At 30.2% G+C, this 43080-nt stretch carries 21 protein-coding genes; 3 read left to right on the top strand and 18 right to left on the bottom strand.

The window, feature by feature from the left end:
• The coding region (locus tag CJF60_RS05105; protein ID WP_180737987.1) for a lipoprotein 17-related variable surface protein at positions 1–2360 on the top strand (2360 nt) is incomplete at its 5' end.
• Between the two features lie 96 nt (positions 2361–2456).
• Here CJF60_RS05105 and CJF60_RS05100 read toward each other — a convergent pair.
• Entirely contained in the window at positions 2457–3032 is a 576-nt protein-coding gene (locus CJF60_RS05100) for a hypothetical protein (protein ID WP_084232862.1), read from the bottom strand.
• Between the two features lie 166 nt (positions 3033–3198).
• A complete protein-coding gene (locus CJF60_RS05095; protein ID WP_095279159.1) occupies positions 3199–5262 on the bottom strand; it encodes a lipoprotein 17-related variable surface protein in 2064 nt (687 codons plus the stop codon).
• Between the two features lie 123 nt (positions 5263–5385).
• Here CJF60_RS05095 and CJF60_RS05090 point away from each other — a divergent pair, with 123 nt between their 5' ends.
• Both CJF60_RS05090 and CJF60_RS05085 read left to right on the top strand, forming a co-directional pair.
• Positions 5386–5988 (top strand): hypothetical protein, encoded by a 603-nt coding sequence (locus tag CJF60_RS05090; protein ID WP_084232859.1) that lies wholly within the window; start codon positions 5386–5388, stop codon positions 5986–5988.
• A 356-nt stretch (positions 5989–6344) separates the two neighbouring features.
• Positions 6345–6884, top strand: coding sequence for a hypothetical protein (locus CJF60_RS05085; RefSeq protein WP_143823584.1), 540 nt, complete (start codon positions 6345–6347; stop codon positions 6882–6884).
• 79 nt (positions 6885–6963) lie between these two features.
• On the opposite strand, the gene gli521 is transcribed toward CJF60_RS05085, so the two are convergent.
• The 16 genes from gli521 to CJF60_RS05005 form a co-directional block, all read right to left on the bottom strand.
• On the bottom strand, positions 6964–20712 hold the full coding sequence (gene gli521, locus CJF60_RS05080) for a gliding machinery surface structure protein Gli521 (protein WP_084232748.1): 13749 nt from the start codon (positions 20710–20712) through the stop codon (positions 6964–6966).
• Between the two features lie 12 nt (positions 20713–20724).
• Entirely contained in the window at positions 20725–30651 is a 9927-nt protein-coding gene (gli349, locus tag CJF60_RS05075; protein WP_084232749.1) for a gliding machinery surface structure protein Gli349, read from the bottom strand.
• 522 nt (positions 30652–31173) lie between these two features.
• Complete coding sequence (locus CJF60_RS05070) at positions 31174–31710, bottom strand: hypothetical protein (protein WP_084232750.1); 537 nt, start codon at positions 31708–31710, stop codon at positions 31174–31176.
• 194 nt (positions 31711–31904) lie between these two features.
• Complete coding sequence (locus tag CJF60_RS05065; RefSeq protein WP_084232751.1) at positions 31905–33002, bottom strand: DNA-methyltransferase; 1098 nt, start codon at positions 33000–33002, stop codon at positions 31905–31907.
• 647 nt (positions 33003–33649) lie between these two features.
• Positions 33650–34360, bottom strand: coding sequence for a TrmH family RNA methyltransferase (locus tag CJF60_RS05060; RefSeq protein ID WP_084232752.1), 711 nt, complete (start codon positions 34358–34360; stop codon positions 33650–33652).
• Between the two features lie 67 nt (positions 34361–34427).
• Positions 34428–35144 carry a glycerophosphodiester phosphodiesterase family protein gene (locus CJF60_RS05055; RefSeq protein ID WP_084232753.1) on the bottom strand — a complete coding sequence of 239 codons (717 nt, stop codon included), beginning with the start codon at positions 35142–35144 and terminating at the stop codon, positions 34428–34430.
• Positions 35137–35937, bottom strand: coding sequence for a hypothetical protein (locus CJF60_RS05050; RefSeq protein WP_084232754.1), 801 nt, complete (start codon positions 35935–35937; stop codon positions 35137–35139). The genes CJF60_RS05055 and CJF60_RS05050 overlap by 8 nt, the downstream gene beginning before the upstream one ends.
• A complete protein-coding gene (locus CJF60_RS05045; protein WP_084232755.1) occupies positions 35931–36632 on the bottom strand; it encodes a hypothetical protein in 702 nt (233 codons plus the stop codon). The genes CJF60_RS05050 and CJF60_RS05045 overlap by 7 nt, the downstream gene beginning before the upstream one ends.
• A 257-nt stretch (positions 36633–36889) precedes the next feature.
• A complete protein-coding gene (gene rplL / locus CJF60_RS05040; protein WP_084232756.1) occupies positions 36890–37258 on the bottom strand; it encodes a 50S ribosomal protein L7/L12 in 369 nt (122 codons plus the stop codon).
• A gap of 42 nt (positions 37259–37300) precedes the next feature.
• Positions 37301–37807 (bottom strand): 50S ribosomal protein L10, encoded by a 507-nt coding sequence (gene rplJ / locus CJF60_RS05035; protein WP_084232757.1) that lies wholly within the window; start codon positions 37805–37807, stop codon positions 37301–37303.
• Between the two features lie 175 nt (positions 37808–37982).
• Positions 37983–38621, bottom strand: coding sequence for an FMN-dependent NADH-azoreductase (locus CJF60_RS05030; RefSeq protein WP_084232758.1), 639 nt, complete (start codon positions 38619–38621; stop codon positions 37983–37985).
• Positions 38622–38758: 137 nt separating this feature from the next.
• Positions 38759–39247: a hypothetical protein gene (locus tag CJF60_RS05025; RefSeq protein ID WP_143823420.1), complete on the bottom strand. Its 489-nt coding sequence runs from the start codon at positions 39245–39247 to the stop codon at positions 38759–38761.
• Between the two features lie 233 nt (positions 39248–39480).
• Positions 39481–40164, bottom strand: a complete 684-nt coding sequence (locus CJF60_RS05265) for a hypothetical protein (RefSeq protein ID WP_180737986.1) — start codon at positions 40162–40164, stop codon at positions 39481–39483.
• 210 nt (positions 40165–40374) lie between these two features.
• On the bottom strand, positions 40375–41130 hold the full coding sequence (locus CJF60_RS05015; RefSeq protein WP_095279157.1) for a hypothetical protein: 756 nt from the start codon (positions 41128–41130) through the stop codon (positions 40375–40377).
• Positions 41131–41204: 74 nt separating this feature from the next.
• Positions 41205–41918, bottom strand: coding sequence for a hypothetical protein (locus tag CJF60_RS05010; protein WP_143823583.1), 714 nt, complete (start codon positions 41916–41918; stop codon positions 41205–41207).
• 310 nt (positions 41919–42228) lie between these two features.
• A complete protein-coding gene (locus tag CJF60_RS05005) occupies positions 42229–42693 on the bottom strand; it encodes a hypothetical protein (RefSeq protein ID WP_084232763.1) in 465 nt (154 codons plus the stop codon).
• Between the last annotated feature and the right edge of the window lie 387 nt (positions 42694–43080).

Below are 43080 nucleotides of genomic sequence, written 5' to 3'. Positions count from 1 at the left end.
AAACTGCTACTGGTAAAACAGTGACAGTTTCAGGATTCAAAGTTGATACAACTAAAGCAGATGTCACAAGTTGATATTCAACTACTGTAGTTGATAAAGAAGTTACAGATACAGAACTAGTGGCTAAGAAACCAAGTGAAGTAGTTACAACAGATCTTACATCATTATTCACAGCACCTACAAGTGTAACAAATTCAACTGTCGAACTAGAACTAGTTACTTCAGGTGCAAACGACTCCAACGGTACCCTCAAAGTTAAAGTTTATCTAAAACAAGGTGATCAGTTCTACACAAGTGAAGGTAACTTAGTAACTGATAAAACAACTGCTGGTAAAGAAGTTACTTTAAGTGGCTTTAAAAATACTAGCCAGGAGTTAGAGGCGAAGGCTAAAGAATGATATGATGCCTTGCCTTCTACTTTTGCAGCTGATAGTGAAAGTGCGAAAAAATTAGCTAGTGAGTTTAGTAGTGAAGAAAAAATTAAAGAGTTGATTAACTTAAATACTACTGACAAAACTAAATTTGATGCACCTACAAGTCCATCAGGATTCACTGTTAGCTATAGTTTTGTTTCAGTAGAAGATGTAACTAGTGATGGTACAACAACTACAACTCTAAAATTCAAAGCATTATTGAAAAATGGAGAAAACAGTTTTGATGGTGCTGACGGTACAATCAAAGCAGATGCTTCAGGTAAAGAAGTATCTGTGACAGGCTTTACTAGTGAGCAGGCATTTGCTTTAAAAATCTATAAAGAACTTACTACTGAGAATTTAACAATGACACTAGATGGTTCAACTAATACACAAGCAACTGCTTTAAAAGACAAAATGGCTTCACAAGTAGCCGCTGATGATTTTACTAATTTAAACACTGCTTTAAAAGCAAAACTAGATTCATTAAATAGTTCTTATGAAGGCACAGGCTTTAAAATTGAAATTATTAAAAAAGCAAGTGAAAATTTTGATAATGCAGCAGGAGCCTTGCAAGTACAATTCTTATTATCAAGTACAAATGGTACAACTACCAAGTATTGAAAACTAACAACTACTAATCAATCAACATTAGGCGATGATGCTACTGTAGAAGCAGTTACAGATAAAGCATCTGCTACAGGAAGAGATGCTGATGTTACAGGATTTAAAACTGGTGTTGCTTATTTAAGTCCATTATTAGAAAGTTTTGTTTATAAAACAGATTTTACTAGTGATGATGAAGCAAACATTAAGAAACTATCTAATGTCTTTAAAGCACCTACAGATGCTGATGATGACACTCGTTTAGAAACTATGATTGATGCTTTAAATGCCTTGAAGGCAGAAAACCAAACTGAGCTTGATAAAAATGCTGTGATCGGTTATTCACTAAGTACAACAGCTAGTGATAATAAGTGAACTGTTGTTCCTACAGAAATCGATGGTAAATTAGTAAATGTTAGTGGTCAGTTTAAGTTAACTCCAGGTGAAAACAATGAAACAGAATCTGCTTTGAATATTAAAGGTACATCTGATTTAGCAGAATTTAGTCCACACTTTATGAGTGTGAAGGTGCCTACAAACTCAGATATTACTGCTGCAGCTGCTACTGCTAAAAACATTCACTTAGGAGTAGAAAACTTTGATTCATATACATTGTGAAGCAGTTTAACAACTAAAGCAGTTAATTTATTTAAAGATAGCGATGCTAAATTAGATGCCTTTTCAAACGCTCTAGGTGCAAAAATGGTTGAAGCAGCGCTACAAAATAAAGCATTAACTTCAACTACCCAGACATTCTATATCAATCCTTATCCAATGAGTGAATTACCAAATACAGTAACCACAAAAAGTGGAAAATATACTAATAACGGAATCGGTTCTAATAAAACAACTCTTTTACTAGGTGGATTTGGTAACTACAATACTTCACCATTAAAAGAAAATGGAAAACCATGAGCTAACGGTCAAGATGGATTATCAAAAAATTACTTTGACTATGGTAATGTAAGATGATATTTCTACGGTTTATATGAAGCTAACACTGAGGGTGCTGAAACATCTGGAGATGGTACCAGAAGAATTACTCGTTCACTACTTAATACAACTACACATCCAGTTGCATACGCAACAGAAGGAACAAGTACTGTAAGAGTACCTCATCCAAGTAAATATGTAAATAATACAGCTATAGCAATTCGTTTTTTATTGGAAGCTATTATTACTAATGACACTATGAGTAGATCAACAGGCGTAGATCAACAAGGATCAGAAGCAACAACCCCTGGAACTGGCGAAGGTACAACTCCAGCAACAACCCCTGGAACTGGCGAAGGTACAACTCCAGCAACAACCCCTGGAACTGGCGAAGGTACAACAAATTAGTTAATGAAATAAAACTAATTCAATTAATTTTACAAATACAAAAAAGCACTACAAATCTGCGTAGTGCTTTTTTCATATATTTAAATAAGATTAAACTTATTTCTTTTCTTTAATTGCTTTAAGTATTTCATCGAAGCGGTCATCGATTTTCTTATTCAATCTTTCTTCTAGATTATTAATCTGTTGTTTATTTTCTATTTTATTTTCATCAAATTTCTTCTCTAAATTAGCAATTTGTTCTTTTGTTTCTTTTTTATTTTCATCAAATTTCTTTTCTAGATTAGCAATTTGTTGTTTATTTTCTATTTTATTTTCATCAAACTTCTTCTCTAGATTAGCAATTTGTTGTTTATTTTCATCGTGTTTTTTATTGTTGTTTTGTTCAAATACATCAAACTTTTCATCAATATAAACAGTTAAATCAGCCTTTAATCTAGTGTACAAATCATTAAAATCTTTGTCTTTTTTAGGACCTCTACCTTTTCTAGGTTCTTTCACTATTTTTTCTCCTTCGATTGATAAATCATGTTTAAGTTGCGAACCATCTTCAGAAAAAATATATTTGTTCTTTTTGGTATAAAGTTTATAGTTTTTCTTTAGATCTTTAAGTTCTTTACAATAAGTATCCACATTAAGTTCTTCTCTGTCATCTTTAGGTACATTATCTGACATATTTCTCCTTAAAATTTATAAGTATTATAATTATAAACTAATTTAATAAGGCACTCTTAAAACAGGTCTTATAAATTTTAAAAGTGAAAAAAATATGAAAAAACCACAGTATGTAATTACCGTGGTTTTAAATTTTTAATTTTGGTTAGATTATGAAATTGATTAATTAAGAACCTGACACTTCAGTAGGTGTTCTAACCATAGTATCCTGAGTAATAATTGCTTCTAATAAGAAACGAATCGCTACTGCAAGACCTGATGAATATTTTTCTTGATCTGGAACTCTTGATTCACTTTGACCTTCAGGTACATAATATTGCGCTTTTGGTTTACCAAATAAGTTAGTTTTGATTGCCTCAGTTGTTCCTTCTGTAGCGTATGCAGGATATGTGTAATTAAAGTAGTATCTTGTATTATCTCATTTGAAGTAACTTCCTGAAACACCATTTTTTTTAGTTTTTACAAATGGCTTTCCATTTGAACGAATTGGGTTAGTTGTTCAATCTTGAATTCCTGATAAGATTAAAGTTTCACTACTTGCACCAATTTTATTTAAAGTTGATACACCAGCTTCATATGAATCTGTTGGAAGTTGAGCAATTGGATAAGGCATTACATAAAAGACAGATGATTCTGCATTTAATTCTCCACCACTAATTGACGCTTCAATCATTTTAGGTGCCATTAAATTTGAAAATAAATCTAGTTTATCTGATGAATCTTTGAATAATGTTGCTGCTTTTTCAATAAATGCTTTTCAGTCGGTATAGGTTTCAAAGTTTTCAACTTTAAGTTGTACGTTTTTATCATGACCATTTGCGTGTGTATCAATAGCAATTCTTGAAACACTCATAAAGTGTGGTGTGTATTCAGCAAAATCTGAACTTGACTTAATAGTAATCTCAGCACCAGCGCTTTGACTTCCTGCTTGCATTTTGAAAGCCCCTGTAACTGAAGCTAATTTAGTTGCATCTTCTTCTTTAGCAACGCTTCATTTACTATCTGTTGCAGTTGCACTTAAAGTATAACCAACAACAGCGTTAGCATCAAGCTCTGTTACACTATCAGCTTTTAAAGCGTTAAGTGTATCAACCATATCTTTTAAACGAGTATCAGCAGGTTGTTCTTGCCCTTCTGTTACTGCAGCAAGTGGTTTAAAGACATTAGATAATTTTTTAAGGTTAGTTGCATCAGTTGCTGCAACTGTTTTATAAGTATAGCTAGCTAATTGAGTACTTAAATAAGCTTGTCCTGTAGTAAAGCCAGTGACATTAGCATCACGACCTGTAGCACCATCTTTAGTTGTTTGTGATGTTACGGTAGCGTTAGTTAGATCATCACCTGTTCCTGCATCTAATTTTCAATACTTAACTGCATCACCTTCACCACTTGAAAGTAATAGTTGTACTTGTAATGATCCTGCAGTGTTATCTCAGTTAGTTTGTCCTGTAGTAGGTGTAACTTTGATAATTTCGAATTTGAATCCTGAATCTGCGTATGAAGTGTTTAGTGAATCAACTTTAGGTTTTAAGGCTGTGCTTAAAGTTGTATAGTCTTCATCACTTGTAACCTGTGAAGCCATTTTAGCTTGCATGGTTGTTGCTTCTGTACCTGTAGCACCGTTTAATGATAAATTAGTGTTTCTAATTTCTTCAGTAAGTGCTTTATAAGCAGTTAGTGCAAAGGTTTCTTCACTAGTAAATCCTGTGACTGATACTTCTTTACCTACGGCTGTTTCAGTAGTGATTTTACCGTCTGTAGAGTTGAAGTTGTTTGTTCCGTTTTTTAATAATGCTTTGAATTTTAAGGTTGTAGTTGTATTTCCTGAAGCAGTTACATCTTCAGCACTTACAAAACTATAACTAACTGTGAATCCTTCGGGTGCTGTGAATTTTGCTTTATTAGTTGCATCAGTCATTGCTGTAATTAATGCCTGAATTTTTTCTTCACTTTTAAACTCACTAGCTAACTTTTTCGCACTTTCACTATCAGCAGCAAAAGTAGCAGGCAGTGCCTCATATCAAGTTTTGGCTGCTGCCTCTAACTCTTGACTAGTATTTTTAAAGCCACTTAAAGTAACTTCTTTACCAGCGCTTGCTTTATCAGTTACTAAGTCACCAGTAGTTGTGTAGAACTGATCTCCTTGTTTTAGATAGACTTTAACTTTAAGGGTACCGTTAGTGCAGTTTGATCCCGAAGTAACTAGTTCTAGGTCGGTTGTTGATCACATATTTTGAGAACTTTTGTAAGTTCATTTTCACTGAACTAACAAATTTAACAAACCAATTTTCTAAAAAGATCTTCAATTCAGTTTATAAAGATATAAATAAGTAATTTTTTAAAGGAAAAAACTATGGCTAAAGAAAAAAAGAGCGATCTCGCAAAAGAATTGTGTGATGATATTGAAGAATTTGCTAAGAAAAACGATAATTTGCACGCCCCAATCAGAAACTTACAGGAGCAAGAAGATGCAAGTGCTTACGATCTAAGTTTAAGAGGTAAACCAAAACCAAAAGTGTCTGATCCAGGTGGCGATGGCAACGGTAGTGGCAAAGACAATAAATATGCAACTAAAGACTATGTTGATAAGGCTGTTTCAGGCTTAAAAGAAGAAGTTAAGGTAATTGTCAAAGAAGAAGTTGCTCAGTCAGAAGCAAGAATGACTAATAACATGAATAAGGCCATTGCTGAATCTGAAGCAAGAATGACTAACAATATGAATAAGGCAATCGGTGAATCTGAAACCAGAATGACAGAGAATATGTCAAAATTTGCAACCAAAGATTATGTAGATAAGGCACTTTTAAAATCAGAAGAAAGAAATAAAGTTTTTGTTAAAGAAGCAACTGCTCCGATAATAGTTGAACTTGCTGAAACTAGAAAAGAAAATAAGGAAACTAAAAAAACCTTAGATAAAATTCTAGGCTTAATAGAAGAACTTAATAAGAAAAAATAACCTTCTTTTTATAAGAAAATAAATACGCTATGATTGATTTCATAGTGTTTTTTTCAGATATTTTTCATAAAATGTCAAATTACTAATCAGATCTAGTAAAAATTAACCTACTCAGATATAATTGTAATTGGTAGATAAAATGCCAGAAGAATTATTTTTAGTTGCCAAGTTCCTAATATTAAAAAATAAAATAGCTAAGTAGCGCAAAATAAATTAATGCAACTAAAGAAATAACTATACAAACTATATATACTATATATGTTGCGGTATATATAAATTTCAAAGGAGAAATTTTATTGCCTAAAAACAATAACAGCTTAAATACTATCTGCAGCAATGTTTGAGATATTAAGAAAATGGATAAGGTCCATTTTATTGCAAATGAATATAAAAAGGAAGGATTAAAAGCAAGATATTTGCTTGATATAGAAGGTGAAGACATGGAAAAAATTGAACCCCCCGTTCCACCAGTACCACCTGTGCCGCCAGGCCAAGGTGGTGGTGCTGATAATGAATACGCAACCGTTGGCTATGTCAAGCAAGCTATTCTAGATTCTGAAGCAAGAACTAAAGTTTTTGTTAAAGAAGAAATTGCTGAATCGGAAGCAAGAACTAAAGTTTTTGTTAAAGAAGAAATTGCTGAATCTGAAGCAAGAACTAAGGTTTTTGTAAAAGAAGAAATAGCAGAATCTGAAGCGAGAACTAAAGTTTTTGTTAAAGAAACTGTTAAGCAAGAAATTGCTGAATCGGAAGCAAGAACTAAAGTCTATGTTAAAGAAATTGTTGATAAAGCCGTTAAAGAAGCAACTGAGCCAATTGTTGCTGAACTAGCTGAAACTAAAAAAACCTTAGATAAGATTCTTGCTTTAATGGAAGCATCAAACAAGAAAAAATAATCTTCTTCTTAATAACTATTTAAAAGCATTTAAAATACCGTCACAAACATGACGGTATTTTTTCTTGCTTAAAAGTTTATTACTTTTTAAGTTTAAATCTTCGAATTAAAACATAAGCAATTGCTGCTGAAGCAACAGCTGCAGCTGCAACTCCTACTCCGATTGCAATTGTTGTTGCTGAGTTTAAAATTTCGTTTGACTGTTTTAGTCCAACTACTATTTTAGTACTTGAAACAACGCTTTTATCTAATGTTTTATTTTCTGAAGTTGCTTTGGCAGAAGCAATTAACCTGATTTGAATTTGGTCACCATTTTTTAAATTAGCATTAGTTAGGTCGCTAATTTTTTCAAAATCGCCTGTAGTTGTGCGTTTGACATAGAATTGAATATCGGTATCTGCTGGTAAAGTAACATTATTTAGATCATATTTTAATGACCCTTTGGTGTTATCCCCTTCATAAGAAACAACTATTTTATCTAGATCAGTTGAACTGAAGTTACCAATATCAATACTTGTTTTTAAGTTTTTAACTAAATAACCATTGACTGTAGCAGGTTTATCTGCTACAGTTACTTGTGCTTCTTGAAGCACAAGTGTTTGGTTTCAAGGTACACTAGCGATTCTATTAGCATAGTTATCACCAATTTGCCCTTCGCTACCGATGTAACGTAGTCTTCATTTAACTAGATCACCATTTTTTAAGTTAGTTGGTGATTGCGTACTTCATGTTAATTGACTATCGCTTGAGTTGTATTGACCATCTTTAATCACTGCATATTCATAAGTATAGTCTTGAGGTAAGACTTGTTCTGAAGTTTCAGGATTAGTTGTTAAGATCTCAAAAGTACCCGAACCTGAAGTGATGCCACTTGTTTGAATTCTGACAAATTGAAGTAGTGATAAATCTACTTCATTTTTTAAATCAGTTACTATTAAAGAAAACTCTCTTGAATTATAAGCAAAGCGCTCATCGCTTGAATCGATTTTAATAATTAACTGATCACCGTTAGCTAGTCTATTAGGAACTTGATTATCTAGATCGTTAAAGGTAGTTACTTGGTTATTTGAACGGCGAGTTCATTTTAGACTTAGTCTTAATTTAGGATCAATTGCTTTTAAAGCAGCGTTGATTGCTTTAAATCCTTTTAGTGTTGTCACTCCGTTAGTGCTATCTGCTGTTAGTGAAGAAGCAATCAAGGCTTCTGTGTCTTTTAGCTGAGCAAATCCTGAAGTTCCTTCAGCAATTCCTGTGGTTCGATCTGAAGCTCTTTCAAATTTACCTAAGAAACTAGTTAAAGTAACTGCATGATCTGAAGTGATTCGGTATTTCAACTTATCAATTGTGAATTCTTGTTTATGAGTGTTTAGTCAAGAAGGATCTTCTAATAAATAACCATCTTTAAGTGCATAAGTAAATTCAACTTTTTGATCTTGGAATAAAATCTGCGATGATTGATTATTTGCTTGAGCAAAGAATCCTAGACTTGAAGCCTGAGTAAGTGACATTGTGACTGTGTCGCCTTCTACATCAGAAACTACAGGTTTACCTGGAGTTTTGACTCCATCTGAACTTGTATTAAACTTGTAGTAAACTGGGTTACCTTCTGCATTGGTTGCAGCGATACCTGTATTTAACATGATAGGTTTAGTTGTATCTTCAACCCCTTCACGTTCTATTAAAGGTACACCGTATTTATCGTATTGAATATTACTATCTGCAGTCTTAATGAATTTTAATTTAGTAGTTAGTTTTACACTAACTCCTAGATAGTTTCCATCTGCATCCTGAGTAAGAGGTAGTGAAGCAAAACGACTTAATCCATCAAATGATGAAGAAGTATCTGTAAAGTTACCTGCATAAACGATCTTAGCAGTATCAACTGATAATTTGTCTTTATCAATGTATAGACCTGTAACTTTTAAGGCAGTAGTTGAGTAGTTGTTATTTGGGTTAACTAAAACATCTTTTGTAGGATCTTTAACATCAATTTTGACATAAACTAAATCTCCAACTTTTAAGTTTTCTGGTTTAGTTTGGGTTCATAGAGCAGTTTGTTCTGCTAAATTTTTCAGTTGTTGTGATTGGTATTCAACGTTTGTAACTAAGTATCAGTAGGTGAATAGATTCTCATCAAAAGTTTGATTATTGTTATTAACTGTAACGGTAGTTTTACCTTGGTAAGGTTTATCACTTCCATTAGTTGCTGCAATTGTAATAGTTGGAGCAACATTTTGAGTTAAACTTCTTTCAACTAAGATGTCGATTTGTCCACTATCAAACATATATTTGTAATCATCAACTTCTTTACCATCTGTAGCCACTACATATTTTGAACTACCTTTAAACTGTAGTCCAAATGCTTGAGCATCTGAAGAAATACTGAAACTTCTATTACTTAATAATGTGTTTAAACTGATTGTTTCTGTATAGTTAGCAATATCTGTAGCATTAAATAACTTAAATGATCCACTGAATTGATCATTATTATCGAAGTTAATAGTGATTGGGTTTAACTTATTGTAAGTTAATAAGAAGTTTCTAAATGCTTCAGTTGTGATTAATGTTGGACTATTATTGGTACCTGATAATTTTAAGTCTTTTAGACCTAAACTATCTAATACTTTAGTGTCAACGTAACCTTTAACTGATTCATTAATTCCTCCATCGACTATCAATTGTTCAGTAAATGATGAGAACTGACTATCATTGATATTTTCTGCAGAAATATGGACTGCTCCAAAACTTAGAACAAACTTTTTAGCACTTGTTGAACTATAGTCATAACGTGCTTTAATTGATTCACGTGTGATTAAGCCAACTTCATTAGCATAACCATTTAGGCTATTTAATAAAGTAATGAATTCTTCCTTAGTAAATCAAGTTTGTCCGTTAATTTCTTTACCATCGATAGAATAGCGAATAATTACTTCACCTTTATAAGCTGATTCTTGTTGTACTCCTTCAAGCGCTTTTGAATCATCAATCGTTAGGGTTTTCAAATTACCTGACAAGGTAATTTGGTTAAGTAGATTCTGCATTGCTACTGAATCTAAAACATTTGAAGTATCTAGATCAAAAGTAGTTGTTGTATCTTCATAGACATAACCATCTTGAGCTGCTAATCTTGCTTTATACATTTTGTTTGTACCTAGAGTAGCAGGTGGAGTTGTACTTCAGATTGTGTTGTCGTTACTATATTGAATTACAAGCCCTTGAGGTAGGTCTATATCACTTTGACCTGAAACACGCACATCACTAGAAATATTTGATAGTTTTAATAGTGAAGCTAGATTTAAAGGTGATTTATGAACAAAAACTTTTAAGGTTTCGTTCACCCCAATACTTTTATCAACAATTACGTAAGGAGTTGTTGATACTTTATAAACATCACTGTATTCTGCTGCTTTTTTAATAAAGTAGCGTGCTTGGATTTGTTTGTTGTAGATGGTGTTTGGATAACTTAATAACTGAGCAGTGAAAGCTGCTTGGTCATATCAAGTATTTGTTCCATCTAGTTTAACAAGTTGTCTATTGGTTGCATCACCGATCGCAAATTGTACTTCAACAGCAGCTCTTTCTGTTGAGTCAGTAATACTGTTATTTAAAACACTTTGAACATTGTTAATAATAATGTTTTTAGTATTTCCACTAATTTGAATTCCTGATAGAGTTGATGCTCCAACAATAATTGCTTTTAGTGACTTAACAGACATCTTGATAGATTCACCAAATTTTCCATCAACAAATAGATTTGATGTACTTGTTACATTGAATCTAGCGTATAGATAATCACTAGCGTTTGCTCCTTGCATTACTGTGGTACGTGGTGCGTTTGGATAGTTTTGTGCATCAGTGAAAACACCTTGTCCATTTTGTTCTACATTAGTGAACTGTAACTGAAGCCCTAGTCCTACTAATTGTTCAAAAATTGGGAAGTTTTCATCTGTAAAAGGTGGTGTTAAGGTTGAAATACTTGCATTTGAATCGTTTTCACCTGTAACTGCTTTCAGGGTTTTCAGTTCATCTACTAAATCTTCTAGATGTAAATATGATTTTACATTGTCTGAATTTAGTGATCCACCTAAATCTTGGTTATTAGTTCCTTCTAGTTGAACATTAGCACCTGGTACAAAGCGTGCTTTAAATAGTTTTTGACTAGGTAGAATATTAATAGTTAGTGAACTTAAATATGATTTTAAGTCGCTAGCACTATAGTAATTTTGACCTAAGTGTGTTGTTAATGGTGTGACATTAGGAATAGTAATATTTTCTAAGTTATAAGCAACTGTGAAGTTAGCAGCAATAAAATTAGAATTTAATGCTGCTTTCATTTTATCTTCATTAATTACTAAGTCTTTAGTATTACCACTTAGTTCAATGTTTGTTAAAACATTAGTTGTATCTAGAGAAAAGACTCTTTCTGCATCAATTGAGGTCATTTGTTCAACTTTTGATGCATCTGATAAAACTGTTTTACTTGTGTCACTAGTTTCAAATTTATATCAAAGCTGTGGTGCTTCGGTAGTAATAGTGATTGAACTAGGTAGAGTTTCAAAACTTAAACCATAGTTTCCATCTTTAGTTAATGATCACTTAATAGTTACATTATTTTCTGATAGCAGTTTCTTTTGCTCATCTGTTAAAGGATTAACTGCAGTACCAAGAGCAAGGTTAGTTGTTGCATTAGGATAAATTAGTGATCCGTTTTGTAAACTCTTGAAGAATGATTCTAGAGTAAGATCTAAATAAAGAGAAACTTCATCACTAGTTAGTTCAACTGGTGTTGAATCAGATACTACATAAGTATCTGTATCGACTGTTGCACCTAGTTGGTATCTTGCTCAGATTTTTAAATCTTCACGTTTAATGTTTTTACCATAAGTACTTAATGATGAAATAAAGGTGTCTTTATTGAATCATACAGAAGCATCACCTGTAGCAACTGGTAATAAGTTTAAAACATCTTTACCAATAGCGTATTGCACCATTACTTTGTCTGCATCGGCAGTAATACCTTCTTTAGCTTTAGAATCATCAACTGTAAGAGTCTTTGTATTACCACCTAGAGTAACTGAGCTTTTTAGATTATTTCTATCTGTCTTAATAACACTAGGAATAACTAGATCATTACCTAGTTTAGTAACTATTTCAGTGTTTTCAATCTCAACTGTTGAATTTGAATCATTTGAAATTAGAGCAAATTGCAACTTCAGTTGTTTTTGATTTGAAGTAGTCATTAATGACTTACCTGCTGATAAATCACTTTGTCAGTTTGTAGATGAATCAGGACTACTATTACCAAAACCTAAATTAAGTGTTACACCTTTTGTTTTAAGGTTTTCGATATTAGCAGGTGTAATTGGTAATTGAGAAAAATCAATAGCGATGATGTTTTCTGCTCTTTCTGATCCACCAAAACTAATTCTTTTACCTTTAACGTTTTGTTGTAGTAAAGCCACATAATTAGCTGTTCTAACAAATGATTTTAAGTTAGTTAACTTCTCTGTTTGGAAAGTTCTAATAGTGTTTTCTTGAATCTTATATAGATTATCTGCTGATTCATTAATTTCTCATTTAACTGCAATTCTGAATTTTTGTGCTGTAGTATCTTGATTTGAAGTAGCATTACTTCTATCTAAGAAGATATCAAAGTCAATACCTGTTAAAGCAGTAGTTAATTGACTAGCACTCATTCATTTACTTTGACCTGCAATTGATTGCAAGTCATTATCAATTGAACTAGCATCACTATTATTAGTTAATAACTGAATCCCAAACATTGGGGTTGCATTTGCAAAGGCAAATGCATTCTTTTCTTGAAGTGCTTTTGTATCTATCGTAATATTTTTAGTATTACCTGTTAGTTTAACTAGATCAACAATATCTTGAGTAGTTACTGTCAGAATAATTGATAGGTTAGTTAGTTTTAACTTAATAGGTTCTGATTCAGTAGCATTTTGTGGTGTTGATAATACTGTTTTCTTAGAAGTATCCTTAACTGAGAATTTCATTCACAGTTCAGGAGTGGTTCCACCTGCACCTAATTCTTTAGGTAAAGTAGTTGAATAAGTTCCTTCTTTAGATGTTGAGTATTTAACTTCAACATTAGCTTGTGCTAATAGTTCTAGAGCATCAACCCCTGTTGCTGTTGAAATTCCTAAAGTAATTTTTGAAAGACTACTTGTAGAATCTTCTGCACCAAAACTAGGAGCATTTTCGCCTGCTTGTCTAGCAAAATCATCGATGTTTACATATAGAGCAACTGCTGAATCTGAATTTTTATGTTCAACTGCATTAGTTGAAGAAACTGCAAATTTAGAACTATCAACACCTGCAGCAATTTGGAAACGAACAAAGATTTTTTTGTTTGCTAGAGTAAATTGTTGGTTATAGGTTCTTAAGTTATTAATAAAGTTTTCACGAGTAAATCAAAACTGACTAGCACCTGTTAAGTCTGCTAGAGTTGTAGTTGAAGAACCGATTGCATATTGAATTGCAACTTTGTCGCTATTTGCACCTAGCGCTGTTAAAATTTCTTTTTCTTTATCTTCAGCAATAATAATATCTCTTGTGTTTCCACCTAGAGTAATACCATCTAGTTTAGAAGTATCTACATCAATTTTTGTAGGTACTTGAACTGGTAATTCAAATGTGAAAGTTTTATTATTATCGATTGTGAATTTCTTATCAGTTTGTGTAACTGCAGCAGTATCGTTTTTAATAACGAAGTTTTTGTCTGCATTAGCTTCAAAAGAAACTTTAATCTTAATTTTTGATTCATTACCTAGTGATTTAACATCTTTATATGGTTTTCACACAGTATTATCTGCTGTACCTGGAGTTTGGAATTCAAATTTGATTCCCATTCTTGATGTCATTTCTTGAGCAAATAATTCAAATGTTTTATATCTAGTTAACAGTTGTCCTGTTAATGGAATATTTAAATATTCTAAATTTGCACTATCTGGACCAGCTGTAATTTCATTTGTTAGAAAGGCTGCAAATAAGTTTGTAAAATTAATGTCTGATTTAATTTCAGTAATATCAAGTTCTGCATTAGCACGCTCTGTATCAGTTGTACTTAATTCAAATAAAGTTGAATCTACGTTTGATTTTAGTGAGTATTTAGTTACTAATTTGCTTAATTTAGCAACATCAGTTGTTAAATTAGCAACTGCAGGATTTAAATTAGAGAAAGTCAGTGGTCCACTATTTGAACTTTGATATGCCTTAATTTGAGTAATGAAATTTTCATAGGTATATCATGTTGTACCATCATCAAATGAATACAAAATTTCTACTTGTGAACGTTGTTCACTAGTAATATTTGCTGGGAAAGCATTTTTTTCAAATTCTGCTTGAGTAACACCTTCATTTAGTTTAGAAATCTCACCTTTGAATTTCAAATTAGTTTTTAAGTAATCATTACTTAATTTAATAATTTGTTTAATTCTAGTATGGTCAATTTGATATCCATGATTATCTTGCACATCATTAGTTGCTGTTGAACTTGCAATTCCTAAACCAATATCTTTAGTTTCTGAACTAGAACCTGTTGTTTTTGTAACTGCAACAAAACGAATTCCTAAACGATGGAATTTGTTTGCATCTGCAATACTTGTAATTTCTTTTGCAGTGGTTGAATTTGCTTCTGTAACTGTTCACTTACTAAAATTACTTAATGGTGTTAAGTCTAATGAAGTAGGTGAATTATCACTTCATGAATAGGTTGCTGTTGAATCTGTACCGAAGGTTCAGGTACCGTATTGTACTTTATAACCTAGAGTTGTCCCTGTAGTAGTATCAAAAGCTGAATTTTCTACTGGTTTAATTTCTAAGTGTTCAATATCTCCTAGTAATGAGAAATTAGTCTTAATATAGTCTGAATTTACTCAATCGGCGATCTTAATGAAATCTTTAACATTAGTTAAAGATGGTTTAACCCCAGCATTAAATTCTGCTACTTTTGAATTAGGAATAGCAAATTTTTCTCTACCTAAAATAGTTGTAATATAAGTTACCTTAATATTATCTTTAGTTAGTTTATTTAAAGTATCAGTAGGTAGTCCTTGAATATATTTAATAAAGTCTGCTTTATTACGATAAACTTCATCAGCATCACTGCCATCGATTTTATCGAATTTATAAGCAACTTCGATGTTGCTTTTGAATGATTCAACTGTACTTAGTCCTTCAGTTGCAGAACTAAATAGACTATCTTTTTCATCAATAGTTAAATGGAATAAATTACCTTTAATTTCTAGTTTGGTTGCATCACTTAAGTTACTTAAATTTACATCACCAATTGCTGTTAAAGTTCTAAGACCAATTTTCTTAATAGCATCTGCACCTGTTTTAACTGCTCATCCATCTTTTGCTTGAATTCTAGCATAAGCATCTTTTGATGATTTTAAGTTAATAGATGTAGTTGAAATATCTTTTGTTAAAGATTTTCATGTATCTGAAGCATAACTATTAGTTGGTCCAACTTCTAAATTAAATTTAGTTGCAAAGTTGGTAAAGTCAAAAGCAGTTGCTCCTGAAACTACAAATAAATCTTCTGAAGTTGTCCCTGATAATCTAATACCTGTGGTTGAATCGTTTAATAAGGCTGCAAATGCAGTTGATTCATTAGCAACAATTGAAAAATTACCTTCGCTAGGTGTTGTAGTTTTTGACTTATTGTAACCACTATAAACGGTTTTAAGTTGATTTGAAACAATAAATTTGTTCTCGTTACCACTTCCTTGTTTTAAACGTACACGAGCAATAATTTTGTGCTGTGGAGTTAATTTTGAAGCAAATGATTCGACTTTAACTGCGTTAATTAATGACTCTTTAGTAAATCATGAAATTGATGATAAGTTAGTAACTGTTTCAGGATCAACTTTTTCAACTGAATAAGTAGAAATAGTATCTGTATTGAAAGTTGAAGGTACAAATGCATAAACAATTTCTACTGCTCCTGAATCAACTTTAGTTTTTAAGTCACCATCTAAATTTTCATTAAATGTTAAATTATCTGTTGTACCTGAAAAACCTGCAGTTTTAATATTGCTTTTTTCTGAAGCAGAAATGTATTCAGGAATTACAAATGACTGAATTTGTCTTGATTCTGAACGATTTGAACTACCAGTTTTTGCAGCTGTAATTGTTGTACCTGAGAAGCTATAATTTTTAAATTTATATTTAGCATTTGTATCTGTTGTAGAGGTTGCACCAGTTTTAACTTGGTTAGCATCTGCAATGAATAACGCTACATAAAGTGGTCCTTGATTGTTAACACTTACTTCACTTGGGTCTTCTTTTCAATCACTATCTGTACTTGAATCAGTTTTTGAATACTTAACAATAATTTTTTTGTCACTGATTACAGATAACTTTTGCAACGAACTTGGTAATTCTAACTTGAAGTTAGAATTACTTAGATCCTGAGCATCATTCTTCTTAGCAATTGTAAAAGCATTAGCATCAGGAGTTGATGATAATGTGTTTCAAAAGGCTGCATCAGCACCCCATTGGGTGTTATTACTTTGATTTGCTGATGTAGTTGTAGGGTTAATTAAAGAAACAATGATAACTGCATCTTTGAAGTTTTCATTTTTTAATTTATAAGGTGATTTTAATTTATCTGGGAAGATCTTATTAGTATTAGTAGTTACACCAACTGCTTTATTAAAACGTACCATTACTTTGTCAAAAGTAAAGTTGTTTTTTAATTCAGGGGTTAAAACATATGATCCTTCTGATAAAACTCCAGGTGCTAATAACTTTTTAAAGATCTCTCTAGCTGAAGTAGTTGAATTAGAAGTAACTCAGACTTGCTCTTTAGCACCATTTACTCATCCTTCTAGAGAATATTCTAGTTGAGCATCCTTATAGAATTTCTTGTATGGATTTTGCTCATCTGTAGTTGTTGCACTAACTCCAGTAGTTGAAAATCCTTCTAGACCTGATTTTCATACTTCTGTTTCATCAATTACTAAACTATCAGTTTCACCTGAGAATTTAATTTTGCCTAAAGCTTCTTGTTCTTTATCAGGAACTCTGATTAATTCTTTATCTAATTTAGCCAAACTAGAAGCAGTTGCCTTATTAGTATCTGAATCATAAGTAGTTAATTGTGTACTAAATCAAGCGGTTTGTTGAGTTGTTCAATTTGCTTTAGTTTGTTTATCTAAAAACTCTGCATATAAACTCTTATTAGCAGCATATTGAATAAAGCCTGTTTTTAATAGCGGGTTTAAAACAACTGTTTTAGCTAAGTTACTATTAATAACTAGATTACCTAGTTTATCTAAACTAAGACTTGTAATTTCTTCTGGTTTGCTTCCACTTGTACCATTAAATTCACCTAGATAGGTGTAATTAATAACTTTAAATTGACCATCTAGTCTGATTAAGGTTTTTTGTCCTGCGACATAAAAACCACCAAAACCATCACCTATAAAGTGAGTGATTTTGAAATCATCTTTAATAAAGTGTTTGTATTGAGTATCTCCTAGATTTAATTTATGTTCTACCTTATCAACTGCTGTTTGGTTTTGTGCAGGAAATTGGATTTTCTCTTTAACGCTATCATATTTAGGATTATTAGTTCCTGAAGCACCACCTGTTGCTTGTGCTCTAATTAATCCTTTATCAATCACACGAGTGCTATCTAATAAGGCTCTAGCAAAAGTAACTGAACCTATAGATTTACCTGAAGCAAATGCCATGGCATTTGTTTCATTTTTTGATGTATAGGTTCCACCTGTAAAACTGCTATTGTAAATAACAGTTTTAACACTGTCTTTATTATAGTCTTTTAGTAATTGACCTGCAGTGAAATTAGTAGAACTACTTGTAACAGCATTATCTGAAATAGAAGTAACTGTAGTAGTTGAAGTAATAATATTACCTAGTTCATTTAGTCTACCAAAATGTTCTGACATTTTTAATGTTTTACCAGTTGCTGCTTTTCATTTATTAATATTTGTACTTGCATTTTGTTTTCATTGAGTTACATCATCATTATCATTATGTGTATAACTCACACTACTATGATAATCAAACTTATCTAAATTAGCAACTGGACTTGAGAAGAAGTTAATAGTTGGATTAGTTGAAGTTGTTCCTGTTGAATAAGCAAAAGTTAGATTCCCGTTAATAGGATCTAAGAACATATCTAGAAAATCACCTGACATTGATTGTAACTTAGTAATCTTTGCAGGTGTAACTAATACTGAATGATTTGGATTATTAGTTGATTCATAAAAATCACTTGCTACTAAACCTACTTCTACATCTTTCATTACTGCACCAGCAGCACCGATTGCAACTGCTAAAAATAGTTTATTCTTTTCATTTGCTTCTGTAGTAGAAGTTAAAAGAGTTGGTAATGCTACCACTTTTTTAATTTCTTTATTTCCTGTTAATAAACCTGAAGTTACATCTTGAACTGTAATGTTGCTTTTGGCAACATGAATCACTACTACTTTTTTCTTAGTATACATTAAGTATTTTTGATCAGTAATAGGCTCAATTGTTGCTTGAGCAATCTCTTCTTGAGTTAAATTTAATGAACTTAGTGAACCTGTTGCACTATTAAAAATGCTTGCAACCGAAACATTATTGCTACTTGCACTAAGAGCAATACTTCCATCTTTTGTATTTGAAAATAAAGTTTTAACTGATGCTTTATAAGTAGTTTTTAAACCATTAAAATCAATTGTAGTTAAAGTTGTTAGATCTGTTTGATCTTTAGCTTTATTAGTTGATTTTCAAGCACCCTGATAACCTTGTTCATTTAAGAATCTAATAGATCCATCTAGATGCAGTGAAATATAACCACCATCTGCAGTATTAATTAAATTAGTAATTGAAGTTAAATCACTTAAACGTAGTAGCCCATCTTGAAAAGATGGAGCTCCTCAATTGGTGTTTTGTGATTTTAAGTTACCTGATTTATCAATAAAAGTTAACGCTGAAGATGAAGAAACTACAGGATTACCTCCAAAATTAGGGATAAACTGTTTAGCATTAAAAGCATCCATGAAAGGTTCTTGCACATATAAAAAGGCAGGTTTATCTTTAAAACTACCACTACCAAAATAGTTACTAAAGATTCAACGAGTATACATGTTATTGTAGAATCATCTAACACCTAGTAACTTACCATTATTAAATAATGAAGTTTCTCCTGTAGTAGTTAAATAACTATTAGCTAGATCAGAGGGTCTTAGATCTCCTTCACGAGATAATAAGGTAAAGTTGCCATCACCTGATGGTAAGATTTTAGTAAAGAACTGCATGTTATCTTTACCTGAAGAAGCAGATAGATATGTTTGGGCACTAATTGTTTTAGTAACAGCTAAACTACTATTTAAGAATAAAACGTTTTTATTACTAATTGCAATAAAACCGTTATTACCATCTTCAATGATGTCGATTAAAGCACCTGAGGCAGTATAGGTTTTAGTTGTACTGGTTGCTTGACCTGATGAAGAAATTTCTCTAATGTAACCTGTTTCATTTAGTCCACCAATTGCATAAATTTTATTGTTTGATTTAATAAATTTATTAATTGATGAAGATCATAAAGTAGCATAATCTTTTGTATATTTTTCATGTCAATTGGTTGAATCATAAGTTGTTTGTGTAGGATTTTTGAATGATTGATCAAATTTTTCTTTAGTTTGGAATGTTCCATAACTTCTTGATGAAACACTACCACTTGCACTAACAACTGCTAAATATTCACCTGAACCACCAAATAGATAATTACCATTATCTAATTTAATAAAAGCATTTGTATTTCATTGATTATCTAGATAATTTTTGTAATTAGATTCTAATGAAGACTTGATAGAAGTATCAGTTCAACCGTTATCATTTGTATTGATAGTATAATTACCTGCTTTTAAAGCAGTTTCATTTTCATTATTTAGATCACTTGTACTTACTTTGCTAGTTACTAGTTGTGATCTGCTTGTGTTACTATCAGTTTTATGTAAAAACATACTGATGGTATTTGATTTACCAGCAGCTAGACTTACACCTGAAGCAGTTGTTCCTAATCAATCTAATTTAGTAATATTAGTTCCTGGATTACTAAAGATAGCAGTTCCACCTGCATCACCAAATAGGATAATATTATTATTATCTACAATTACTCTAGAAAAAACATTAACTAAATAACGCTCTACTCTTGTTTGAGTGATTAAGTCTTTAGGTATAGTAGTTTCTCATTTATTAGGCTGATTAACTACTGAATTAAGAAGTTCATATTCTTTTTCTAATTTTCAAAAAGCGTCATTATCTTCATAGGTAAAGATTCTTAGTTTTTGATTTTTAAGTGGGTTAGCACTTGTGTAAGTATCACTATTTGCATTTTCATAAGGATCCTGAAACTTAGCCTGACTATAAGCTTCAATACTTGAACCACTACCTTGAGCAAACGCTGATAAAACTGCAAATTTAGTTTTACCTGATTGTTCAAAAGCATAAATATCTATTAGAGTTTCACGAAACTCTAAAGTTGCTTGAATGACTTGGTTTAATTTAGCATATGAACCATTTTGGCGATATGAGGCAACATCGACCAAATTAGCATCTTTTGCTAAAAGAGAAGGATCAGCACTTGCTTTTGCAAGTGTTACATTAGTTGAAGAAGTATTGTAACTAGTGCTTGCTAAAGCATTATTAGCACTAATAGCATTAATACTATTATTGCTATTAGTTTTATTTAAGGTTGCTCCAACAATTACAGCACTAGCCACGATTGTGGCTGCTGTAATTCCTAAGCCAATTAGAACGCTTTTTTTATTTGTTTTTTTATTATTCATAAGATACCTCGATTATTTCTTCTCTTCATTGAATGTTTGGTTTCAAGTATAGTTATTAAAGCCTGTATGCTCTCAACTATTAGTTGATTTAGGTGGTTTAGTTAATTCAGGTTTCAATAAGTTTTCTTGAGTAGTTTTTGCAGGTGTTGCAGGTTGTTCACCTTCAGTTGCAGGATTAGTTAATCCAATTCATTTCATTCCTAAAGCACGCAGTACTTTTCAGCGCTCATCACGAGTTAAGTTAGCTGCTTGGAAGTTTAGAATTTGGTAAATATTTCCTTGTAATGAATCAGCAGTTGCCCCGATGATTCCTAATAAGCTCTTAGTAATACCAATTTTGGTTGATATTAGACTGTAACGAGCATATTTATTGTCTTCATATTTCATTTTGACATAGAAGACTAATTGTAGTGCTTGTGTACCAGGAGCATATAGTTCCATGATGACATCTTGACCGATATATAACTCAGAATTCATTTGGTTAGTATTTAATCTAATACCACTATTATCACTAGTTCCAGATGGATTACTTGCCCCAGTAATAGTTAGTTGTGAGTTGAAATCAACTTTTTGTTGATTTCCACCTGATTCACTACTGAAGTAACGAAATAGGGTGTCATTATTTCTTAATGCCTGTGGACCAAACTGTGTTCCTGAACCATTAGTTTGTTCAACTGAACCTGCAACTGAATATGCTAGTCCCCCTGAGTTATATCGTGGATAGAAATAAGTTCCCCCACCACTGAATAATGCTTGTAAATTAGCAATTTGAGTGCTTGAATTAATTTTGAAAGCAATAAAAGTTGATGAACCATTAACCATATCACCTACACCACTATTTGACATAGATGTATTTTTACTTGATTTACCATTGGTAATAGTAGGTGTTTCATTTGTATCTCCAAATGCTAATCATGAACGGTAAGTTTTATGTGCATCAGTTGTATCATCACTATGTTTATAAGTAGGTTTGAAAGCATCCACTGTTTGCACATATTGACTGCTTCCTTTTGATGAATTAAAACTTGATACTAAGTTAGCATCATTAACAACAACTTGATCTAAATTAGCAGCATCGAAATCATGAGTAACTTTTTTCATGATTTCTGCAGTGTCATTATTAAAGTATAGATCATTTTTAAAGCCAGTAACTTTTAAAGTAATTGACTTACTATTTGAATCTGTAGCAGTTGCAGTTGCTTGTGGTGCAATTAAGATTTTGTATTTTAGTGTTAGACCACCAAAATAGTCATTAGTTAAACTAATAGGATCAGTATCTAAAACAAAGTGGATATCATCTTTTGAAGCTAAATCGGCAGAATTTTCAAAACCAATATCTGTTTTTTGTACATCAGATGCTTTGACATCTGATTTATTTTTGTTATTGATCTTAACAGCAACAACTTCTGCTTTTTTGTATTTTCAATCATGAATTTGTTTTACAACAGTTGAATTTGCAGCAGCAAAAACATTTTCTTTTAAGCTAGTAATTGCTGTATCTTCCATTTTAGTTAGACTAGTTAAGACTGAAGCAGCAAAAGCACTTTCACCAATAGAAGCCATTGAACTAGGTAAAGTTAAAGTAGTTAGTTTTGCTTTTTCAAAGGCTTTAGCACTAATTGTAGTTGTCCCTGAATTTAAGGTTAATTCAGTTAGACTTGTATTATTTTTAAAGTCATCATTAATAGTAACTACACTACCTGCTACTTCTAATTTAGTAACTGCTTCTTTATTAGTAATATCACTTAAAGAAGCAACATAATAGTTATCGCTAGCATCTTGATAGCGATAAGAATGACCTTGTCAAATATTTTTCTTAAAGCCACTTAGTTGTTCATTATAAGTACCTTGAACAGTAATTACAGATGAGTTATTATTAAACTTAGTTTTAAGTTGAACAGTTACACCATAAGTAAAGTCAATTTTTGAATTATCTAGGTTATTTAAAACTGTATTATTCAATGACAGTTTTAAACCTTTTTCTAAATCTTTAGATGTTTCTGTTGAATAGATGTTATTAGTTGTATCGTTTGAACCATTATTATTTGGTTTTTCAATAACTTTAGCAACAGTTGTTCATTTTTGATCTTTATCTAAAGTTGTTGTTGGTTTAACACGATCTGATTTCTTAATATATTCATCAATTAGATCTTTGAAGGTTTTAAACTTACCAGATACTTCACCAATTAACATATTAAATTCTAAGGTTGCACTTGAAGTTGATTTTAATTCAATAGTTACAGTTGCCTGACCATTTACTAGATTATCACGTGTAGTAGGCTGCACTGATTTAACAGTCGCAGTTACTTTTTCAGTAGATGCAGATTCAGAAGAACTTGTTTTAACAGCATCAAGTTTGCTTTTTAGTGTATCACTAAGCTGGAAATCATCAGTAGTAAAGAATGTTTCTGTATAGTCAGTATTTGCTGTATGATCAACAATTTTATCTTTCTTAGCAGTTTTTACTACGATGTAATGTTTTGTAGCATCAGCATCCTTATTAGCAGCTAAAATAGTATCACGAGCAATTACTAAAGCATTTTGTGCTTCTGAAGTAAATCCATCATATTTAATAGTATTAACTTCAGAGATCTGGTCATCACCTTCAGTACCTGAAAAGGTTGTATAAGTAATTGTTACAGTACGTAGTGCTGAATCAAATTCAACTTTAGTTACTGTTCTAGTTAAGCCTGCTACATTAGGGTCTAAATTAGTAAAGTAAGTTTTTAAAGTGTCTGCATTAGTTAACGCTGCATTAATTTTATTAGCAACTCCTGAAGCAGTATCTGTTTTACCTGCTCCACCTTGTACTTCTTGAGATAATCCTACTTGTCAATTTGAAGATGCTTTGAAAGCATTTAACTTAGTTAAATTATCGTATTTAGTTTTATTTAAGAAACCAGTAATAGTTTGGTTATACTCTCTTTTTACTCCAGGGTCTTCTGGAGTAGTAATAGAGATAGTTAATTTAACAGATGAACCATCACCTTGGCTTTCAACTTTAGTTACTGAATAAACTAAAGTTGAATCATTAACGTTATTATCTTTAGCAGTTTTTTGTGCTCCTCTAATTTCATAGAAACCAGCATTAGTTGCACTAGCTGTATATGATTTTAAAAGTTCTTCACTAATAGAGAAATCATAAGCAACAGCGTTTGCTATTTTACGCTGTGAAGCAGTTTGGAAACCTGTAATAGTTGCATTATAAGTTGCAATAAAATCTCCGATTTTATCACCTTCTTTATAATGAACACTAACTGTTACAGTTAAAGAACCATTACTATTATCGGCATTTAGTTGTGAAAAGGTTGCTTCATATTTAGTTCTATCAAAAGAAGCAGTTGTAGTTTGTAATGGGTTAGCTTGAGCGATAGATAAATGATCTAAAGTAATTTCTGAAGGAATTCTAGTTTTGTATTCTTCAGCTTTTAATAAAGTGCTGCTTTCTTTAGTAGTTGTTGAACTATAAACTCCAGGTCAAATTAAAGCAGTAGCAAAATCAGTTGCTTGTTTTCTTGCATAAGAAGTAAAACCACTTATAGTTGAATAATAGAATCTTGAAAGGTTAGCATTTGCTGTATCAGCAACTTTTACTTTCACAAATAAAACAGTTGAGTTAATATCATCAACATTAACATTTGCTTCATTTAAAACAATTGAATCAATTGAAACAGTTAATCCTAATGATGAAGGTGCTGAAGCAACTGTTAGTTGCTCAGTTTTAACACTACGTGGTGGTGTTAATAAAGTTTGTTGATCTTTTAAAGTTACATTAGCACGGCTAGCACTATTAATGTAAGAAAGAATTTTAGCAATTGCTTGTCCAGTAGCACGGTCAGCAAAACCTGAGATTTCAAAATCTTTAGTTTCTGAATAGAAGTTTACCCCTGTACCAGTTGATACATTGACACTAACAACAGCAATTTTTTGATCTTCTTCAGTTTGAGCAGAACCTTTATCTGCATTTTTCTCTTTAATATCGGCAATTGAGAAAGTTAAATCAGGATGTGATGCTTGAATAGTAGCAAAAGAAAAATCTAGAGATGTTAAGTTAGATACAGATAGACTTGACTTTTCGCCTAATACAGTAGGTGCTTGTGCACTACCTGTGCTAGGACTTGTATAGGCTTTAACTTTAGTAATATTTTCTTTTTTAATTGCTGAAGCAAAACCAGAAATAGATTGTGTATAAGTTTGACTTACGTTTGAATCTTCAGTTGAAGAAACTTTAATAGTTACAATCACAACTGTATCATCATTTGGTGATTGAGCAACTGCACTAATTTCTACTTTTAGTTTTGAATTTGTATCAGGAGATGCAGGATTTAATTTGAAATCGCTAGTTGTAACATCTTTAGCAGTTTTATCTTCAGTAACACTGTCACCTTTTTGTGCAACTGCACGGCTTGAACTACCGATATATTCAGTAACTGCTTTTTGTGCATTTGCTTTTGCTTTTGAAGCAAAACCAGTTTCTTCATGTGTATAAGTAGTTGTTGCTTGGTCAGTACCAGCACCTGCAGTAACTGTAACTGTTACAGTTACTTTGTTATTTGTTTCATCTTTAGCAACACTAGTGATTGCTAAAGTAATTGGTGTTTGATTTGCCCCTACAATTGGTTGAGCAATTGAGAAGTTACTTGTTGTAATAGTTTCTACTGAAGTAATATCTTTATTAATATTACGGTTTAATAAAGGACTATTTTTAGTAGTTGATTCTGCATATGCTTTAACAAGTTTTTCATTTAAGGCTTTACCAGGTTTTAAGAAGCCATCGATTTTTGTATCATAAGTAACATGGCTTACTTGAGCAAGTCCTTGTCCTACTGTTACAGCAACAGTTACTACTGCGATTGTATCATTAGCACTATCAGGTTTAATTTCAGTAATTCTTAAACTAATATCTGTGTCAGTTGGTTGAGTTAGTGTGAAACTTGCAGTAGTTAATTCAACTACAGCATTTGAACTTTTAGATACAGTAGATAAAAGTTGTGGAATACTTTTAGCACTGCTATCTGCATATTGTTTTGCTTTTTGATAGTTACGGTATTGTGAATCACTTAATAAATTACTAAAACGAATCACATAAGTATCACTAGCAGAACCATCAGTTCCACCTTGATCACTAGTTACAGTCACTGTAACATCAACTGCATTTAATTCATCCCGAGCAGCTTCTACTTTAGTAACTGCAAATTTTAAAGTTGAAAAATCTGCTGTAGAACCATCTGCAAAAGTATGTGAACCTGCGATTGAACTATTGATAGTTCAATGATCACTAATAGGTGATGCTAAAGCAAGTGATTGTGAGATCTCATTTGATTTCACAACTTTTTTATCTTGTCCTAAGACTTGTGGTTGTAAGTATTTAGCAGTATCATTATTATTTTCTGCAAAGTATCCTTCAATTACTTTAAAGGCTTGTCCTTTAGCAGTTGTAATAAAGCCTGTAAAGTCTTTAGTATAGGTTTTGGTTGCTTGGCGTTCACCACTACCTAGAGTTAAAGTAACAGTCACAATTGCAGTTGTTTGATTAGTAGGAGAAACTGCGACATTAGTTACTCTTTGAGTAATATTTTGGTTAACACTTGAAACAAGTGGCAATGTAAAATCATCATTAACCAAACGGTTAACTGATACTTTGTTTTTATCTACATCATCATTTAAGGTCACTTCATCACGGTTACTATTAGCAATGTAGCGCTCTAAAGTAATTTCATTTGCAGCTTTTGAAGGCGCTGCAAAACCACTTAAGATAGTGTCATAAGTTGCTGAATAAGCAGCATCGCCACTTCCTGCACTTACTTTTAAAACAATATTAGCACTATCATCAGCAGTTGGTACTACATCAATACGATCAACTGTAACTGATAAGTTAGAAGGATGGGCTCCAATAGTTACATCGCTAGATAATAACTGTGAAGGAGATTTAGCTGCTTTGATTCCTGCAGCAACTTCAGGAGTTACTTTTGAACTTGAAGCAATATAATCAAGCACGATCTTAGCATTTGCTGCTTTAATAGTAGGAATAAAGTTAGTATATCTAGTTGTATAATTATGTGAAACAGATGGATCTGATTTTAAGGCTACTTTAATAGTAAATAAACCTACAGAACCTTCAGTGGCTGTTACTCCTGTTCCTACTTGAGTAACAGCAGTGATTGTATAAATAAATTTAGCTTCATCTTCACTAGAAACTGCTACCATTTCAAACATATCAACAGTTGCTTCATTTGCAGAAATATTTTTATTAACATTTTGCTTAAAGTCAACACCATATTTAGTTGCGTTTCTAACTTGAGCATCTTTACTACTTGCAAATAAACTTACTTTTAAAGGTTTAGTACTTGCTAGTGATTCACCTTCTGATTCACCAACTAAACGAATAGTTACTTCACCTGTTTCTGAATTACGTTCATCAATAATAACTGTAAAAGTAACACCGTTTTCTGTAGCAATCACAATATCATTAGTAACTACATTATCAGCTGTTTTATTTTGACTACCAGCTCGAGCATGGATTAAATTAGCAATTGCATTTAAACGATTTGCTCTGGCTGCTTGTTCAATTTGACTTTCTAAAGAACTAGAAGCTTCATAAATTTTAAATTGGTTTTCACTTAAGAAACCTGTATCAGTATAGTTATAAGTGTTAAACGCTTCACTAGCACCTGAACCTGCAGTTACTTTAACAGTAATTACAGCACGGCGACCATCGCCATCTTTTTCTTTTTCAACTTTATCAATTGAACCTAATAAAGTTGCACTACGTAGATTAACACTGTAATCTGTGTTAGTTAATTTAGATGCAGTTGTAGTTGATTTTAAAGCACTATTTACTAATAAAGGAACGGCTCTAGTTGCTGATGAAACATATTGATCAACTAGTTGTTGGTTTCTAATTTTATCATTTGTAGGGAAACCACCAATAGTGAATTTATATGTAGCACTTGCTGCATTATTTCCACTACCAATAGTTGCTAAAACAGTTGCTTCACCTTTAGTTGAAACAGTTTCACCATTTACTACTTCTTCAATTGGGCTTCAACCTGTTACTTCTAAATTAACTTCATGTTCTGTAGAATTTGTTTCAATTGTTTTATATTTTGTTTTAACTTTCTGTCAATTCTCTTTAATTACAGCACTTGATAGAGTTAAGGTTTTATTGAAATCGCTTGCAAAAGGAATGTTTGCAACACCGTTAAATACAGGTGGATTAGCAGTATTAACTACAGAAGAACCATCATCTGATTTAACTGCTGCAAAAGTAGTTTGATTACCTACAAATTGCTGAACTAGTTGTAAATTAGCACTACGTGCACTTGTATTAAAGCCACTTAAACTAATTTCTACAGTAGTTGAATAAAGTGGTTGTTGAGTAGTTGAATCAGTAGCAATTGAACGCAATTTTAAAGTTGCTTTTAAAGTTCCATTTGCTTCATCAACTTTTCAATCAACATCACTATTATTATTAGTATCAATAATAACTGCTGATGAATCACGATTAACTACTGTATATAAAGCAACATTAGCAGCTGCACTAGGAGTTGTATCTACTTTTTGATCGGCATTTGTAAAAAAGAAAGTAGTTGCAGTATTACTTTCTAAATCACGCTTGATAGCTTCAACTGCTTCTTTAGCAGTTTGGCGTGGAGTAGTGTTAAAACCATCAATTATGTAAGTGAAAACTTCACTTGCATAATCATCTTCTCCTTGTGTCCCTGCAGTTGATAAAACTGTAACTGTTAAGTTACCGTTATTATCATTTTGGTTACCAATTGATTGAATCTTATTAGTTACAGTAATTGGTGTAGTTTGATTTTCCACAGTTGCTTGGTAAGTTGTTAAAGTACCTAGTTCTAAATCATTAACTGTAACATTTGTAGGGAAAGTATCAATTTTAGCAGTTGCTGAAGTTGATTTATATTTAACTGCATTAGGATTTGAACTATTAAAGATTTCTAAAGCACGTTCATTATTACGTTTATCTGAAGCAAAATCTGAAACAGTTACTTCATAAGTTTTACTTACAGAACTATCGCTATTTGAAATCGTTACAACAGCAACAACAGTTCCTGCTTTATCATTTGAACTCTTAACTTCTGTAACTTTTCCAGTAATTGGACTTACTGAGTTACGTGGGTTTTCGTTTGTATCAGTTGTATTAATAGGGTTGAAATCATCAGTTTTAACATCTGAAGGTTTTTTATTTTTAACTGCTTCACTAGTTACACTAGGCACTGTTTTTTTACTTACAAAGTAATCAATTACTTGTGTATCAAGTTCTTTTTTAGTATATCCAGTTAGTTCTGTTTTTTTAGTGTAAGTATCAAGTACTCCACCATTTTCATTACGTAGACTAATAGTTAAAGTTGCACTGATTTTACCAGTTGCATTATCTTGTGTATTATCAATTAAATAAGAAACTCTGATTAATTCACTATCGCTTCCAGCGTTTGCTTGTCCTAGTTTTGCACTTAATTCGGCAGAAATAGCAGGTTCTAGGTCACCATTATTAATTGCACTTGCAAATTTAAATGGCTTTGTATTATTTTTAAATCTTACTTCAGGAGCTGAAGTTTTAATTTCTTCAAAAACATTTTTAGCAAAAGCAGCACTAGTTAAAAAGCCTTGTAACTGAGTGCTAGTTGCTAAGACAGCACTTCCACGAGTTGCTGATAAAGTAACTTGAGCAATTCCTTGGCGTGTATCTGAAGCAGCAAAATCAACACCTGTTAAAGCATAAACAGTACCATTTGCATTATCTGGTTGTCTAAAGGTTGCATTTTCTAAGAAATTATCGTTAGTTAGCTGAGCAACAGCCATTTTTTTTAAGGTCTCATTAATAGTAATTAATGGTGCTAAATTAGTGTTTAAAGTAGTAATTAATTCATATTCATTTTGTGAATAGAAAGTATCAACTTCTAAATCATAAGTTGCTGAAGAAGTTCCATAACTTTTAGTAACTGTTAAACTAACACTATGGCTATCTTTATCAGTTGGTACAACTACTTTGCTAATAGAGTAAGCAACACCTGAATCATTAACAAAACTATCACCTTTTTTAGTTAAGTCTTTAAAAGTAAATGATGAAGTTTTAACATCTTGAATTTTTAAACTAGTTGCTACATTTGAAGCTGAGCGACTAGTAAAACGTGAATCCATTGCTTGCAAGCGTGCTGCAGTTGCTAATTCAGGCACTAAATCTGCTGAAGCATTTAAAACTCCTTCATCACGAGAAACTACATTAGCAATTGTGTAAGTTAAACCTCTTGCAACACTAGTATTACCAATGTTACGTTTAATTGTGTAAGTTACTAAAACACTAGTATCAGTTGGTGCACTAACACTATCAATTGTAATTTCAATATCTTTTCAGGTTTTAGTTGTATTAGCAACTACATCATCAGTTGTAATTTGATTTGCAGTTTTATTAGCAGCACTTGCTTTTATGCTAAAAGTAGCATAAAAGTCTGACTGGTCTACATTAGCTCTTTCAATTGAGTCAAACAACTTAGTTGTTCCAACTTCACGAGATAAAAAGCCACTAATTTCTTTTGTATAAGTAACTTTTGTATTACTTGTTAATTCTCTTGCTTTAGTAATGGTAACAACTAAAACTTTACCATCGCTATTTTCTTTTTCAGCAACCTCCGTGATCATATAAAAAACACCACCAAAAAAGTTATTATTAGTGTCTTGCACTGATAATAACTGTTTGTTAGTTGATCAAAAAGTTGCCATGTCCATGGCTGTATATTGAGCCTTTAAATTGTCTTCATTTTGTAAAGAAATTTCAAGGTTTTTGGCATTATTAAGAATGTCAATGGTGTTGTTGTTTAGACTTTTAAGTCCTAATCCAACACCTCCACCAACTGCTGCTCCAACGGCAACAGTTGCTCCTACGACTCCGATAATGATTTTTGCTTTTTTCTGCATAACTAGTTAATAGTCCTTTCAAAGCGCTTATTTATTTGTAAATTTGAATATTAAAAAATCTAACAATAAAATTGTTAAACACAAATATATAAACTATTCTAATTCTTTTTAATTCTGATTATTTCTGCCGATAATCCTAGAGATTATAAACTAATGCTCCCTATATCAAAAAAATGAAAAAATTTTTGTATTTTTTTAAAAAATATTTCCTGATAGTAGTTGCTAGTCACAGAATAGCTTAAATAGTTGATGAAAAAGGTTTGCAAATCCCCTTATATTAACAATTGAATTGTTAATGAAATTATAAATTATTATCCAAACTATATGTTAAAAATCTGCTGCTTTTCACAGACAAAATTTGCGTTAAAAAATAGTAAAAATAAGGTAAATTAAACTATTTTTTAAACATTTTTTCATTTTTACTAGCTAGTAATTGATGCTGCTGCAGACAAATAAACTACAAAAATACAAACAAAAAATAAGATTTATATAAATCTTATTCTTCAAAAATTATTCAGTTTATTATCTTAAATTGTTTCGTTCAAGGATGTCTTCAACACGTTCCATACGAACAACTAGATCTGCTACGGTTACTTTTAAATCAGATACATCTGCTTCTAATACATCAAGGCGTTGATTTACTTGTTTGAATCCTTCGACAACAGTATCAGATAATTTTGCAACAATATTAGCGATTTGATTTAAATTTTGAGTTAAAACAATATTAGCTTGAACAAGCCCATCGACCGTTTGGCTCAAATTACTTACTGTTTGAATAAGACCATTGACTGTAGTTGATAATGTAGCGAAATCACTAGATAAAGTGTCAACAGTTTTCGACAATTTATTTAAGTCAGCAGAAATTTGATCCACTTTCTTTTCTAATTTATCAAATCTGTCATCATTATCTTTTGGTTTAGTGATTTTTTTATCCATAAACTCTATTGTAGCAGTAAATCTATCATCTGTATCATCTAAAACATAAATCTTTTTATCTTTGAATTTTTTAGCGATTTCGTTAACTTCAGTTAACGTTATATAATCTCTTTTCTTGGTCATATTTTCCTTTTTAAAATTGTATATAGTTATATTTTAACCTAGAAAATCTCTAACTATTATAAAATAGTCTAGAGTGTGAAAAATTTTCATAAAATGGAAGCTTTACACAAAATATAAATATGTTTTTGCTGATTGATCAGTAAAACAAAAGTGGAATTTTTTAAAACTCCACTTTCATATTAGTTTAGGTAAACCTAATTAAGAAATAACGAACTGGTTTTAACATATTGCCTGTAGTTTTCTCTTACTTCTGAAATTGACACTAATTTACCATTTCTTTTGACTAGAAGGAAATCAAAAGCATTAACTCTTCGTTTGTTGTTACCCATTTTCGCAGCAACTTCATGCATTGATTCTACGGTATCTTTATATTTTAGATAACCCCTATTATCTGAAAGAATTGCTGTTTCTCCATTTTTATGATGAAACTCTTCTCCTATTATAAAAAATCCATTTTGAACCATTTCTGCCATTGAAACTTTTAGAGGTTTGTTATCGAAAATGGCATTTTCAATATCGCCTATTTCTTCCATTACATTATCAAGTCTCTTTTGACCATATTTAATGTAATTTTCATCTTGTTCGATCATTGTGTAAGTTCTACCTGTCTTTTTAGCAACAGCTGCAGTAGTCATTGTACCACCAAAAGGGTCGAGAATTAAATCACCTTTTTTAGTAAACAAAGTAATTATTCTATGTAATAGTGCTTCTGGTTTTTGAGTATTATGAAGTTTTTTATTTTCATCATCCTTTAATCTTTCCGAACCTGAACAAATAGGAAACTGTCAAATTGAACCCATTTGTTTACCGTTATTTAATGCTTTACCTGTTTTGTAGTTGAATGTAAATTTAGATTTTTTACTCTTGCTAGCTCAGATCATTGTTTCGTGACTATTATTTAAACGTGAACCAGAAAAATTAGGAGTAGGATTTGATTTTTTTCAAATGATGTCATTTATTACTCAAAAGCCCAGGTCTCTTAAAATTGAACCTATTTCAAAAATAGATTGCATACCCGAGATTACGCAAATAGTCCCATTAGTTTTTAATAATCTGTGAACTTCAGTTAACCAACTTTTAGTAAATACTTTGTATTTTTCCATTGATTCAAACTTATCTCAATCATCATCAACACCACTAAATTCACTTCCTTCAACTCTATAAAGTTTTTTGCCATCAGCAATTTGCATAAAATAAGGTGGATCTGCAAAACAAAAATCAAAAGATTTGTCTGGCAACTTTTTCATCATTTCAATTGTTTCGCTGTGTAATATTTTATTTTTAAAATTCATTTTTGCTTTCTCCTAAAACACACAAATTTTATTTATTTACGTTATTCTGATTTTTCAAAATTATTTACTCATTCCAATAATTTAAGTTTTAATTGTTATTATTCATTTTTTCAATATTTATTTTTTAAATAATTTCAAAATAACTGATGAAATATTTTTTTATATGTATTCCTATTAACAAAGTAATTGTTACTTAATAGTTTTCAAAAAAATTTTTACTCTTTTTTAAGACATTAGATTTTTAATTATGCAGAATTTATTTTCTGAATTCAATCTATGTTCTTAAGTAATTAAAATTTACAGTTTTTTTAAATAAATTTTCTTATCCATTAAACAAAAATTTTATTTTATTAAATCAATAATTAATAAATTAAAAGGTTTAGCAAGATGAATTAAAAACTTTAAAAATAAAACTTTATTAATAATAAAATCTTTTAAATTTACTTAATATAAAGTGTATTAAAAATGATTAGCATATTAATTTGTTATGAAACATAAAAATAAAAATTCAAATTAATTTTGGTCATTAAATAAATTTTATAAAAAATAATTTCAAGCATAAAAAACCATTATTTAAATCTTCTTAAATCTATAAAAATATGTCATCTATTAAAAGGAAAATATTCAAAATAAAATTTATATAAAAACTAACTATTTATTTTATTCATGATAATTGCACCTGCAATAGCAACATTTAATGATTCGAGTTTTTGATTTATTTTTATATAAATTTTTTCATCTAAAATTTTTAAAACTTGTTCGCTTATTCCGTGTCCTTCATTACCTAAAACAACAACTAATTTTTCATCAAAATTTATTTCATTAATTTCTTTTGCATCTTCACTTAATAATGCACCATAAATTTTAAACCCATATTTTTTAAAAATAGTAAAGATATTTTTGTAATCTTTTTCATCTATTAAATTAACCGAAAACGTCGCATTTCTCGATGATCTAGTAATCTTTTGATTATAAATATCTAAATTAGAAAATACAACTGTATCAAAATTGAAAGCTAATGCACTTCTAATTAAAGTACCTACATTTCCAGGATCATTTACATTATCTAAATATAAAATGCGTTTACTATTTTTAAAATCTAAATTAACTTTTTTAATTTCTACTTTAGCAATCATGTCAGGTTTTGATTCTAAATCAGAAATTGAATTAATTAAAAAATTAGCTAAATCTACATCACATCCTTTTGGGCAATATGTAGTCAATTTGACATTTAATTTTTTTGCTTCTTCAATTATTTTTGATCCTTCAATTAAAAATGCATTATGCTGCAATCTACCTTTTTTAGTTGTTAAAGATTTTAAAATTTTATATTGTTCATTGCTCTTACTTGAAATCATATTTTAATTATATTGCTTAATTTTAATTTAGATCAAATATCTAAAAAAGATGCCGTTTGGCATCTTCTTAGAATAAGTAATTTGAGATTAAAGCAAAGGTCTTTTTATTTGCTTTAAAGTCATCATGATTTTTTTCACTTTTAATTGTTCAGAATAAATATTTCTTTTTAAAACTATCATAATATGTTTGATGTTTTTTATAAATATCAATTCATGGATTAAAATATTTTATGATTGAAAATTGACTTGGTTTTATGTCTTTAAATTGCTTTGCTTTCCATCATAAAAACGCTAGTGTTAACTTGTCATTAAAACTGTAAATTAATTCTAATGATTTAAAATTGAATGAACTAAAAATTAATTTATCAATTTGTTCTTGCGAATATTTTTTTAATAAATATGCCATCCTTAATTCAATTCCTGGATAATGATATTCATCAGTTTTAATTTCAATATTGATGATTTTGAATTTATCGATGTATAAATCTAAAAATTCTTCAAGGGTTAAAATAGTTTGTTTTGGTAAATCATATTTTCAAAACTTTCCAAAATCAAGTTCTTTTAATTCTTTTAAAGTTGCATCTTTAATAGTAAATTCTTTTAAAGATGTTCTCGTTGTTGTTTCATCATGAATAATTACTAATTGTTGGTCTTTAGTTAAATGAACATCAAGTTCAACTCCATCAAAACCAAATTGATAAGCTAAATCAAAAGCTAGTTTTGTATTTTCAGGAGCAACTGCTGAATAGCCTCGATGGGCTAATAATAATTTATCTCTAGACATTTTCTAATGTTCTTCAACGGTAAGAATCTTTTTTCAGTTTTTTAATTTCATAACGGTTTCAGAAAAATAAAACAACTCCACAAATTCAACCAAAAATAGCAACACCTAAAGCAAATAAGATGATAATGCTATATCCTTGTTGAGATGTATTTGAAGTACCTGCAACTGTATATTCTTTTCCAATTGCAGCTGAAGCAGTATAGAATCATGCATCTGGTGAAAACGCCACAAACGAAATTAAAGCATTAGTTGAAGCATATGATTTTTTAGGTACTGGTAATTCACCGATAGTTGCATATCTAAGCGTTACCATGATTCACGAGATACCTCCAACTATCAAGTAGAGAATTATAAAGATCGGTATCAGAGCAATTTGATAATCTCTAGGTAGATCTTTAAAATCACCTGTTCCAGGAAGTGCTAGGAAAATAGCTGCAACAATGAAACCTACCCCAAGCACTATAATTAAAGTGTGAATGTAACTTTTAGCCTTATCAGCTAATCTTCCTGTCGGCGTTGAAATCACAAACCTTAAAACATAGGTCCTAATTCCCCCAATTACTACTAAGACAATTGCAGGTGTACCTACAGCTGAAATTCCAACATTTTTCATGTATTGTAGTAAATAGTAAGCAAAAACTGATTGGAACATGTACATTCCCATAACGAAGAAAGCATCTAATCAAATACGTGCACTTTTTAAAACTAGTCACATATTTTTAAAACTTAAAGCAAATTTTTCTTTTGTTGTATATTCAGGCACTCATTTTAAAATTGCAAACGAAGTTAGCAATAAAAAGCTGCAACTCAATATGCATATAGAGCATAACCTGGATTTCATTCAGGTCTTTTACCTGTTACAGGATCAACTGCTAAAACATTTTGCGCAATCACTTGGAAGATAATTCCTGCGATAAAAATGATCGCAATTCCAATTAAACCATTTCAGGTTCCTTGAACCCCATAAGAAAGACCTTGGTCTTCTTTTTTAGCTTGCTGAGAAACTAATTTTCATAAAGGTGTTCAGAAAATCATTGTTGAACTAACCCCTCAACCTATATAGATTAAATAGTATTGAGTAAGTGTTGCATCTGATGATTTTAATTGACCTCCAGCAGTTTCTGCAACTGGATCTGGTGAAGTTAAAATCAATGTTGCTCATCATAAAGTTAAAAGCCCCGTTGTAAATGAAGCAAGCGCCGTTAACTTTTTAGAACTAACCTTATCAGTTAGTCAACCACCTGGCAGTTGCGTGATTAATGTAACTCAACCTACAGCTGCGATAAATGAATCAAATTCGCTTTCGGTAACGTGCAAAATGGTGTGCACGTTAGGGAAAATCAAGCGAATATAATATGGCGCAGCAATAACAAAAACATCGACAGCAGCTAGAATAAATAAAGCAAGCATGGCTTTTTTACCAAGTCTTTTATAAGTTGATTTAAACTTATTAATACCTGAACTGAAGAAGTTTTTTAGACTATTCATAATTTCATATTTCCTTTCCAAATAAAAATATTTTAATTTATGAGGAGATTTGTCTCCTTGTTATATTATCTCCACAAAAACTATTTATTTTGTAGATGTTTTTCCAGAAACATTAATTTTGCATATTTTTTTCCACATTTTGGCTTTTTTCATAAAAAATAGGCTTATTTTGAACACATTTTTTTAAAAAAAGACAAAGAAAACCTCTTGAACAATTTCAAGAGGTTAAATTATTTAAATGTTAAAAAAGTTAAAAATTACTCAACTTTAACTTCAGCACCAGCTTCAACTAAAGTCTTTTTAATTTCTTCAGCTTCTTCAGGTTTGATGTTTTCTTTTACTTTTGCAGGTAGGTTTTCAACTAATGTTTTTGCATCCATTAGACCAATTCCTAGTAATTCTTTAACTGCTTTAATAACAGCAACTTTTTTACCACCATCAGATGTAATTGAAACTGTAACTTCTGATTTAACTGCAGCAGCAGTTTCAGCAGGAGCAGCTGCTACAGCAACAGCAGAAGGGTCGATTCCAAACTCTTCTTTCATTGCTTCAACTAGTTCCATTACTTCTTTAATGTTCATTTCTTTTAATGAAGAAATAAATGATTCTTTTGTTAATTTTGCCATTTTTAATCCTTTCAAAAATGATTTGTTTAATTTTATATTTGATTATTCAGCAGGAAGTTTATTCTCATCTGCTAATAATTTAAATGATAATGCCACTTGTTTTAGAGGGCTTAATAATGAATTTGCCAAGATTGTCAAGGCTTCTTCATAAGTTGGTAGACCAGCAACATCTAGTACACCTTGAGCATCGATTACTTTATTTTCGTAAATTCCTGCTTTGATGACTAAATCAGGGTTATCTTTAGCAAATGACTTTAATAGTTTTGCACCAGCGATAGCGTTTTCTTGAGCAAAGACAAAGATATTTGGACCAACTAGGTACTCATCTAAATCAGTGTATGATTTAGATGTTACTTGTTTTACCAAGCGGTTTTTATAAACCTTGATATCAACACCTAAATCTTGTGCTTTAAAACGTAAATCAGTCATTTGTGCTACTGATAAACCACGGTATTCAGCGATATAGAAACCTTCAATAGTATTAAACTTATTTTTGATTTCATTAACGATTGCTTTTTTCTCTAAACGATTTTTTGATTCAGCGTGCATTTTCACCTCCTCAATTAGATAGATATTTGCAAGACATACACTCGGAAACAAATTAAGCTAAAAGCAGTTTCGGTCTTGATGTATTGCTTTTTCATAATACCACAATTTTTAAATTTTATTAATTTAAAAATAAGAGCTTTTTAGGGCTCTTATTTAGCATTTTAATCTTTAGTTTTTATTCAGCAAACTTAGATCTACGTACTGGAATTTTTGCAAATACTTTTGCAGCTTTTGCAATTTTACTATGATATTCATTAACCATTTCACGTGGAGTTTTACTTGCATTTTCTGCTAATTTAGTTCCTGCTACTAAAATACCTTCAGGAGTATTTGCTCCAAAAAAGCCAAATTGACCTCTTAAATATTCAGTATGATTACCTCAAGGGTATCAGCCAAAAGGTGCTCCCTGAGTTGTTAAAATCTGCACATCAAGATGATCTAGTAAACCAACTGCGTCACCTTTTTTAGCATATTTATATGAAAAGGTTTTGTTTGCAACATTAATATGATCAAGATAGTTTTTAGTTACAGCGTTAACATTAAAGTTAGTCATCGGTACACTCATAATTACCTTATTAACTGATTTTAATTGGTCAATGTATTTATCTGAATCTTCAGGATTGAAAAATCCGTTAAATAGATTATCTCTTGTCAAACTTTTAGTTGCAATCCCAATTGTGTTTAAATCCATGTAGATGAATTCATCATCTGGTGCATGTTTTTTATATTCTTCAACAAAAACATCATTTAAAGTGCTACTTACTGATTTAGGCTCTTCAATCATTGATGTTTTGATTACTAATACTTTAGCCATAATTTCCCTTCGACTTTTAAAAAAGTCTTTTAATTTAAATTTATATAATTTAATTTTAAACTTTTAAAACTGAATAATTTGAAAAAAATTGAAAAACTACTTTCAAATTAAGAGAAAGTAGTTTTTTGTAAATTTGCTTATAAGTAGTGCATTTGCTGAGCTAGTGTTCTAAATTCTTGAAGCACTACATAAACTTTGTCAAAATATGTTCTTGCTTCATCGTATGAATTAGATAAGGGAATCTCATTGATCATTTTTGTTAATTCAGAAATCTTATTTTCAAGACCGTTAGGTATATTAATTTTGCCTTGATATTTCTTTAACAATTCATTAACTTTTTTAAGAGTTAAATTATAAACAGTTTGAATTTGGCTCCTCAATGAATCATCAACACCTTTTTCTGTTACACCTGAATTCAATTCAGCAATAGAAATGTTGTAATTTTCAGAAATAGAACCAACATAACCACTCATTGTTGTAGTTCACTCATTTTGATATGCAAGTTCTTCTGACCATTTATCAATTTGTCTATCAACTGATGGGTTACTACATGCAACTGCAATTGATGCCACTGATAAAGGAAATGAAACTAAAATAATTTTTTTAATTACTTTTGTCTTTCTCATTAAATCCATTTTCCTTATCTATACTAATTAATTATAAAAATTATAATCTTTTAGATTCTAAAAATTAAGGAAAAAAATATTTTTTCAATAACCCCAAACCTTCTTTAATTTATGGCTGTTCTAAAATTGAATCAACTTTTATAATGTAGAGATAAATGAATTTTTTAATAAACAGTTTGTTTGTAATGAACTGCAGTAAAAATATATTTATATAATCCATGATAATCAATTTTTTATTTTCATTTCAAAAATATAATATTGGAGAAAATGGCTAGAAACAAGATGTTTGCAATCTTAAATTGTTCTTCAATATCATTTGAAAAATTATTTTTCAAGTAATCATTATATTTTTTTAAATATCTTCTATTCAATGGATAACTAATAGCTGAATTATTAAAATAATCACTTATATTTGTGGAAAGAAAATCTTGTTGATTTTTAAATAAATAAGTTTCGATTTTAACTTTATTTTCTAAATCATTTTTAACTACTAAATTGGTCTTCAAATATTTTCTGTTTATAATTCACATCATTAATATAAAAATTAGTGAAAGCAAAATAATTATACTAGAAAAAGAAACAGTTGAAATCGTTTCTTCTTTATCTTTTATTCAATCATTTAACATAAGTATTGCTATCATATAAAAATATATAATCAAAATAATATTTAGAATTAGCAAACATAAGATTAATAAATTTAAAAATAAACGTGTCTTCCTTGTTAAAGAATGAAAACCGGAAAAGTCGAAATTACTTTTGAATAATCCGTTTATTTTTAGAAGGTAAATAGATTTGTTTAATAAAATTTTTCCTGTAAAAGAAACAATAAAAACTATCACTATATAAGCAATAATAGGGATCATTAATAATGACACAGGATTACCATCATCTGCAAAAAAACGATAGTTTCAAACCATAAATATAAATGACAATCATTAAAATATAAAACAAAAAATTACTATAGTTATATCTAATGATTTATTCAAAAAGCATTGTAACATCATTTTATTATCGAGATTTTAAAATTTTAATTCAAAAGAAAAAATAAAATGAAGTAATTTTTTGATCAAAATTTAAGGACTTAAAAAATGGTTCAGTAATTTCCTAAAGTTCATAAAATTATTTTTTTATATTACTCTAGAAATGAAAATTCTTCGGTAATGGACTATTGTGAACACAAGTCTATACAATCCATCATAATCTAAATTAGGTGAACTTTTAATATTACTAATATTAAACATAATTGCTAAAAATAAAGTGTTAGCAATTTCAATTTGTTTTGTTTGATCTTCTGATCAATTCATTTGTAAATAGTCATTATATGATTCTATATGGAATCCTAAATTTGTTCAATAATCATATCTTCAAACATTGAAAAATTGTGCCATATTATCTTCATCATATTCATGTTTATTATCTGACAAATAATAACTTAATTTAGGTTCAAGATGTTTTGTATTAGTGTCTAAAAAGCCTTTTTTTACGGTACTTTTGATTAATATTGTCATCACTATTAAAAAAATGAAAACGCTTAATTGAATAGCAATTAACACTGCTAAAATTCCTATAAAAACTACATCATCATTTGTTAAAACATATTCAGGATTTACTTTAGTAACAACAATTGAAATTGCTGAAATCCCAATTATAAATATTAGAAAAGAAAAATAAAATACAGTTGAAAATATGTGTCCTCTTTTAGTTATTTTTTTAAATTCTTTGATACTAAAATTGCTAGTTAATAAATTATTTTTATTTAAAAATACTAATGCTTTTTTAATTCATCTTCATCTTCTAATAATAACTCAAATTACAACAACTGAAAATAATGAAATAATTAATGCTGCAATCATTATCATGCCGTTTGGACTGTTAGAGAACATAATATAAAACTCCTAGTAGCTAATATATAAATTATAGTTTTTATTTAATTAACTACTTAATTAAATAAAATAAATTAAAGAAAAAAATCTGCTGCAGATGACAATAAATCTAGACCACTAACTGCCGAAAGCGAAAGACCACTACTTCCTGATGAAGATGGTTTAGCTGAATCCAATCTAATTTTGAAATAAACTAGCATAAAAATGTATTCATGAAATTCATCATAATACATGCTTGTTGGACTGTTATAACTATTATTATTCATAATAATTGCAAGGAATAAAAAGTTGACGAGTTCTAATCTTTTCGCTTCATCATTAGATCAATTTTTATTTATATAATTGTGATAGTTTTTTATATGTATTCCAAAATTAAGTCAATATCCTCTACTATAAACTTGAAAAAAACTAGCTATGTTTTTTCTTAAAAATTCTTCCTTATTTATATCTTCTAATTTTTTAATAATAGGATAAATAATCTTACTATTTTTAGAAACAAGATTTACTCTTAAATACTTATTAATTTTTCTATTCATATTTCAAATACTAATAGAAGTTGACAAAATTAAGATTAATGAAATTCCTGCTAGAAACATTACAAATATTTCATCACTAATTAAATAATGTCTAGTTTTAGGGATAGCTAAAGAAATTGAAACAACATCTAAAATAAAACAAATAGATGAATAAATAATAAAAAATGATGATGCTAATAATTTACTTTTCTTAGTTATTTTAGCAAAATCTTCGAAGTTAAAATTTCTAGTGATTAAGTTATTACTTTTCAAAAAGTAAGTCGCTTTTTTAAGAAATTTTCTCTTCTTAGAAAAGGAATATAAAACAAGAGCCACCACTAAAATTAAAGGAATAGTGGTTAGCAATAGTAAAATGTAAATCATGGGAAAATTCTGCATAAATTAGTCCTTGCTATATTTATAACAATCATATCTTATTAAATAATATTTTGAATAATTAGGTTTCATCTTTTAATAACTAGTAGTATAATTTTATAAATTTTAATTTTCAATTAAAAAATACTAACTACATTTAGATTTGTAATTAGCATAAAAAATATTTTTTTAAAATAACCTTTTCAAATTATTTAAATGTAATTTTTTTGGATAGATTAACAATTTCATCATCCAGAGGTGAAAGTTTCTCAAAGTAAGCAATTGTTGCATCTTTATTAGAATCTAAAGGTAATTCTTTTATCATCGAATGCATTTTCTTAACCTTTTCAACGTATGTATCAGGGAGAACAATTTTAGATTCATATTTCTTAAGAAAATTATTTAGGTTAGTATATGCTGTATCATATGAACTTATGACAGATTTTTTAAAAGCAAGCTCAAGATCACTATTACTATCAGAAGCAATGATCTTTCTAACTTCAAGATCATATCTAGTAAAAGTATAGTTGTACTTGTTTACACTGTTTTCAAAGTCTGTTTTAAATTGATCTTCTTGATCTAGTTTATCATTACCACTGCATGAAATTGCAATAGATGATACAGATATGGATAAAATAGTTGGTATTCCTATTTTTAATATTTTTTTAAACATAATTTAATAATCGTTTTTTTGATGGAGACAATAAATTGTTAATTGTTTCTTGACTGACCATATTGGACTTCAATAATAAGTCTGTTTTTGATGAAGTTGTAACCGCTACTACCGAACCTGTAGCTATAAATAATTTTTTTCGAAATTTCATTATATTGGGTCTCCTTTTCTATAAATACTCAGGTTTTTGCTTAATTTAAAAAGTATTTATGGGCAAATCATAAACTTTATACAATTTAATTGCGGATAATACTTAAAAAAATTTTAAAAACTTGATTTTTGACATCTTTTTTGCAGTTTTTAAAATATCTGGTAGTGTGCACCTGCGGGTGAACTACCTTTTTTTAGTTCCGTTGTTGATGCTTTAGAAAGTGAATGCAGTCGAGT

Origin of the sequence: Mycoplasmopsis agassizii (assembly GCF_002272945.1) — a bacterium.
GTDB classification, from domain to species: domain Bacteria; phylum Bacillota_I; class Bacilli_A; order Mycoplasmatales; family Metamycoplasmataceae; genus Mycoplasmopsis_B; species Mycoplasmopsis_B agassizii.
Note: the sequence above shows the minus strand (reverse complement) of the source record. Positions and strands in the feature narration are given on the sequence as shown.